The sequence below is a fragment of the Clostridium sp. 1001271B_151109_B4 genome (assembly GCF_015670405.1).
Lineage (GTDB): Bacteria > Bacillota > Clostridia > Clostridiales > Clostridiaceae > Clostridium.
In genome coordinates this window covers 1-57,671 of sequence record NZ_JADPBQ010000003.1, presented here as the reverse complement: position 1 = coordinate 57,671, position 57,671 = coordinate 1, and the positions used below count along the sequence as shown (strand labels likewise).

55 protein-coding genes, 1 pseudogene and 4 riboswitches (1 of these 60 running past the window's edge) are annotated in these 57,671 nt (G+C 28.5%); of the genes and pseudogenes, 49 read left to right on the top strand and 7 right to left on the bottom strand.

Annotation, left to right across the window (positions count from 1 at the left end):
- The 20 genes from I4V63_RS03025 to I4V63_RS02930 form a co-directional block, all read left to right on the top strand.
- On the top strand, window positions 1-878 hold the 3' end of the coding sequence (locus I4V63_RS03025) for a YhgE/Pip domain-containing protein (protein WP_195999824.1). 1,270 nt of this gene lie to the left of the window's left edge; only the last 878 of its 2,148 coding nucleotides appear in the window; its start codon lies beyond the left edge, outside the window; the stop codon is at window positions 876-878.
- 334 nt (window positions 879-1,212) lie between these two features.
- Window positions 1,213-2,112: a 3'-5' exoribonuclease YhaM family protein gene (locus I4V63_RS03020; protein WP_195999823.1), complete on the top strand. Its 900-nt coding sequence runs from the start codon at window positions 1,213-1,215 to the stop codon at window positions 2,110-2,112.
- Between the two features lie 168 nt (window positions 2,113-2,280).
- Window positions 2,281-2,457, top strand: coding sequence for a hypothetical protein (locus I4V63_RS03015; protein ID WP_195999822.1), 177 nt, complete (start codon window positions 2,281-2,283; stop codon window positions 2,455-2,457).
- A gap of 119 nt (window positions 2,458-2,576) precedes the next feature.
- The gene (locus I4V63_RS03010; RefSeq protein ID WP_195999821.1) at window positions 2,577-2,828 is read left to right on the top strand and encodes a hypothetical protein; all 252 of its coding nucleotides are present in this window, start codon (window positions 2,577-2,579) and stop codon (window positions 2,826-2,828) included.
- Window positions 2,829-3,070: 242 nt separating this feature from the next.
- Window positions 3,071-3,208 (top strand): six-cysteine ranthipeptide SCIFF, encoded by a 138-nt coding sequence (scfA, locus tag I4V63_RS03005; protein ID WP_003371542.1) that lies wholly within the window; start codon window positions 3,071-3,073, stop codon window positions 3,206-3,208.
- 374 nt (window positions 3,209-3,582) lie between these two features.
- A complete protein-coding gene (gene scfB / locus I4V63_RS03000) occupies window positions 3,583-4,935 on the top strand; it encodes a thioether cross-link-forming SCIFF peptide maturase (protein WP_195999820.1) in 1,353 nt (450 codons plus the stop codon).
- A 178-nt stretch (window positions 4,936-5,113) separates the two neighbouring features.
- Window positions 5,114-6,328, top strand: coding sequence for a pitrilysin family protein (locus tag I4V63_RS02995; RefSeq protein ID WP_195999819.1), 1,215 nt, complete (start codon window positions 5,114-5,116; stop codon window positions 6,326-6,328).
- A gap of 12 nt (window positions 6,329-6,340) precedes the next feature.
- On the top strand, window positions 6,341-7,747 hold the full coding sequence (locus I4V63_RS02990; protein ID WP_195999818.1) for an aminotransferase class I/II-fold pyridoxal phosphate-dependent enzyme: 1,407 nt from the start codon (window positions 6,341-6,343) through the stop codon (window positions 7,745-7,747).
- 376 nt (window positions 7,748-8,123) lie between these two features.
- Window positions 8,124-10,250 carry an SH3 domain-containing protein gene (locus I4V63_RS02985; RefSeq protein WP_195999817.1) on the top strand — a complete coding sequence of 709 codons (2,127 nt, stop codon included), beginning with the start codon at window positions 8,124-8,126 and terminating at the stop codon, window positions 10,248-10,250.
- 162 nt (window positions 10,251-10,412) lie between these two features.
- Entirely contained in the window at window positions 10,413-11,234 is an 822-nt protein-coding gene (locus I4V63_RS02980) for an HAD family hydrolase (RefSeq protein ID WP_195999816.1), read from the top strand.
- A gap of 400 nt (window positions 11,235-11,634) precedes the next feature.
- Window positions 11,635-13,158, top strand: coding sequence for a sodium-dependent transporter (locus tag I4V63_RS02975; RefSeq protein ID WP_195999815.1), 1,524 nt, complete (start codon window positions 11,635-11,637; stop codon window positions 13,156-13,158).
- A gap of 2 nt (window positions 13,159-13,160) precedes the next feature.
- A complete protein-coding gene (locus I4V63_RS02970; protein WP_195999814.1) occupies window positions 13,161-13,259 on the top strand; it encodes a MetS family NSS transporter small subunit in 99 nt (32 codons plus the stop codon).
- A gap of 225 nt (window positions 13,260-13,484) precedes the next feature.
- Window positions 13,485-15,326, top strand: coding sequence for an asparagine synthase (glutamine-hydrolyzing) (gene asnB, locus I4V63_RS02965; protein ID WP_195999813.1), 1,842 nt, complete (start codon window positions 13,485-13,487; stop codon window positions 15,324-15,326).
- Window positions 15,327-15,527: 201 nt separating this feature from the next.
- Window positions 15,528-15,625, top strand: a riboswitch (purine riboswitch).
- Window positions 15,626-15,749: 124 nt separating this feature from the next.
- Window positions 15,750-16,820, top strand: coding sequence for a BMP family ABC transporter substrate-binding protein (locus tag I4V63_RS02960; RefSeq protein ID WP_195999812.1), 1,071 nt, complete (start codon window positions 15,750-15,752; stop codon window positions 16,818-16,820).
- Between the two features lie 207 nt (window positions 16,821-17,027).
- Window positions 17,028-17,125, top strand: a riboswitch (purine riboswitch).
- Window positions 17,126-17,245: 120 nt separating this feature from the next.
- Window positions 17,246-18,319, top strand: coding sequence for a BMP family ABC transporter substrate-binding protein (locus tag I4V63_RS02955; RefSeq protein WP_195999811.1), 1,074 nt, complete (start codon window positions 17,246-17,248; stop codon window positions 18,317-18,319).
- Between the two features lie 234 nt (window positions 18,320-18,553).
- Window positions 18,554-18,651: riboswitch (purine riboswitch) on the top strand.
- Window positions 18,652-18,781: 130 nt separating this feature from the next.
- A complete protein-coding gene (locus I4V63_RS02950; protein WP_195999810.1) occupies window positions 18,782-19,864 on the top strand; it encodes a BMP family ABC transporter substrate-binding protein in 1,083 nt (360 codons plus the stop codon).
- Window positions 19,865-20,336: 472 nt separating this feature from the next.
- Window positions 20,337-21,857, top strand: coding sequence for an ABC transporter ATP-binding protein (locus I4V63_RS02945; RefSeq protein ID WP_195999809.1), 1,521 nt, complete (start codon window positions 20,337-20,339; stop codon window positions 21,855-21,857).
- On the top strand, window positions 21,857-22,936 hold the full coding sequence (locus I4V63_RS02940) for an ABC transporter permease (RefSeq protein WP_347707716.1): 1,080 nt from the start codon (window positions 21,857-21,859) through the stop codon (window positions 22,934-22,936). The genes I4V63_RS02945 and I4V63_RS02940 overlap by 1 nt, the downstream gene beginning before the upstream one ends.
- Window positions 22,936-23,883 carry an ABC transporter permease gene (locus I4V63_RS02935; protein WP_195999808.1) on the top strand — a complete coding sequence of 316 codons (948 nt, stop codon included), beginning with the start codon at window positions 22,936-22,938 and terminating at the stop codon, window positions 23,881-23,883. The genes I4V63_RS02940 and I4V63_RS02935 overlap by 1 nt, the downstream gene beginning before the upstream one ends.
- A gap of 306 nt (window positions 23,884-24,189) precedes the next feature.
- A complete protein-coding gene (locus I4V63_RS02930; RefSeq protein ID WP_195999807.1) occupies window positions 24,190-25,491 on the top strand; it encodes a homoserine dehydrogenase in 1,302 nt (433 codons plus the stop codon).
- Between the two features lie 89 nt (window positions 25,492-25,580).
- On the opposite strand, the gene I4V63_RS02925 is transcribed toward I4V63_RS02930, so the two are convergent.
- Both I4V63_RS02925 and I4V63_RS02920 read right to left on the bottom strand, forming a co-directional pair.
- Complete coding sequence (locus I4V63_RS02925; protein ID WP_195999806.1) at window positions 25,581-26,078, bottom strand: ferritin family protein; 498 nt, start codon at window positions 26,076-26,078, stop codon at window positions 25,581-25,583.
- 204 nt (window positions 26,079-26,282) lie between these two features.
- Entirely contained in the window at window positions 26,283-26,891 is a 609-nt protein-coding gene (locus tag I4V63_RS02920; RefSeq protein WP_195999805.1) for a hypothetical protein, read from the bottom strand.
- A gap of 242 nt (window positions 26,892-27,133) precedes the next feature.
- Here I4V63_RS02920 and I4V63_RS02915 point away from each other — a divergent pair, with 242 nt between their 5' ends.
- From I4V63_RS02915 to I4V63_RS02910, 3 genes are all read left to right on the top strand, one after another.
- Complete coding sequence (locus tag I4V63_RS02915) at window positions 27,134-27,550, top strand: DUF3785 family protein (RefSeq protein WP_195999804.1); 417 nt, start codon at window positions 27,134-27,136, stop codon at window positions 27,548-27,550.
- Between the two features lie 154 nt (window positions 27,551-27,704).
- Window positions 27,705-27,836 (top strand): clostri-philic family protein, encoded by a 132-nt coding sequence (locus I4V63_RS15755; protein ID WP_279325740.1) that lies wholly within the window; start codon window positions 27,705-27,707, stop codon window positions 27,834-27,836.
- Between the two features lie 103 nt (window positions 27,837-27,939).
- The gene (locus I4V63_RS02910) at window positions 27,940-28,611 is read left to right on the top strand and encodes a peptidylprolyl isomerase (protein ID WP_195999803.1); all 672 of its coding nucleotides are present in this window, start codon (window positions 27,940-27,942) and stop codon (window positions 28,609-28,611) included.
- Between the two features lie 115 nt (window positions 28,612-28,726).
- On the opposite strand, the gene I4V63_RS02905 is transcribed toward I4V63_RS02910, so the two are convergent.
- Entirely contained in the window at window positions 28,727-29,239 is a 513-nt protein-coding gene (locus I4V63_RS02905) for a L,D-transpeptidase (protein WP_195999802.1), read from the bottom strand.
- 209 nt (window positions 29,240-29,448) lie between these two features.
- Here I4V63_RS02905 and I4V63_RS02900 point away from each other — a divergent pair, with 209 nt between their 5' ends.
- The 3 genes from I4V63_RS02900 (at window position 29,449) to yidA (ending at window position 31,006) form a co-directional block, all read left to right on the top strand.
- Entirely contained in the window at window positions 29,449-29,730 is a 282-nt protein-coding gene (locus tag I4V63_RS02900; RefSeq protein ID WP_195999801.1) for an ATP cone domain-containing protein, read from the top strand.
- A gap of 112 nt (window positions 29,731-29,842) precedes the next feature.
- On the top strand, window positions 29,843-30,112 hold the full coding sequence (locus I4V63_RS02895) for an ATP cone domain-containing protein (RefSeq protein WP_195999966.1): 270 nt from the start codon (window positions 29,843-29,845) through the stop codon (window positions 30,110-30,112).
- A 90-nt stretch (window positions 30,113-30,202) separates the two neighbouring features.
- Entirely contained in the window at window positions 30,203-31,006 is an 804-nt protein-coding gene (gene yidA, locus I4V63_RS02890; protein ID WP_195999800.1) for a sugar-phosphatase, read from the top strand.
- Between the two features lie 75 nt (window positions 31,007-31,081).
- Here the strand turns inward: yidA and I4V63_RS02885 are convergent, their stop codons facing one another.
- Window positions 31,082-31,576: a DedA family protein gene (locus tag I4V63_RS02885; protein ID WP_195999799.1), complete on the bottom strand. Its 495-nt coding sequence runs from the start codon at window positions 31,574-31,576 to the stop codon at window positions 31,082-31,084.
- 48 nt (window positions 31,577-31,624) lie between these two features.
- The gene (gene ade / locus I4V63_RS02880; protein WP_195999798.1) at window positions 31,625-33,364 is read right to left on the bottom strand and encodes an adenine deaminase; all 1,740 of its coding nucleotides are present in this window, start codon (window positions 33,362-33,364) and stop codon (window positions 31,625-31,627) included.
- Between the two features lie 35 nt (window positions 33,365-33,399).
- Window positions 33,400-33,502, bottom strand: a riboswitch (purine riboswitch).
- A gap of 126 nt (window positions 33,503-33,628) precedes the next feature.
- On the opposite strand from ade, the gene metA reads away from it, so the two are divergent.
- The 17 genes and pseudogenes from metA (at window position 33,629) to I4V63_RS02795 (ending at window position 50,389) form a co-directional block, all read left to right on the top strand.
- Entirely contained in the window at window positions 33,629-34,543 is a 915-nt protein-coding gene (metA, locus tag I4V63_RS02875) for a homoserine O-succinyltransferase (RefSeq protein WP_195999797.1), read from the top strand.
- A 390-nt stretch (window positions 34,544-34,933) separates the two neighbouring features.
- Window positions 34,934-36,148, top strand: coding sequence for an anaerobic ribonucleoside-triphosphate reductase (nrdD, locus tag I4V63_RS02870; RefSeq protein WP_347707715.1), 1,215 nt, complete (start codon window positions 34,934-34,936; stop codon window positions 36,146-36,148).
- 122 nt (window positions 36,149-36,270) lie between these two features.
- Window positions 36,271-36,933: a GIY-YIG nuclease family protein gene (locus I4V63_RS02865; protein ID WP_195999796.1), complete on the top strand. Its 663-nt coding sequence runs from the start codon at window positions 36,271-36,273 to the stop codon at window positions 36,931-36,933.
- A gap of 123 nt (window positions 36,934-37,056) precedes the next feature.
- Window positions 37,057-37,944, top strand: a pseudogene (gene nrdD / locus I4V63_RS02860) (anaerobic ribonucleoside-triphosphate reductase); the annotation flags it as partial.
- Between the two features lie 411 nt (window positions 37,945-38,355).
- Entirely contained in the window at window positions 38,356-38,853 is a 498-nt protein-coding gene (gene nrdG, locus I4V63_RS02855; protein ID WP_195999795.1) for an anaerobic ribonucleoside-triphosphate reductase activating protein, read from the top strand.
- A 165-nt stretch (window positions 38,854-39,018) separates the two neighbouring features.
- On the top strand, window positions 39,019-39,777 hold the full coding sequence (locus I4V63_RS02850) for a hypothetical protein (RefSeq protein ID WP_195999794.1): 759 nt from the start codon (window positions 39,019-39,021) through the stop codon (window positions 39,775-39,777).
- Between the two features lie 117 nt (window positions 39,778-39,894).
- Window positions 39,895-40,764: a YitT family protein gene (locus I4V63_RS02845; RefSeq protein WP_195999793.1), complete on the top strand. Its 870-nt coding sequence runs from the start codon at window positions 39,895-39,897 to the stop codon at window positions 40,762-40,764.
- 546 nt (window positions 40,765-41,310) lie between these two features.
- Entirely contained in the window at window positions 41,311-42,513 is a 1,203-nt protein-coding gene (gene hemA, locus I4V63_RS02840) for a glutamyl-tRNA reductase (RefSeq protein WP_195999792.1), read from the top strand.
- Window positions 42,474-43,154 (top strand): NAD(P)-dependent oxidoreductase, encoded by a 681-nt coding sequence (locus tag I4V63_RS02835; protein ID WP_195999791.1) that lies wholly within the window; start codon window positions 42,474-42,476, stop codon window positions 43,152-43,154. Before hemA ends, I4V63_RS02835 begins: the two co-directional genes overlap by 40 nt.
- Before the next feature lie 3 nt (window positions 43,155-43,157).
- Window positions 43,158-44,030: a hydroxymethylbilane synthase gene (hemC, locus tag I4V63_RS02830; RefSeq protein ID WP_195999790.1), complete on the top strand. Its 873-nt coding sequence runs from the start codon at window positions 43,158-43,160 to the stop codon at window positions 44,028-44,030.
- A 45-nt stretch (window positions 44,031-44,075) separates the two neighbouring features.
- Window positions 44,076-45,554 carry a uroporphyrinogen-III C-methyltransferase gene (cobA, locus tag I4V63_RS02825; protein WP_195999789.1) on the top strand — a complete coding sequence of 493 codons (1,479 nt, stop codon included), beginning with the start codon at window positions 44,076-44,078 and terminating at the stop codon, window positions 45,552-45,554.
- A complete protein-coding gene (hemB, locus tag I4V63_RS02820) occupies window positions 45,547-46,518 on the top strand; it encodes a porphobilinogen synthase (RefSeq protein ID WP_195999788.1) in 972 nt (323 codons plus the stop codon). Before cobA ends, hemB begins: the two co-directional genes overlap by 8 nt.
- Before the next feature lies 1 nt (window position 46,519).
- The gene (gene hemL / locus I4V63_RS02815; protein WP_195999787.1) at window positions 46,520-47,794 is read left to right on the top strand and encodes a glutamate-1-semialdehyde 2,1-aminomutase; all 1,275 of its coding nucleotides are present in this window, start codon (window positions 46,520-46,522) and stop codon (window positions 47,792-47,794) included.
- A 159-nt stretch (window positions 47,795-47,953) separates the two neighbouring features.
- Window positions 47,954-48,736: a sirohydrochlorin cobaltochelatase gene (locus tag I4V63_RS02810; protein WP_195999786.1), complete on the top strand. Its 783-nt coding sequence runs from the start codon at window positions 47,954-47,956 to the stop codon at window positions 48,734-48,736.
- Between the two features lie 292 nt (window positions 48,737-49,028).
- Complete coding sequence (locus tag I4V63_RS02805; RefSeq protein ID WP_195999785.1) at window positions 49,029-49,814, top strand: formate/nitrite transporter family protein; 786 nt, start codon at window positions 49,029-49,031, stop codon at window positions 49,812-49,814.
- A gap of 160 nt (window positions 49,815-49,974) precedes the next feature.
- The gene (locus I4V63_RS02800; RefSeq protein ID WP_042395164.1) at window positions 49,975-50,163 is read left to right on the top strand and encodes a ferredoxin; all 189 of its coding nucleotides are present in this window, start codon (window positions 49,975-49,977) and stop codon (window positions 50,161-50,163) included.
- Between the two features lie 52 nt (window positions 50,164-50,215).
- Window positions 50,216-50,389, top strand: coding sequence for a (2Fe-2S)-binding protein (locus tag I4V63_RS02795; protein WP_042395161.1), 174 nt, complete (start codon window positions 50,216-50,218; stop codon window positions 50,387-50,389).
- Window positions 50,390-50,442: 53 nt separating this feature from the next.
- Here I4V63_RS02795 and I4V63_RS02790 read toward each other — a convergent pair whose 3' ends face one another.
- Both I4V63_RS02790 and I4V63_RS02785 read right to left on the bottom strand, forming a co-directional pair.
- A complete protein-coding gene (locus I4V63_RS02790; RefSeq protein WP_195999784.1) occupies window positions 50,443-50,706 on the bottom strand; it encodes a multidrug resistance efflux transporter family protein in 264 nt (87 codons plus the stop codon).
- Entirely contained in the window at window positions 50,707-51,732 is a 1,026-nt protein-coding gene (locus tag I4V63_RS02785; protein WP_195999783.1) for a branched-chain amino acid aminotransferase, read from the bottom strand.
- Between the two features lie 317 nt (window positions 51,733-52,049).
- Here I4V63_RS02785 and I4V63_RS02780 point away from each other — a divergent pair, with 317 nt between their 5' ends.
- From I4V63_RS02780 to I4V63_RS02755, 6 genes are all read left to right on the top strand, one after another.
- On the top strand, window positions 52,050-52,427 hold the full coding sequence (locus tag I4V63_RS02780) for a RidA family protein (RefSeq protein ID WP_195999782.1): 378 nt from the start codon (window positions 52,050-52,052) through the stop codon (window positions 52,425-52,427).
- Between the two features lie 186 nt (window positions 52,428-52,613).
- The gene (locus tag I4V63_RS02775; protein ID WP_195999781.1) at window positions 52,614-53,666 is read left to right on the top strand and encodes a spermidine/putrescine ABC transporter substrate-binding protein; all 1,053 of its coding nucleotides are present in this window, start codon (window positions 52,614-52,616) and stop codon (window positions 53,664-53,666) included.
- A gap of 96 nt (window positions 53,667-53,762) precedes the next feature.
- The gene (locus tag I4V63_RS02770; protein WP_195999780.1) at window positions 53,763-54,320 is read left to right on the top strand and encodes a DUF3867 domain-containing protein; all 558 of its coding nucleotides are present in this window, start codon (window positions 53,763-53,765) and stop codon (window positions 54,318-54,320) included.
- 243 nt (window positions 54,321-54,563) lie between these two features.
- Window positions 54,564-56,120 carry an ABC-F family ATP-binding cassette domain-containing protein gene (locus I4V63_RS02765; RefSeq protein ID WP_195999779.1) on the top strand — a complete coding sequence of 519 codons (1,557 nt, stop codon included), beginning with the start codon at window positions 54,564-54,566 and terminating at the stop codon, window positions 56,118-56,120.
- A 354-nt stretch (window positions 56,121-56,474) separates the two neighbouring features.
- Window positions 56,475-56,753, top strand: coding sequence for a hypothetical protein (locus tag I4V63_RS02760; protein WP_195999778.1), 279 nt, complete (start codon window positions 56,475-56,477; stop codon window positions 56,751-56,753).
- 188 nt (window positions 56,754-56,941) lie between these two features.
- Window positions 56,942-57,671: hypothetical protein (locus I4V63_RS02755; protein ID WP_195999777.1), on the top strand; the 730-nt coding region annotated here is incomplete at its 3' end.

Sequence of the window (57,671 nt, the reverse complement as noted above, 5' to 3'; positions counted from 1 at the left end):
AAGAGGCACAAGATAAATTACCACAAGTAACAGATATTATGAATACTGTTTATGAAGGTGCTGATAAAGGTATTGAAGGTATTGATTTTGTAAAGGCAAAACTTCCAGAAGCTGAAAACCTACTTAATGATTTAATAAGTAAAATTGGAAGTGTTAATGATAGTGCAGATATTAAAGAAATTATAGATTATTTAAAGAGTGATGTTGATATAAGAAGTGACTTTTTATCAAACCCAGTTAATCTTATAGAAGATAAATTATTCCCAATGGGTAACTACGGAACAGGAATGACACCTTTCTATACAGTATTATCATTATGGGTAGGATTGTTATTATTATCTTCTATGCTAACTGTTGAAGCAAAGGGTGAATATTCTGCAGTATCACAGTATTTTGGTAAAATGATGCTATTTATGACTATATCAATAATTCAAGCAGTAATAGTATCATTAGGAGATTTATATCTTTTAAAGATATATTGTGTAAATCCAGCTTTATTTGTATTGAGTAGTGTATTTACTAGCGTTATATTTACATTTATATTATATTCACTATGTTCAGTGCTTGGAAATGTAGGTAAAGTATTAGGAATTGTACTACTAGTTTTACAATTAGGTGGTTCAGGAGGAACATTCCCTATTCAATTAACACCAAAGTTCTTCCAAACAATTAATCCATTTTTACCTTTCACTTATGCTATTTCGCTTGCAAGAGAAGCTATAGGTGGAGTAGTTCAAAGTGTATTAGTTAAGGATATAGTTGTTTTGTTAATATTTGGGGCAATCTTTATATTAATTTCATTATTCTTAAAGAAACCAATTAATAAATTATTACACGGATTTACTGAGAGTGTTGAAAAGAGCGGTATTGGAGAATAGATTAAAAGGTATTTTATAATAATAGGCGATGTATTTGTTTTTAATACATCGCCTATTAGTGCATAAGTATAAGTGAAAAATTAGTAGTAAATATTTAAAAAGTATGATAAAAGTAGAGAAGGAAAGAACTAAGAAGCTATTAATTCCATTAGATAAATATAAAAAGTAAAATAACCTCTATAGATTAGATAAATAAGGCTATCTAATCTATAGAGGTTTTTATTATATAAAAAACAACTTTGGGGATAGTAGATTCTAAGTTAGGAAAATATTTTAGTATTTTTTAGGTTACACTAAGTTATAAGATGAGTATAGTCTTTGGAGGAATTAACAAATGAAGAAGGATGTATTTTTGAAAGATGTCAAAAATGGAACAGAAATAAAAACAGCATTAATGGTAATGAGGGTAATATTTAGAGATACAAGTAAGGTTGTATGTATTTTAGCAGATAAAACAGGTGAAGTAAAAGCAACTATACCAAATAAAACAAGAGATATTGTTGAAGGAAAAGTTATTGAAATAGAAGGTAAGAGGGATGTTAACTTAGAGGTTAAAAAATATTCATTGGTAAAAGATTATAATGCTATAGATTATTTGCCTACAGTAAAAAGAGATATAGAAGATATTATGAGTGAAATTGAGATGTATACGAGTGAATATATAATTTCAAGAGAAGGAAAAGCTTTAAATGATTATTTCTTTAAAGATGAAAGTTTTTTAGAAAAGTTTAAAAGAGCTATTGGGGGAGTTTCAATGCATCATAACTATATAGGGGGATTAGCTGAGCATACATTAGGAGTAATGTATTTAACAATTGTTCTTTGTGAAAAATATGATTGTAGAAATAAAGAAGTTGCAATATTAGCAGCAAAGCTACATGATATAGGTAAAATATACGAATTATATTATGATGGGCCATTTAAGTATACCTTAAGGGGTGAGATGGAAGGTCATATAGTAATAGGAATAGAGATGATAGAAAAAGCATTTAATGATAACCCAGATTTTTATAGTGATGATTTTATTACAAGAATAAAAGGGTGCATAGTACAACATCATGGAAAACTTGAATATGGATCACCTAGGGAAATGAGAATGGAGGAATCTTTTATTCTTAATTATGCAGATTCTATTGATGCAACTATGAATAAAATAGAACAAATAAAAGAAAAAACAGAAGCTGGAAGTTGGTCAGAGTATGATAGGAGAATTGAAACAAAGTTATATTTGTAGATTAAAATTAATATTTTAAGGTCATGATTTAATTAGATGAATTTTTATATGTTTAAATTTAATTTTAGTAATTTAAGTCATGTAAATTTTGGTGAATAAAACAAAGAAAAATTTATTTGTAGCTAATTTAAAATAAGTAGAATTATTATAAATAAGGGAGAAGATAATATGAATGGATTTAAGGATAAATTAAATGAAGAAGATATATTTGTAGAGAGTGAAAGTAGCAATACTTCAATAGTAAATGTTGAAAGTATAGTTAAATCTAATAATAAAAATAATTTTAATGATTTAAAAGAAAATATAGATATAGAAAGAGAAAAGTTTGGGAAAAATAATAAGTAAATATTAAATGAAAAAATATATTTTATAGTTTTAATTATATAATGAAAAATTAACTGTTTTATAAATTGACTCAGATAGTTAATATGTATATAATCTTTTATAATAGTGAGGTGGAGAGTATGAGTAAAAGAAACAATAAAAAGATTATTTTTGGAGCTTTGTCAGCAGTTGTAGCATCAGTTGCAGCTGGGATATTAGTTAAAAATAATATGGATAAAAAAGCTAAAAATCAAGATGAGAATAAGAAACAAAAGAAAAGTAAAAATGTATATTACACAGTACATTTAAATGATATTTATAATACATACGATGATAAAACTATGTCAGAAGAAGATATGATAGAAGAATTTAAAAAAGAAACATCATTATAGCAAATGAAGGGTATTTACTATTAATTTATTTTTCTTTATTACATACAAGTGAATTAATGGTAAATGCTTTTTTGTTATTTAAATTTAATAGAGAAAAAATAGTTGGTATTTTTTATGAATTCTTATATTATAATAGGAACGTGAGATAGTTACATTTTTAAATGGTAAAAATAATAGCTTTATTACCATAGAAAATTATGCTATAATTACCACGGTATATTTTTATTATTGGAGGATTCGACATGAAACACATAAAAACAATCAATAAAACAAACATCAAAAACAGTCTTTGCAAACCAGGTTGCAAAGAATGTGCAAACTCATGCCAATCAGCTTGCAAAACTTCTTGCACAGTTGCTAACTTAGAGTGTGAAAACTAATTAAGGACAAGCAGTAACTATTTATTAGTTACTGCTTAACTTTATAAATGAGATTCTAAATCTTCGATTTAGTTAATCGAATTTACTCATTCGACCAGAGGGAGAAGGAGTTTCCTTCGAATTGAAATCTGTGATTTAGCTAACTGAATTCACTCATTTGAGTGGAATGAGAAGTAGCTTGCTTTAAATTAGAATCTTTGATTTAGTTAGTAGAAGTTGCACAAAGTACACTTTATTCGACAAATGGAATAAAGAGTTTTATTGTAATTATATGAAGGTTGAGTTTATCCAATTGATATTAGGATTAAATGAATTATTAGGTTGTAATCGCGAGAAAGAGCGTATTAATAAAAAGAATATTAGGAGGAATTGAAATGGCTTTAATACACAAATTTAAACAAGGAGATAACTTCTTTGTTTTAGACGTTAATACAGGGGCTGTACATATTGTAGATGAATTAGTTTATGATTTAGTAGATGATAATAAACTAAGAGAGAAAGAAGAGCTTATAAAAGAATTTGGAGCTAAATATGGTGAAGAAACTATATCAGAAGCTTATGAAGAATTATTAGAGCTTATAGATGAAGATATATTATATTCAAGAGATCAATATGAAGATATAGCACATTCATCAATGGATGATAGAGATTATATAAAAGCAGTATGTTTAAATATAATTCATGGATGTAATTTAAGATGTAAATACTGTTTTGCTGATGAAGGTGAGTACAATGGACATAAAGGGGTAATGTCTGTTGAGACAGCAAAAAAAGCAATAGATTACGTAGTTAAGAGAAGTGGTCCAAGAAGAAACATTGAAATTGATTTATTTGGTGGAGAGCCAACAATGATCATGGACAAGGTTAAAGAAATAATAGCTTATGCTAGAGAAAATGAAAAAGCTTGGAAAAAGAATATTAGATTTACTATGACTACAAATGCAACTCTTTTAACTGAAGAAATGATGGACTTTATGGATAAAGAAATGGGTAATATAATTCTTTCGTTAGATGGTAGAAAAGAAGTTAACGATAATGTAAGAATTAAAGTTGATGGAAGTGGTTCTTATGACGATATACTTCCAAACATTAAGAGAATGATTGAAAAGAGAGATAAATCTAAGCATTACTATGTAAGAGGAACATTTACAGGAGCTAACACTGACTTCTATGAAGATGTTAAGGCTATGGTAAACGAAGGATTTAGAGAAATTTCAATTGAACCAGTAGTTTTAGAAAAAGGACATTTATTAGAGCTTAAAGAAGAACATTTACCAGAAATATTTGAAAATTATGATAAGCTATATAATGAAATGGCTAGAAGAAAGAAAGAAGGAGATGAATTTAACTTCTATCACTTCAACATTGATTTAAATGGTGGACCATGTGTTTATAAAAGAATTTCTGGATGCGGGGCAGGATTTGAATATGTTGCAATAACTCCACAAGGTGAAGTTTATCCATGTCACCAATTTGTAGGTAAGGAAGAGTTTAAGCTAGGAAGCATTTATGATGATACTTATGATGCTGAATTAGGTAAAAAGTTTAAGAAGGCGCATATCTACAATAAGCCAAAATGTAGGGAATGTTGGGCAAGATTCTACTGTTCAGGTGGATGTCAATCAAACAACTTTGCATTTAATGGAGATATGAATATTCCTTACGAATTAGGATGTAAGATGCAAAAGAAGAGAATTGAATGCGCAATAGCACTTAAAGCTGAATAATACAAATAATAAGGACAGGCATTTTGCTTGTCCTTATTGTTTATTATTAGGATATATTGGTTTATAATATTAATAAATATTATTGAATAAAGCAGTAAAATTTATATGTTCTGTTAAAGTAAAAAATACGTCCGTGTACAAGCAAGTACACAAGCTATAAATAAGAGGTGATATATAAATGAAAGATTTTATTTTTGATAATGGATTAAAGTTAATTTATAAAAAAAGCAATAGTGAATTAAGTTCTATATGTATAGCATTAGAAGCAGGGGCAGTAAGAGATGGTGAAAAGCTTGGAGTAGCGCATGTAACTGAGCATATGGTTTATAAGGGAACGGAAACAAGAAGTGAAAAACAAATAAATGCAGAATTAAGTAGCATATTTGGATTTCAAAATGCTATGACTAATTATCCTTATACTGTGTTTTATGGAACGTTATTAAATGAGGATTTGGAAAAAGGATTAGAGTTATTTTCAGATATTCTTTTAGCTCCAGTATTTACTGAAGAAGGGTTTAAAGAAGAAATGGAAGTAATAAAGCAAGAGCTTAAGGAATGGGATGAGGATTTAGAACAATATACAGAAGATAAGCTTTATTATAATTGCATGAACAATAGAAGACTTAAGTATCCTATTATAGGAACTGAAGAATCATTAAATAATATGACAATAGATGATGCTATAGATTTCTTTAATGATTATTATTGTGCAAATAATGCAACTATAACTATTATTTCAAATTTAGAATTTGAAGATGTTAAGAATATAGTAGAAGAATGGTTTATTGATTGGAGAAGTGAAAGTTTACCTGTAGATGATGGAATAATTAGTAAACCAGATAGTGGGATATTTATAGATAAAAAAGAAGATATAAATAGTGCAAAGGTGCAAATTATATTTCCTATAGATAGTTTAAATCAATGGGAAATAAAAGCATTAAGAATTTTTAATCAACACTTTGGAGAAGGTGTAAATTCAGTATTGTTTGACGCATTAAGAACTAAATATAACTTAGTTTATGATGTATTAACTAGAGTTTCAAATGAAGAGTACATAAAGGTATATAAAATTACTTATAGTACAGCACATGAAAATGTAGATAAATCAATAGAGCTTGTTAAAGATTTAATACAAGGTGTTGATTCTTATAGGGAAAAGTTAAAAAAAGAAGATGTTGAAAAATTAATAAAGAGTTTCAAATTAAAGAGATTATTTTCAAATGAACAAAGTGTAAGATTAGCTATGGGAATAGCAACTTATGATATCATGTTTGGAGATGGAATGTTATATATTGATGAAACTGAAGATTTAAATAAAATGCCTATAGATTATATTGTTGATACAGCTAAGAAAGTATTGAAGGATATGACTGTACAGGTAATAAGTAATTAAGAAGAGGAAAGTATGAGTAAAAAGGTACCTTTATTAGAAGAAGTATTAAAGTATAAAAAAGAAGATAATCTTATTCTTTCAATGCCAGGAAATAAAAGTGGTATTGGGTTTCTAAGAGATGATATAGGAAAAGAATTTGCATTAAATATGGGATTCTTAGATATTACAGAGGTAGATCCATTAGATAATCTTCATGCACCAGAAGGAGTAATAAAAGAAGCACAAGAATTATTAGCAAAAAGTTATGGAGTTAAGAAGGCATATTTTGTTGTTAATGGTAGTACAGCAGGAAATTTAGCTTCTATTTTTGATGCTTTTAATGAAGGGGATGAAGTTTTAGTAGAGAGAAATTGTCATAAATCAGTTTACAATGGACTTATTTTAAGAAAGTTAAAAGTAAAATATATAGAACCTGTAATTCACGAAGACAAGGGGCTATTTTTGCCACCAACTGAAAAGGAAATATATAAAGCATTAGATAGATGTAATAATGTAAAGGGAGTAATCCTAACTTATCCAAATTACTTTGGAATAGGATACGATATTTTTAATACATTAAAAGATTTGAAAAAAAGAGGATTGACTATAATCATAGATGGAGCACATGGAGCGCATTATGGCGTAAGTGAAAGATTACCTAAATCTATAGCTAGATATACAGATTATTTAGTATTAAGTGCACATAAGACTTTGCCTAGTTTAACTCAAGGTTCATATCTTTTAGTAAATAACGATAAGAATGTTGATTTTTATTTAAAAGCATTTATGACAACATCACCATCATATTTAATAATGTCATCATTAGATTATTCTAGATATTATTTAGATAATTATGGTCAAGAGGATTATAATAAATTAATAGATTTGGCAAATAAGTGGAGCGTTAAAATTAATAAATTAAATAAAGTAAGTGTTTTAAAAAATGAAGATTTACCGCAAGGGTATAATTTAGATTTAAGTAGATATATATTAACTTTACCCAAAGGATATAGTGGACATAAATTGTTAGACTATTTGCGATGTATGAAAATACAATGTGAAATGAGTTTTGCATGTGGAGTAGTATTAATTTTATCACCTTTTAATTTAGAAAAGGATTTTGAAAAGATTTACAATTCAATTGAAAAGTTAGATTTATCATTAGTAATAGATAGTCAATATCAAAATTATTATAGTATAATCCCGCAAAAGGCATTAGAGCCTTATGAAGTATTTGATAAAGAATTTGAGTATGTTGATATTAATAAAAGCATAGGGGAAATTTCAAAGGAAGCATTAATTCCTTATCCACCAGGAATTCCATTAGTTTGTAGCGGTGAGATAATATCAAAAGAAGCTGTTGAAATTATCGTTGGATATATAAGGAATAATAAAACAGTAATGGGCATAGAGAGAGGATTAGTAAAAATAATAAAGTAGTAAAAAGTAAATTATTAAATTTAAATAAATACCTATAGTAAAATTTCAGAACTATGAGATATCATTTGAAGGATATGAAGCTATGGATTATAAGGTTACAGAAGTAACTAAAGAAGAAGGGTTAGGTAATTAAAAGAGTTGAAAATTTGATTAAATCAGAAACAGGTAAAGAATTTGTAATGATTATATGGGAAAAAGTCAAATAATATTTAAAAAAATTACAATATAGGTAAAAATATATTGTAATTTTTCTGTTCATGAATTAAAAATACGAAATTTTAATGAAAAAGCAAGAGTGTAGCAAAATATTCATAAAAATTGGTTTATTTCAGCGTAAAAATATGTATAATAAAGGTATATTTAAATAGAAGGAAGGGTGGTCATCATTAATAAATTAAAGATATTAAGTTTATTAATACTTTCAGGAATATTAATTACTCCATCTCATATAGCAAGAGCGGAAAGCATTTATAATGTATCTGAAAGTGATTTAATTAAATTGTTAGAAAAATACAAGAATGAAGAAATTGTATTAGAAGATGGATTAGTTTTAACAGTAGGACAGGCTATTGATTTACCAATAGATGAAGGTTGGACTATATACAATGAAAATGTAGCTGAAATAGTTGATGGAGAACTTGTTGGAAAATCAATAGGTAGTACTTATGTATCTCAACAAACAGAGGACACCGTATATATATTAGAAGTATGCATAACGGAAGATGGTATAAGCACAGCTAGTTATTCAAGAAGCAATGTTAAGAATGTAGATAGGAATTATTATAAAGTATTTATTGATCCAGGACATGGTGGAGTTGATAATGGAGCTGTACAAAATGGAGTTCTTGAAGATGAACTTAATTTGCAAATATCTAAAAAGATAGAAGCTAAGTTAAAGGCTAGAGGTGTAGAGGTTAAGATGAGTAGATATGACGATACATATCTATCTTTAACTGATAGAACTTATATGGCTAATAAAGAGGGGTCAGATGTATTTGTTTCTATACATCAAAACTCAGCTACAGCTTCTAGTGCAAAAGGAATTGAAACTTATCACTATCCAACTAGACAAGATGGTAAAGAATTGGCTACAGATATACAAAATGATTTAATACAAACAACAAATGCAACTAATAGAGGTGTGAAAACAGCAAATTATGCAGTTATTAGAACTGCAGAAATGTCTTCAAGTCTTGTAGAATGTGGATTTATTTCAAATCCAACTGAGGCTCAGAACCTAAGCTCTAGTAGTTATCAAGATAAGGTTGCTGAAGGAATTGTTAATGGAATAATGGATTATTTAAATAATAATGTTATATTAAATAATTCAGGGACACAAAAACCAGAAGATTCTACAACAGAAGGTGTACAAACAGGTATTGTAAAAGTAAGTGGTGCATTAAATGTAAGAAGCGGAGCAGGGACAAGCTATTCTGTTTTAGGATCATTAAGCAATGGAGCTAAAGTTGAAATTGTAGGTACAAGTGGTAGTTGGTATAAAATAAAATATGGAAGTGGTTATGGATATGTAAGCAAGGATTATATAACTGTTTCTTCAAGTAATGACTCTAATAATGGAGGCTCAAACAATAATACAACAACGCCATCAACAAGTACAACAGGAACAATAAAAGTTAATGATACATTAAATGTAAGAAGCGGAGCAGGGACAAGCTATTCAGTAATAGGATCATTAAAGAATGGTGCAAGTGTTGAAATAGTAGAAACAAGCGGAAACTGGTACAAGATAAAGTATGGAAGCGGATATGGATATGTTAGTAAGGATTATGTTACAGTAAATTCAAGCAACAGTGATACATCAAATAATGGAAGTTCTGACAATACTACAACAACACCATCAACAAGTACAACAGGAACAATAAAAGTAAATGGTGCATTAAATGTAAGAAGTGGAGCAGGAACAAGCTATTCAGTAATAGGTTCGTTAAATAATGGAGCAAGTGTTGAAATAGTAGAAACAAGTGGAAGCTGGTACAAGATAAAGTATGGAAGCGGATATGGATATGTTAGTAAGGACTATGTTACAGTAAGTTCAAGTAACAACGATTCAAGTTCGAGCACTACTACAAGTACTTCAAAGGGAATTGTTAATGTTTCATCATCGTTAAATGTAAGAAGTGGAGCAGGGACAAATTACTCTACAATAGGAACGTTAAGTAAAAATGAAATAGTTGAAATAGTAGAAACTGTTAATTCGTGGTATAAAATTAAATTTAATAATGGATATGGATATGTATCTAAAGATTATATAGTATTACAAAATAGAAGTATAGCTGAAGCTACCGCTATGAAAGAAGCAACTGTAGTTACAGTTGCATTAAAAGTAAGAGAAAATAATGATTTTGAGTCAGATATAATTGGAACAATAGCCATGGGAGAAAAGGTTTCTGTTTTAGAAGATAGTGGTGAATGGAGTAAAATAAGCTATAAGCAATCAAATGGATATATTTTAAATGAATATATAGATTTTAATATAGCATAATTAAAAACTAGTATTAGAGTTATGTAATAGTGTTTTGTGGATATAATAAATATATACATAAAATAAATATTACATAACTCTTTTAATTTATTGCTAGTAAAAATTTAAAATATGTGTTAAACTGAATAACCGACTATAAATAAGCAAAAGAGGAGTGGGCAAATGGAACTGTTTGTTACAGATTTAGATGGAACATTAATAAATAAAGATAGAAAAGTAACTAAAAGATCAGCTGAAATTATAAATAATCTTATTTCTCTAGGAATGAATTTTACAGTTGCAACTGCTAGAACACCAGCTACGGCTGTTGAAATATTACAAGATTTAAAATTAAAATTACCTGTAGCATTAATGAATGGTGTTTTGATATATGATACTAAAGAATTAAAGTATATTGATATTAAAGATATAAATAAAGAATCAACATATAAAGTATTAGATATTTTTGAGAAGTATAATAAAAATCCATTAGTTTATGGAATTTCAGAAAATCATTTATGGGTATATCACAAAGAATTTGAACATGCCTATGAATATAATTTTTATAAGGAAAGAGCAGATAAAAAATTAAAAACATTTGTAAAGGTAACAGATTATAAAGAATCTGTATTGAAGGCAAATATAATTAATTTTGTTGCTTTTGATGAATATGAAAAAATAAAAAGCATTGCAGAAGAAATAAGTAAGATAGATGGTATAAATGTTAACTACTATAGAGATGTTTATGAGGATTGTTACTTTTTAGAGGCGTATAGTAATGAAGCTTCTAAGGCAAATGGAATTAAATATCTATCAAAATATATAGATTATGATAAAGTTATATGTTTTGGAGATAATGTAAATGACATACCAATGTTTGAATTGGCAGATGAAGCATATGCAACATCTAATGCTACAGATGAAATTAAAAAAATAGCAACAGATGTTATAGGAAGTTGTGAAGAAGATGGGGTTGCAGAATTTCTTAAAAGTAGATTTAAATAATAAAATAGAAAAATAATTAAATAAAATAATAAATTGAAACAGTAAACTTATTTTTGTTAATAAAATAATAATAAGTTTACTGTTTTATTTATAAATTTATAAAAAAATTAACGAAAAATTCATATAAAGCTATAATGTAAACGTTAAACGAAATATAAAGCAATTAAATCCCATAATTTAGGTAAAAAATAATTTTTGAATAAGGCTAGTAATATCAAGGGTTAAGGGTATGTTTTATTTATAAAAAAATAAAACGAAGAAAATTTTGATAATTTGTTAAGTGAAATTAGATAAATATTGATAGATTTTCACAAAAATATTGAAAAAAATATCAAAATGATATAACATTAATACAAGAGTAATTTCGGAAAAATAAAATATACCAAAAGGGGGAAATGATATGGATAACAAAAGAGACCAGTGGGGAACGAAATTAGGTTTTATTTTAGCTGCAGTAGGATCGGCAGTAGGTTTAGGAAATATATGGAGATTTCCGTATTTAGTATATGAAAATGGAGGAGGAGCATTTTTAGTTCCATATTTCTTTGCTATATTTACAGCAGGAATTCCTCTATTAATTTTAGAATATGGAATGGGGCATAAGTTTAGAGGGTCAACTCCATTAGCAATGGCAAGAGGAAATAAAAAGTGGGAATGGCTTGGATGGTGGCCAAGCATAACTGCTTTCTTCATACTTGGATATTATTCTATGATTTTAAGTTGGGCTATGAAGTATTTTACATTAAGCTTTAATAAAGGATGGGGAAGCGATCCAAATACTTATTTCTATGATGATTTCTTAAAGCTTACTGAATCACCATTTCAATTTGGTTCAGTAATATGGCCTGTATTAATTGGTATTTTATTAGTTTGGGCAATAAGTTGGTTTATATGCTATAGGGGTGTTAAAGGTGGTATAGAAAAATTAAATAAAGTATTACTACCTACATTAGTAGCTATAATGGTAATAATAGTAATTAGAGGTGTAACTTTAGAAGGTGCTACATTAGGTTTAAATAAATTATTTACTCCAGATTGGAGCAAGGTAATGGAACCTAAGGTTTGGATAGCTGCATATGGACAAGTATTTTATTCATTAAGTTTAGCTATGGGTATTATGATGACATATTCAAGTTATTTACCTAAAAAGACAGATATAAATAATAGTGCTTTTATGACTGGATTTGCAAACTGTGGATTTGAATTCTTATGTGCTATAGGGGTTTTTGCAATTTTAGGATTTATGGCAACAAGTCAAGGGGTTGGAATTGAAGAAGTTGTATCAAGTGGTATTGGATTAGCATTTATAGTTTTCCCAAAAGTATTTACTGTTATGGGAACATGGGGAACAATATTAGGATGTTTATTCTTTGCTTGTTTAGTATTTGCAGGGTTAACTTCTTGTGTATCTTTAGTAGAAGCAGTTTCATCTGCAGTAATAGACAAAACTGGTTGGGAACGTAAAAAAGTAGTTTCTGGAATAGCATTAATAGGTGCAGTGGTAAGTGCTACATTTGCATCAGGTGCTGGATTATATATATTAGATATTATGGATAACTTCGTTAATTGTTATGGAATAGTAGTTGTTGGATTATTAGAAGCAATTGTTATTGGTTGGATAATAAAGCCTTCAGTTATAAGAGAACATACAAATAAAACATCTTACTTTAGAATCGGTAAGTGGTGGGATTTCACTATTAAATTTGTAACACCAACAATGTTAGCAATAATGTTAGTAAGTAACTTCGTAACTGAATTAAAAGCACCTTATGGCGGATATAATTTACCAGAATTATTTGCATATGGATGGTCAGTTATTGGTTTAGGTATTATAGGCGCATTATTATTCTCAAGAAGACCATGGAATAATAAAGCAATAGAGGATTTTAAGGATGAAGAAGAGACGGAAAAGGAGGTAGTTTAATTATGACAGCAACAGCAATAACTTACTTTGCTATTGGAGCAATTGTATTATGGGGTGGACTAATTACTACCTTAGTAATCTCAATAAAAAAAGAAAAATAATTTATTAGCCAATCCCAATTTAATAATATACATTTAGTAAAGAAAAAGGAATCGCAAAAGCGATTCCTTTTTCTGATTTGTGAGATAATTTAGGATTTTGCGTATAAGTGACGAAGAATATAATATTTTAGTTTTTGGCACTTACACAATGAATAATGGACAATGCACTTTTAGACAGGCTTCGTCATATTCTATAATATGAATTTAATGAGAAGGTGAAATTATATGTGTGGAATTGCTGGTATGGTAGACTTCAATAGAAATATACAAGAAATGAGAAATACTCTAACTAAAATGGTTAAGACATTGGAGAAAAGAGGACCAGATAGTGAAGGAGAATATTATTCGAAAAATGTTTTGTTAGGACACAGAAGATTAATAGTTGTAGATCCTGAGGGTGGAAAACAACCTATGATAAAAATTGTAGGTGGTAAAAAGTATGTTATTGTTTATAATGGTGAACTTTATAATACAGAAGATTTGAGAAAGGAACTATTAAGTGAAAATTATACATTTGATGCATATTCAGATACTGAAGTATTATTAACAGCATATATTGCTTGGGGAATAGATGCTATTAATAAATTAAACGGAATATTTGCGTTTGCTATTTATGATGAGGATAAAAATCAAGTATTTTTAGCAAGGGATCCAATGGGGGTTAAACCTTTATTTTATTCAATCAAGGGAAGTGAAATAATATTTGGTTCCGAAATAAAAACTGTATTAGCACATCCTGAAGTAAAAGCAGAAGTTGATAGAGACGGATTAACAGAGCTTTTTGCATTAGGACCATCAGTAGCACCAGGAAGTGCAGTATATAAAGGAATAAAAGAAATAGCTCCAGCAAATTGTATGTTAATTACAAAGGGAAATATTAAGAGTTGGGAATATTTTAAGGTTAAAGCAGAAGAATTAAATGAAACTGTAGATGAATCAATTGAACACGTAAGGTCTTTATTGGTTGATGCTATAAAAAGACAATTAGTAGGCGATGTGCCAGTATGTACTTTTTTGTCAGGGGGATTAGATTCATCTGCAATTTCAGCAATTGCTGCAGAAGAATTTAAGAATAGAGGTAAGCAATTAACAACTTATTCAATTGATTATGAAGGTAATGATAAATATTTTAAAGCATCTTTATTTCAACCAACATCAGATCAACACTTTGCAGAGTTTATGGCAAAAGAAATAAATAGTGATCATAGAACCGTTGTTTTAAAGCATGAAGATTTAGCAAAAGCATTGAAAGAAGCAACTATTGCGCGTGATCTACCAGGTATGGCAGATGTGGATTCATCATTATTACTATTTTGTAAGGAAATTAGAAAGGATTTTGTAGTTGGGCTATCAGGTGAATGTGCAGATGAGTTATTTGCAGGATATCCATGGTTTACACATGATGAAATGATATATGCAAATACTTTCCCATGGTCAAGATCTGTTGGAGAAAGAAAGACAGTATTAAATAAGAATCTTCAAAATTTAAAAATTGAAGAGCTTACTAATGAAGAATATTTAAAAACATTAAAAGAAGTACCGCATTTAGATAATGAAGATAAAAGAACTTATAGAATGAGAGAGTTATTCTATTTGAATTTAAAATGGTTCATGGTAAATTTATTAAACAGAAAAGATAGAGTGAGTATGTATAATAGCCTTGAGGTTAGAGTGCCTTTTGCTGATTATAGAATAGTAAATTATGCTTTTAATTTACCACCAGAAGTTAAGTTATTAGATGGAAGAGAAAAAGGCTTATTAAGAAAAGCACTTGTTGGAATATTACCTGAAGAAATAATATTTAGAAAAAAGAGTCCATATCCTAAGACACACAATCCAATATATACTGAGATTGTTTGTAAGATGATGAATGAAATCTTAGAAGATAAAACTTCACCTATATTAGAAATAATAGACAAAGAAAAGGTGCAAGAAATAGTAGATACCCAAGGGAAATCATATAAAACACCTTGGTATGGACAACTAATGACAGGACCACAAATGATAGCATATTTAATTCAAGTAGATATGTGGTTAAGAGAATATAATGTTAATATACTAATATAGCTAAAATGCTTATGGTGTAGAAAAGCTAATAAATGGGAATATTAGAACTATTTTTAGTTGTAATATTCCCATTTATTAGCTATAAGTAGAGGATTTAAATAGTCTTAAGTTAAGGCAAAGAAAAAATAAATATAAAGAATAGTTTAAATTTATTAAAAATAAAACATATATTGACAAAGAAAATTAGATAATTTATAATGAAACGCGAATAAAAAAAGCAATCATATAAATTTCTAATATGGTGGGATGTTTTTACTGAAAACCTTAAATTTTAAGCTATGAGTGAATTTTATATATATTAACTCTATACGAATCATGTATGAATTATAGTGTATTAATTTCGCTATAGTGATTTATTGATTTTTGAATATAGAACAATATCATAATCATACAAAAGAATGAGCACTTAGGAGGAGTCTACTTATGAAGAAAAAAGTTATGGCATTAGTACTTTCAGCACTGATGGTAACAGGATTAGTTGGTTGTGGAAGTGATAACAACGCATCAAAATCAGAAGAAGGAGCGTTAAAGGTTGGTATGGTTACTGACACTGGTACGATTGACGATAAATCGTTTAACCAAGGTACGTGGGAAGGAATTGGAGCAGCAGCAGAGAAGTTTGATATTGAAAAAACTTTTATGCAACCTAATGGAGAATCAGAATCAAGTTATTTAACAGAAATCCAAAATCTTTATGATTCAGGTTATAAGTTTATAGTAACACCAGGCTACAAGTTTGAGACAGCTATATACAAGGCTCAAACTCAATATGAAGATGCAAAATTTGTTTTAATTGATGGAGAACCAAACGATGGTAATGATAACTATCTTGTAGCAGATAACGCAGTTGCAATATACTTTGCTGAAGAACAAAGTGGATTTATAGCAGGTGTTGCAGCAGCAGTTCAATTACAAGATGGTGACTTTGGATTTATTGGTGGAATGGAAATACCATCAGTTAAAAAGTTTAACTATGGATTCCAACAAGGTGTAGCATATGCTAACGAACACTATGGAACAAATGTTAGTTTAAAAGCTGAAAATATAGTTTACTCAGGGTCATTCTCAGATGCAGCTTTAGGACAACAATTATCAGCTCAAATGTATGATAACGGAGTTAAAGCAATTTTCACAGCCGCTGCTGGAGTTAATATAGGTGTAATTACAGAAGCTAAAACAAGAGTTGTTAATGGCGAAGAAGCATGGGTTATAGGTGTTGATTCAGATCAATATGATGATGGAGTATACGAAGGTAATAAATCAGTAGTATTAACATCAGCTATTAAAAAGGTTGATGAAGCAACTTGTCAAATAATAGCAGATGAAATGAATGGTGAATTCCCAGGTGGCCAAGTATTAACATTCGATGCTAAAAATGATGCAGTTGGTATTCCAAGTGAAAATCCAAACTTAAGTGAAGATACAATCACAAAAGTTAATGAAGTAATAAATGCTATTAAAGCAGATGAAATAGAAGTTAAAACTGAATTATAGTATTGATATAAAACTAGGACTATGTTAATAATACATAGTCCTTTTTAATATTATGAGTATAAAGATATATGTATAATATAGTTTAATTTTATAATTATCTATATAAGAAAATATATAAGTGGTAATATGCTGTTTTGATATAATAAAGCAATAACAATAAAATAGATAAATAATATTGACAGAGGAAAAAATATTAAATATAATAGGACACGAACAATAAAACAAACTCATATAAATCTCAAATGTGGTGGGGTGTTTCTACCGGAAGCCGTAAATTTCCGACTATGAGTGAAATTAGTACTTGGAACTCGATACGAATATTAATAGGGTTAAGGTGCATTATTTTCACTTTGGAAATGATGCGTCTTTTTTATACGGATTAATTAAATGTATTTTTAATATGAGTATTCAGGAGGAGTGTACAAATGAAGAAAAAGGTTATTGCATTAGTACTTTCAGCACTAATGGTAACAGGATTAGTTGGATGCGGAAGTAACAATGATAATTCATCAAATTCTGGAGAAGAAATGCTAAAAGTTGGTATGATTACTGATTCAGGTACAATTGATGATAAATCATTCAATCAAGGTACTTGGGAAGGAATAATAGAAGCAGAAGAAGAGTTAGGAATTGAAAAAAATTACTTAAAGCCTTCTGGAGAAACAGAAGCTGATTATTTAACAGAAATTCAAAATCTTTATGATTCAGGTTATAGATTTATAGTAGGCCCTGGTTTTAAACTTGAAACAGCTATATATAAGGCTCAAAATAGATACGAAGATGCAAAATTTGTTATACTTGATGGAGCGCCTATGGATGAAGATGGAAACTATGTTGTAGCAGATAATACAGTTGCAATACAATTTGCTGAACATGAGGGTGGATTTGTAGCAGGTGTTGCAGCAGCAATTGAATTACAAAATGGTGACTTTGGATTTATAGGTGGTATGGAATCTTCATCAGTTAAGAAATTTAACTTTGGATTCCAACAAGGTGTAGCTTATGCAAATGAAAACCTTGGAACAAATGTTAGTTTAAAGGCTGAAAATATTGTTTACTCAGGTTCATTTACTGATTTAGCTTTAGGTCAACAATTAGCAGCTCAAATGTACGATAGAGGTGTTAAAGTAATATTTACTGCAGCTGGTGGAACTGGTATGGGTGCTATAACAGAAGCTAAAACAAGAGCAGTTAATGGTGAAGAAGCATGGATTATTGGTGTTGATTCAGATCAATATACTGATGGTATTTATGAAGGAAATAAATCAGTAATTTTAACTTCAGCTATTAAGAAAGTTAATGTAGCATCTTATAAAATGATAGAAGCTGAATTGAATAATGAATTCCCAGGTGGACAATCATTAATATTTGATGCTAAAAATGATGCAGTAGGTATTCCAGAAGAAAATCCAAATTTAAAGGATGAAACAGTAACTAAAGTAAACGAAGTATTAGGCGCTATCAAATCAGGTGAAATAGAAGTTAAAAGCGAATTATAATATTCATATAGGAAAAATAACTATGTTAATATACTTAACATAGTTATTTTTTTTATATTAATAAATATAATTAGAAGTATTTTTAGTTAAGTTACATAAATACTAAAAATTAAAAAAGAGATAAAATTAAATTAAGATATGTTTTGATAAAAAAATACACAAAAAATTAAAAAAACAAAAAAATATAGAAGAAAAAACTAATATTGACAATGAAAAATATATAAATTATAATAAAAAACGGATAATGAAACGACTCATATAAGTCCCAGATATGGTGGGATGTTTCTACCGGAAGCCAAAAAGTTCCGACTATGAGTGAGCTTGATATATGAACTCTATAAGAAGATAAAAGAGTTACTACGTATTAATTTCACTTTGGAAATTAATACGTTTTTTTTGATAAAAATATGGAGTAAGTATCTTGAGCAGACTAAAAAATCAGCATTTAGGAGGAGAGTATTTATGAAAAAGAAGATTATTGCATTAACGCTTTCAGCATTAATGGTAACTGGATTAGTTGGATGCGGAAGCAACGACAGTAATTCAGGAAGCGCAGGGAATTCAGGAGAAACAACATTAAAGGTTGGTATGGTTACAGATTCAGGAACAATTGATGATAAGTCATTTAACCAAGGAACTTGGGAAGGTATAATTGAGGCTGAAAAAAGTCTTGGAATTGAAAAGAATTATATGCAACCAGGTGGAGAAACTGAAGCTAACTATTTAACAGAAATACAAAATCTATATGATGCAGGATATAAATTTATTGTAACTCCAGGTTACAAATTTGAAACAGCTATATATAAAGCTCAAACACAATATGAAGATGCAAAATTTGTTATAATTGATGGTGAGCCAAACGATGGTAATGATAGCTATGTTGTAGGAGATAACACAGTTGCAATATACTTTGCTGAAGAACAAAGTGGATTTGCAGCAGGGGTTGCAGCAGCTGTTGAATTACAAACTGGTGATTTAGGATTTATCGGTGGTATGGAAATACCAGCAGTTCAAAAGTTTAACTATGGATTCCAACAAGGAGTTGCTTATGCAAACGAACATTATGGATCAAGTGTTACTTTAAAGGCTGAAAATATAGTTTATTCAGGGTCATTCGTTGATACAGCTTTAGGACAACAATTAGCAGCTCAAATGTATGATAACGGAGTTAAAGCAATATTTGCTGCGGCTGGTGGAGTTGGAACTGGTGTTATAACAGAAGCTAAGACAAGAGTTGTTAATGGTGAAGAAGTATGGGTTATAGGTGTTGACTCAGATCAATATGCTGATGGTATGTATGAAGGAAGTAAATCTGTAATCTTAACTTCAGCTATTAAGAAGATTGATGAAGCAGCTTATCAAATGATTGAAGCACAATTAAATGATGAATTCCCGGGTGGACAAGTATTAACTTTCAATGCTGAAAATGATGGTGTTGGTATACCAGCAGAAAATCCAAACTTAAATGATGATACAGTTACTAAAGTTAATGAAGTATTAGATGCAATTAAGAATGGTCAAATAGAAGTTAAAACAGAGTTATAATATACAATTATGATTAAATGGAGCTATGTTAAAGAAATTTACATAGCTCCTTTTATGTGTAAAATTTAAGCCAAAGAATTAATAGTATATACTAATTAGAAAAAGAGTATTCATCAAGCTAGAATATAGTAAAAAAATTACATTTTATCTTTAAAACAGACAAAAAACAATTGAATATTAAGGAAAAAAATGTAAATGAACATACAAAGAATGTGTTGAAATTGCAGGGTTAATGGCCGATATATCGTTTTATTATGGGTGTTTTAATAATAATATGTAAAAATAATTAATATAGTACATTATTTATAAAAAATGAGTGAAAAAAATGTTGAAAATACGAAATATATAAATTATACTTAAAATGAAGTTCGTATATAATTATGTGATTATTTTGTAAGTATATTAACTTATAATATGCATAAATTAATTAACAATATATGTTCATAAAATATTTTTTTAGAGGAGGATATCCATGGAATATGTAGTTGAGATGCTAAATATCCGTAAAGAATTTCCAGGGATAGTAGCAAATGATAATATTACCCTGCAGCTAAAGCAAGGAGAAATTCATGCTCTTTTAGGTGAAAATGGTGCTGGTAAGTCGACATTAATGGGAATGTTATTTGGTATGTACAAGCCAGATAGAGGTTGTATAAAAGTTAGGGGAAAAGAAGTAAAAATATCTAATCCTAATGTAGCAAATGATTTAGGAATCGGAATGGTTCATCAACATTTTAAATTAGTAGATAATTTTACAGTTACAGAAAATATAATTTTAGGATGTGAACCTAGAAAGGGATTAACTGTAGATATTAAAACAGCAGCAAAAAAAATTGAAGAATTATCTAAGCAATATGGATTAAATGTTGATCCTTATGCAAAAATAGAAAATATTTCTGTTGGAATGCAACAAAGAGTTGAAATATTAAAAATGCTTTACAGAAATGCAAATGTGTTAATATTCGATGAACCAACGGCAGTATTAACTCCAAGTGAAATTGATGAATTAATTTCAATTATGAAAAATATGACTAAAGAAGGTAAGTCTATTATCTTAATTACTCATAAATTAAAAGAAATCAAGGAAGCAGCTAATAGATGTACAGTTATTAGAAGAGGTAAATACATAGGAACAGTTAATGTAGAAGATACTACAGAAGCTGATATGGCTAAAATGATGGTTGGTAGAGAAGTAGCATTTAAAGTTGAAAAGAATGAAGCAAAGCCAAAAGATATAGTTGTTAAAATAGAAGACCTTTGCGTTAATAACAATAAAAAAGTACTTGGATTAAAGAACTTCTCATTAGATATTAGAGCTGGAGAAATTGTTGGTATTGCCGGTGTTGAAGGTAATGGACAAACTGAATTAGTTGAAGCTTTAACTGGTATGAGAAGTGTTGAGTCAGGTAATATCATATTTAAAGGAAGAAATATAATAAAAGATTCAATACGTGAGAGAATAGATGATGGTATGGCACATATTCCAGAAGATAGACATAAAAGAGGATTAATCCTTGATTATACAATGGAAGATAATATGGTGCTTAAAGCTTATAAAAAGAAGCCATTTTCTAATAAAGGTTTAATTAATAGATCAAAGATTAGCGAATATGCACAAAAAATTATAGAAACATTTGATGTTAGATCAGGAGAAGGTGGAAAATCTATTGCAAGATCTTTATCAGGTGGTAACCAACAAAAAGGTGTAATTGGACGTGAAATAGAATCTAATCCAGACTTTTTAATTGCTGTTCAACCAACAAGAGGGCTAGATGTTGGTTCAATAGAATATATTCATAAAAGATTAGTTGAACAAAGAGATTTAGGAAAAGCTGTTTTATTAGTATCTCTTGAATTAGATGAAGTTTTAAATGTATCTGACAGAATAGCTGTTGTTAACAATGGTGAATTAGTAGGTATAGTTAATGCTAGTGAAACAAATGAAAATGAAGTTGGTTTAATGATGGCCGGCATAAAGAAGGAGGAAGCTTAGTGCATAAGAATCAATTATTAAAATCTTTAATGGCAGTAGTTTTAGGATTACTTGCAGGATTTTTATTAATGCTAGCAATGGGATTTAACCCAATAGATGGTTATACATATCTATTTAAGGGTGGACTTATGAATCCTCAAAGAATAGGAAACTCAATTGCAACTGCGACACCTTTAATTCTTACAGGGTTATCTTTTGCATTTGCTAACAAAACTGGATTATTTAACATAGGTACTCCAGGTCAAATGTTAGCTGGTGGTTTTACTGTAACTGCAATAGGGTTATTAGTTGATTTACCATCACCTATATTATTACCATTAATGATTATATGCGGTATATTAGCTGGAGCAATTTGGGCAGCTGTACCTGGAGCTTTAAAAGCATTATTTAACGTTAATGAAGTTGTTTCTGCAATCATGATGAACTGGACTGCATATTGGATAGTTTATTATATGGTTCCACTACATTTAAAAGGAACTACTGAAACAGAATCAGCTAGATTAGCAGATACAGCAACTTTAAAGGCCGATTGGTTATCTAACATATTAGGTGGATCATACATAAATTATGGAATATTCCTAGCATTAATTTCAGTATTAGTTGTTTGGTTCCTTTTAAATAAGACTGTTTTAGGATATGAATTAAAGGCAGTTGGATACAATAAGTTTGGAGCTGAATATGCTGGTATGCCTGTAAATAGAAATATAGTTATATCTATGATGATAGCAGGGGGACTAGCTGGATTAGCTGGTGTTGCTCAATATATGGGTAACTCTACAGTACTTCAAATAGGTGTAATGCCATCACAAGGGTTTGATGGAATAGCTGTTGCCTTATTAGGTAATAACACTCCAATTGGAGTATTATTATCAGCATTATTCTTTGGAGTATTATATGTTGGTAAAGGATTCATGAATGCCAATGTTAAAGTACCACCAGAATTAGCTGATACAATAATAGCTACAATTATCTATTTTGCTGCAACTAGTGTTGTTATGGATAGAGTAATTAAGAGTATAAAGAAAAAAAGAAATGACAAGAAATTAAAAACATCTAGTGAAAGGGCGGTGGAAAAATAATGTGGGATATAATAGTACAAATTTTTCCTTATGCAATAGCGTATACTATACCTATGCTAATTACTGCTTTAGGAGCACTTTATTGTGAAAGAAGTGGTATTGTAAATATAGGATTAGACGGATTTATGATAGTAGGTTCTTTTGCTGGAGCATTAACAATATCAAAACTTCAAGCAGCAGGTGTTAATGGAGCGTTATGGATAGGACTTTTAGTTGCTGCAATAGTTGGAGCTTTATTCTCACTTTTACACGCATTTGCAAGTATTAATTTAAATGCAGACCAAGTTATAAGTGGTACAGCTATTAATATGATGGCTGGAGCATTAACTGTATTCTTAGCAAGAAATATTACTGGTAGTGGTAATATAAGAATAACTTTAGGTTTTTTACCAAAAAGTATTCCAGTATTAAAAGACATTCCTGTAATAGGGCCATTATTCTTTACAAAAACTTATGCTACAACATGGTTAGTATTAGCAATATTAATGATAAGTGCATTCTTATTATATAAAACTTCATTTGGATTAAGATTAAGATCTTGTGGAGAAAACCCACAAGCTTCTCAAGCAGCTGGTATCAATGTAATGAGAACTAGATATATGGGTGTTATAATATCAGGTGCATTAGCTGCTTTAGGTGGATGCATTATATTAGTAACATATTCAGGTGAGTTTAATGGTAGTGTTGCTGGATTAGGATTCCTTTCATTAGCAGCATTAATATTTGGACAATGGAGACCTTTAGGAATATTAGCATCAACATTCTTCTTCGGATTTGCATCAACATTAGCAAATGTTGCGCAAGTAATACCAGAGTTATCTAATATACCATTAGTTGTTTTAAAGGTATTCCCTTATATAGTTACATTAATTGCATTAATTATATTCTCAAGATCTTCACAAGCACCAAAGGCTGCTGGTGAAATATTTGATGCAAGTAAGAGATAAATTTACTTTTAAAAAAGGAACTGATTTTCAGTTCCTTTTTATTTTAAATTATTTTTATAAAAAATTATAAAAAATAATATATGGAAAATTAAAGAAATGTATTATAATTAATGTATTATGATTAATTTTAATTTATAATACATACAAATTGACTTCTGATTAAAGTGAAAATTTTAAATTTGACTAAAATAAGAAGTCAGCAGCTAAGAGTTGTCTAGTATAGCAATTTAATATTTAAAAGATGAATTGTTAATAATGACAAGCTATAAAATAAATTGGGGATATAAAATAAAGGGGGATTACTTAATGAAAAAAGTAAAAATAGCCTTGCTAGGATTAGGAAATGTGGGTAGAGGTGTATTTACAATCCTACAACAAAACAAAGAAGAGATAATGAAGAGATCAGGATATGAAATTGAGGTATCTAAAGTATTAGTACGAGATGTTACTAAAAATAGAGGTGTAGCTGTTCCTGAACAAGTATTAACTACTGATTTTGAGGAAATATTAAATGATGACTCTATAAAAATAGTGGTAGAAGTTATGGGGGGAATAGATCCAGCTAAAGAATATATGTTGAGAGCTATGGAAGCTAAAAAGCATATAGTAACTGCAAATAAAATGCTACTTGCTACAACAGGGGATGAAGTATTTGAGAAGGCTGAAGAGATGGGAATTATGTTCCAATATGAAGCAAGCGTAGCCGGAGGAATTCCTATTATTAATGGAATAAATGAAAATCTTACAGCTAATAAAATTAATGAATTATTTGGGATTGTAAATGGTACAACTAATTACATTCTAAGTAAAATGGAATTAGAAAATTTAGATTTTGATGAAGTACTAGAAGAAGCTAAAGAAAAGGGATATGCTGAAGCAGATCCAACCTCAGATATCGACGGATATGATGCACAATATAAGCTTGCTATATTAGCTTCATTAGCTTTTGGAACAAAGGTGAAGGTTAATGATGTATATAGAGAAGGAATAACAAAAATAAAACCTATAGATATGAAGTATGCAAGTGATTTTGGAATGTCTATAAAGCTATTAGCAATTGCAAAAGATGATAATGGAAAACTTGAGCTTAGAGTTCATCCTACAATGATTCCTGAAACACATCCATTAGCAAATGTATATGATTCATTTAATGCAATTTTTATTAATGGTAACGCTGTTGGAGATTTAATGTTTTATGGTAGGGGTGCTGGAGATTTGCCAACAGGTAGTGCTGTAGTTAGTGATATTATTTCTATTTTAAGAGGAAATATTGATACAGCTAATGATAATCCAGTTATAAGAAATAACTTATGGGAAAAGAAGATAAAGGATATTAGTGAAGTAGAAAGCCGATATTATATTAGAGTTACTGTGGATGATAAGCCAGGTGTTCTTGGGCAGATAACTACAATATTTGGAGCAAATAGAGTAAGTTTAAAATCTGTTATTCAAAAGGGAAGAAAAAAGGATGAAAATGTTGAAGTAACTTTAGTTTTAATTACTCATAAGACTAAGGAATATTTAATAAAGGATTCGATAGATAAATTATATGATTTAAGAACTGTTAAAGATGTTGAAAATATAATAAGAATAGAAGATTTTAATTAAAAGTTATAAAAAGGCTCCTTCAAAGGTATAGAAATAACCTTTGAAGGAGTCTTTATTAGGTAATTTAAGTAGAACCACAAGTAAATTTATTATTCAACGTACTTTTTATAAAGTCCCAACAATAATTGAATATGAAATTCTTCATCTAATATTATTCTTTTAATAATGTCATTTATATTTTCATCTTTAATTTTTGTTATTGTCTCTTTATATTGTTTAATTGCATCTTTTTCATCATTAATGTCTACAGTTAAGGCATATTTTAATGAAGGTAAATTATAATCAACAAGTTTGGCAGACCAATAATTTCTTTTGTGATTATCAATCCAGTAGCCAGGATCACTGCCGAGTTGCACTAATATTCTACCAAGCAATTCTAAGTGATGCATTTCTACAATTGATATTCCCTGGAGTGTTTGGGAAACCTCAACATTTTTATATACATAAGATATTTGGTGATAAGTATACTGTGCAATTGCATCAAATTCGGAAGTAGAACTTGCGTAATTTTGTAAAATTAAATCAATATATTGAGGGTTTTTATCTTTAACATTTACTTCAGGATATGGAAGATCTACTGAATACATTTAAAATACTCCTTACTTTAATATATTAAACATTATATATTATGAGATTAAATGATGATTTGTGTTAATTAAGTAGTAAACATAAAATGTAGAGGGGAAAATGAAGAATACTTAATAGATTAAAATAGAAATAGTATAAAAAATAAAGCCTAAGTTCAGACTTTATTTTTTTATCAATCATAACAATTTATATATTAATTAAATTTACGGAATTAATCTTGAAATAGCTTTTGATAATATTTCAGATTTAAATAATGAGTAGTCATTTTCAAGATAGTTTTGATAATTTTCTTCACTTATAAATCCTTCATATACAAAAGTTTTATTTGGAATTTCTAACAAGTCCATAGGTTTAATTACTTCAGGAAGCTTGTCTGTTTTATATATACCACTATTAATAAGTAACTCTGATACGAATTGAGAGCAGAAATAATAATTTTCTCTTTTAATAGGTCTATTAAAATATGCAGTTACTATACCAAGAACGCTATATTTATAATCATCTTTATTCTTAAAGAAATTATCTATTGAATTTTTTAAATATGTTAACTGTTCATCTGTAACATCAACTTTATATACTAAACACTTACTTTTAGGGTACATTGCAAAAACACCAGCATAAAGATTTTCTTCAACTAATCCGGCCGGTAAAACTTTTGAAGGTATTTTACGCCCAAAAGAAAACATCTGAGTAAATGAAGCATCTAGTGAAAGTGAAACATGAGAGTATTCCTTTTGAGTAAAAAGTGCAATTATATTGGAAAGTGTAGTACCAGTTCTAGAAAATACTATATATATGTGTTTATTGTTCAAAATAACCCCCGCCTTTAAATAAGTAGTTATTTACTAAAAAATTTCTAGTAAATTTAATGTTAATTATTGTTCTAAATTGTGAAAGACTTATTTTATATTTTACACTATATTTGAAGAACTGTTAATAATTATTTTACAAAATTTATATTATCTTTGCTTCATCTCTTTATTAAATAAATTTGATATGTTATTATGTGTAAATACGATATTGATTATAATACAATTGAAGGGATGTTAATTAAATGGAATTTAAATTTAAATACGACGAAAAAGAATATATACTAAATGAAGAGAATTTAGAGTACTTCGTAAATGACGAAGTTAATCCAATTGTGGATGTTAATGAGGAAAGAATAATAGAAATTTTAAATAATAGTGATAAAGTTGACTTTTCAAAAGCATATTTTGATTTACCATGTGAAAATTGTAAAACAGGGGTAGAAGAAAAAAAGAAGTTTTTTGATTTTTTAGGATTTAATTTTTACATATATGCAAAAGATAGAAACTATGTTGTTAGTACATTAGATAGAGAATATGAAGGAATGAGCTTTAATAGATTACAAAAAAGTGGAAAAGTTAATGAAAGTTATATAGTAATAATCAATGTTTGTAGGCATTGTGGAAGTTACTCAATAGAGATAGAAGAGTTTGAAGTATAGATAATGCAGTTTAAGTTAAGCATATAATTTTTGAAAATATAATTTTAAAAATTATATTTAAATTCTAACTTTATTAATTGATACTTATCACTAAATAAAGTGTATTATATACGACCTTTTGTGAAAAAATAATGCTGAAGGGAGTGTGTTTTTAATGAGTGATAAGATAAAGGATAAAAAGTATCAAAAAGGGCAAAGAAGACAAAAGCTTCACCAAGATCAAAATAATGTAGGTAATGATAAAAATCCTAGTCAATATAAAAGTTTTGATGGAGAAAATCTTTAATTAATTTTGATTGAAGTAACATAAGTTTTGAATTGAAACTCAGCTTGATAGCTGAGTTCTTTTTTGATATTATAAAAATATTAAAACTTTAGGGAGTGGGTTTATGAATAAGATTTTAAAAGTTGGAGTTGTATTAATAGGCATAAGTGCTGCAGTAATTGGACTTGTAGGATGTGCTTCAAATAATACTTTGTCTAAAGAAGAAAATAAAAGTGATGAAACTTGGAATCAAAAGGTAGAAGCTCCAGAGGAGTTACCTACAGCGACAATAAAAATTAAGGATTATGGAACTGTTGTAGCTGAATTATATCCTGATAAGGCACCAAATACAGTGAATAATTTTATTTCATTAGCAAATTCAGGTTTTTATGATGGATTAACTTTCTATAGGATAATAAAAGGATTTATGATACAAGGAGGATGCCCAGAAGGAAATGGTACTGGTGGACCAGGGTATTCAATCAAGGGAGAATTTACTAAAAATGGATATGAGTATAATGACTTAGCTCATACAGAAGGTGTTTTATCTATGGCTAGAGCAAATGATCCTGATTCAGCAGGAAGCCAATTCTTTATTATGGCAGACGAAGCAACACATTTAAATGGACAATATGCAGCATTTGGTAAAGTTACTGAAGGGTTAGATATTATCAACACTATAAATTCAGTGAAGACAGATTCTAATGATAAGCCATTAACAGATGTTATTATTGAAGAAATAAGAGTCGATACAAAAGGAATTGAATATTCTAAACCTGTAAAAATAGAAGAATAAAATTTATTTACATATAATTAATAAAGAACTATGCAGAAAATTACTATTTTCTATATAGTTCTTTTTGTATTGAAATAAAATAAGAAAATATTTTTGAGTACATCATATAATAATACTAAGTTATATAGATAGTGCTACCTGATGGAATATTATCATAAATCCATTTTGCATCTTTAGTTGATAAGCGAACACAACCGTCTGTTAATTGCATACCAAGTCTAGGGTCTCTAATACTTCCATCTAAATTATAGGGAATGGAATGAAATAAATAATTATCCTTTATTTGAGTGTAATATAAACAGCGAAAACCTCTTGCCTCACCAAATGAATATCCTTTAGGGCCTGCATAGAAAATTCCTTTTATAGTAGGTTCAGTAGGTTTTCCAATAGTGCATATATAAGAATCAATTAAGGTCCAATTGTTTATACTTCCTTTAAATATATTTGTTTTAAAGTTAGAAGTATCTACCCAAATTAAGTATTTAGTTTTACTAGAGAGAGTAGTATTATTAATGAAGTTGTAAGCATCATTTTCATAAGAAGTTGAATTTCTTAAGGAATATGATAAAAGATTAATACCATAACCAGTAAGGTGATAAAAGTTTTTAAGTTTAGTGATAAAACTCATAAAAATTACTCCAAAGAATATTTTATAGTATATTTTACGAAAATGATAAATAAATGTTAAATACAAAAAAAAATAATTATTTAAGGTAGTGGGTTAATTAGTGTAATAAAAAATGTAAATAAATAGTAAGATTAAGTGTGAAAAAAATGTGAAATCGTTTAAATTGCTTTTGTGATAGTGTATAATTTTAATACGGGGGTGTATTTACAATGAAAGTAATTAAAAAAGATGGTAGAATTCAAAGTTTTGATATTAGTAAGGTTAGAAGCAGTATATTAGGTGCATCTATTGATAGTAACATTATTATAAATGAGGCAGATTTGAAAGTTATTAGTAATAGAGTAGTAAAGATAATAAATAGTATAAGAGGAGAAAAAGGATTTACATCAACTTATGAAGTTTTTGCAGTAATTATTGAGTCTCTTAAGAAATATGGATTTAAGGATATAGCAACTTCTTATTTGGGATATAAAGAGAAGTTTTGTAAATAATAAAAATATAATAAAACAAGAGGTTGTAAATTATAAAGTACTATTATATTAGGGGTTTTATGATTTGCAACTTATTTTTTTGTGAATAATAAGTTATGAGGAGGTGTAAGTAATAAAAGTAATTAAAAAGGATGGAAGTATTCAATCATTTGATGCTAATAAAATTACAAATAGTATACTAAATGCAACTAGAGATAACCAGGCACTATTAAATGAATCTGATATAAAAATAATTATAGAAGATGTTATTGATAGAATAAAAAAAATTAGAAGAGAAAATGATAGCACTTCAAGTTATGAAATAACAGGGGTAGTTATTAGTGTGTTAGATAGAGATGGATTTGGTGATGTTATAAATTCATTTATAGGATATAAAAAGTAATAGCTTGATATAATACATACACAATGTACAAAATTCTGTTTTATGTTATAATAAAACAGAATTTTGTATTAAGGAATGGTGAAGGAATTTATGTATAAATTAATAGCAATAGATATGGATGGAACTTTACTTAAAAGTGATAAATCTGTTTCAGAGAGAACTAAGAAAGCTATAAGAGAAGCTCAGGAAAAGGGTGTTAATGTTGTAATTGCAACAGGAAGACCAATTGATGGTGTTACAAGATATCTAGAAGAGCTTAATATGCTTGGAGAGAATGATTATGTTTTAAGTTATAATGGTGGATTAGTTTTAAAAGCAAAATCTAGAGAAGTTATATCAAAAACAGTATTGAATGGTTCGGACTTACATTATCTACATAAATTAAGTAAGGAGTTAGGTGTTAATATTCATGCTTTTTCTGAAGTATATGGATTAATAACTCCAAAAAACAGTAAATATACAGAAGTTGAAGCCAATATAAATGGTATCAATATAGGAATTAATGATTTTTCTGAAATTGAAGATGATCATAGTATAGTAAAGGTAATGATGATTGATGAGCCTGAAGTATTACAAAGGGCAGTAGATAATTTACCAAAGGAAGTATATGAAAAATATACAGTAGTAAGAAGTACGCCTTATTTCTTAGAATTTTTAAATAAAGCAGTAAATAAAGGAACTGGTGTTGAGTTATTAGCTAAGCATTTAGGTGTTAAGCAAGAAGAAGTTATGACTTTTGGAGATGCTGAAAATGATCTTGATATGATTGTTTATGCTGGAATGGGAGTAGCAATGGATAATGCATTTGCTGAGGTAAAGGAAGTAGCAAATTACATTACTGATTCAAATGAAAATGATGGAGTTGCTAAGGCTATAGAAAAGTTTGTTCTTTAATAGGTAGTAAAAAGAACTTTAATAAATAATAAAAGAAGGACTTGCCCTTAGTTAGGACAAGTCCTTTAGCATTAATTAGTAGTTTATTGGTATTAGATAGCCAACTAAAATAAGTATTATATCCCAAATGAAAATTCCTATTGAAGAATATAAAAGGAACTCCCTTAGTTTTACTTTAAATATACCAGCCACAAGTGAAACCCAACTTCTTATGGACGGGATTAAGCGGCCAAACAAACAAATCTTAGCTCCATATTTATTAGACATATTCATTGCCTTATCGAAACTTTTTTGTAATTTAGGAAATTTATTATAAAGATAATCATATATTTTACTACCAAACTTATAAGATATAAAATAAAAAACAATATTTCCTAAAATAGATGCGCAAATAGTTAAAAGTAATATTTTTATGATGCTCAAATTATTTAAACTAATTAAAATTCCTATGGAAGGCAATATTATAGTTGATGGTATACCAGTTAAATTCAATGCTTCTAAAAACATTATTATAAATATAATATATATGTTATGGCTATTTAATATTGAAAGCATTTCTTTTATATCCATTTTGTTATACCTCTTAAATCAAAAATCTAACAATATTATAACACAAAACTATTCTGCAACAGGTATGAAGTTGAAGTTTCTTACATCAAATAATCCCTTATCAGTTATTTTGATTTGAGGAATAACAGGTAAAGATAAGAATGATAGGGTTAAAAATGGATTAAATGTAATTGTAGGTGCTAGTATTTTAACTGCAGCATGAAGCTTAGTTAAATCTGATATTACTTCTTGGCATGATCTAGAAGTAATAATGCCACCTATTTCTAGAGATACAGAAGCAAGAGTTTTTCCATCTTTAACAACTATGATTCCACCATTTATTCTCTTTAGTTCTTCTGCTGCATATATCATATCATCATCATTAGTTCCACAAATAATCATATTATGAGAGTCATGTGCTATAGTTGTAGCTATTGCACCATATTTTAAATCTAAACCCTTTAAAATTCCTAATCCAATATTTCCAGTGTTTTTATGGCGCTCTATAACTGCAATTTTTAATAAATTATCTTTTGTTGTAGAGCTTGTGAATTCCTCTTTAAGGTTTAAGTCTTTTATATTAATCTTTAAATGGTTGCTTTCTAATTTATTTGGTATTAATTCTATAATATTTAAGAAAGACTTATTTTTTATATCAATTTTAAAGCTATCTTTTGTTAGTTTAGGTAAATTAATTGAATTATTTAATGGTGGAGCTGAGTATGAATTAGCAATATCAGCAATTAATTTAGTATTACTTACTATTAATTTACCACTTTTATAAACAGAATTAATTTTAAACTCTTCTAAATTATCAAGGATAATAAGATCTGCAATATATGAAGGAGCTATGGCACCCTTATTTTTTAAATTGTAACATTCAGCTGCATTTAATGTGGCCATTTGAATTGCAATTTCAGGAGCAAGTCCATTTTTAATACACATTTTAATAGAGGTATCTATACTACCATTTTTAGATAAATCATCAATATGCTTATCATCAGTACATAAGCAAAGCCGCCTACTATTAAAAATTGAGGCACCCTTTATTAAATCATTTAAGTTTTTAGCAACAGTTCCTTCTCTCATAAGTACATAAATTCCACGTCGTACTCTATCAACTAATTCTTCATAGGTAGCACATTCATGGTCTGTTTTTATATTTGCTGTAGAATAAACATTAACTGAATGTGAATTTAATCCGGCACCATGTCCATCAATAATACTATTATTTGAAATTGCATCAAAAAGTTTATTAATCATATCATCATTGCAATTTGATACAGAGGGATAATCCATAACTTCAGCTAAGCCTAAAACTTTTGATTCGTTATAGAAAGTTTTTAAGTCTTTACTATCTAATATTGCACCAGAATTTTCAAAGGGTGTAGAAGGAACACAAGAAGGAAGCATAAAATAAAAATCAAATGGAAGATTTGTTGAGGAATTAATCATAAATTCAATTCCTGCTTGCCCAATAACATTTGCTATCTCATGAGGATCTGCTATCAACGAAGTTACTCCATGTAATAGTACAGTTTTACAATATTCACTAGGAGTAAGCATAGATGATTCTATGTGAGCGTGAGAATCAATTAAACCTGGACAAATAAATTTGCCAGTTCCATCAATTTCTTCTTTCCCAGAATATTCACCAAGACCAACAATATATCCATTTTTTATAGCTACATCGCAAATAAAGGAGTTGCATTGAAATACATCAACTACAGAAATGTTTTTAATAACTAAATCAGAGGGAATATCCTTATTAGCTGCTTTAATATTATCAATAAGAATTTGTTTATTCATTAATTAATCCACCTTTTCTAATAATAATACATTAACCTTCGTGGATTTTATTTCATAGTTAATATCATTTACGGTGATATAGTAGAAACGCCCAAACCATATTTTTAGGCTTATACGAAAGTTATTTTTACAAATATATGATTATAATTTTTTTATGGAAAAGGAAAAATTGTGGAAATTAGAAATCGACAAAGATTAATATTAATAATAAATATTCTAAAATTGGTAAAAATATGATTTAATATGTATGTAAGGGGGGAGGCTATGCCAATAAAAATTCCAAGGGATTTACCTGCATTTAAGGTTTTATCTGATGAAAATATATTTGTAATGAATAATGAGAGAGCTGGGAAGCAAGATATTAGACCATTAAAAATCGCAATTTTAAATTTAATGCCTAAAAAGATTCAAACAGAAAATCAATTACTTAGGTATTTATCTAATACACCACTTCAAGTAGAAATTAAACTATTGCAAACTGAAAGTTATAGATCTACTCATACATCTCTTGAACATATGGAGAAGTTTTACAGTTTTTTTAATGATATAAAAGACGAGAGGTTTGATGGATTAGTAATAACAGGGGCACCAGTTGAGCAACTAGAATTTGAAGATGTAATGTATTGGGAAGAATTAAAGGAAATAATGGAATGGAGCAAGAGTAATGTATTTTCTACTCTACATATTTGTTGGGGGGCTCAAGCAGGATTAAATTATCATTATGGTATTCCTAAGTATCAATTAGAAAAGAAAATGTTTGGTGTTTTTGAACATTATATAAATAATAAAAATACTGACCTTACAAGAGGTTTAGATGATGTGTTTTATGCACCTCATTCTAGACATACAGAGGTGAAAAGAGAAGATATAGAAAAAATATCTGAATTAGAAATATTATCTGAGTCAAATGATGCAGGTATTTTTATTGTAGCAAATAAAAGTAGGAGACAAGTCTTTATTACAGGGCATTTAGAGTATGAGAGAAATACTTTAAGTGATGAATATTTTAGAGATTTTAATAAAGGCTTAGATATTGAAATTCCAAGAAACTATTTTCCAAATGATGATACATCACTTAGACCAATGGTTACTTGGAGAGGTAGTGCTAATATAGTATTTAGTAATTGGCTTAATTACTGTGTTTATCAAAATACTCCATATGATTTGGAAAAATTATAATTCTAAACAGTAGGGAACAAAGAATATGAGCTTAAAATTGAAAAAGTTTTATTTTCAAAAAGCATATCTTAAGATAAATTTCAAGTCGTGTTTTATAAAAAAATATGTAGTATAATGAAAAAATGTTGTTTAAGGAATGAATAAAAAAGTAAATAAGGTTAATTAAGGAACCTATAAAATAACGAGAAAATTAAAGTGCTTATAAGTATAAATACAAAAAATCTTTAAATATAGCAACAACTATATATTGTATTTGAATTAAAAAGATAGTACAATATGTTGTGTATTTAAGAGAAGAAGTATTAATGTAAGCACTATTTTTTTTATGTGATTTTTTTATAATAACATGTTACATAATTTAAATATACTTAAGTTTAGGGAGTGGTATTGTTGAAAGTAATTAAAAGGGACGGAAGTACAGTAGAGTTCGATAAGAGTAAAATTAGAGAAGCAATTTGTAAATCTATGAAAAATGGTAGTGGAATATTTTTAGGTGATATTGCAAGATTAATAGCAAATGATGCTGAAAAATATTTTAGTAAGCAAGATGAAATAGCTACAATATACAAAATAGAAGATTATGTATATGATAGATTAGTTCATTACGGACAAGCTGAAACTGCAAGAGCATATGAAGGTTATAGAGCTGTACAAGAGTTTAAGAGAAATACTAATACTACAGATGATAGTATATTAGAGCTATTAAGTAAGAAGAATGAAGATGTAATGAAAGAAAATTCTAACAAGAATCCTGTCGTTTCTGCAACTCAAAGAGATTTAATTGCAGGAGAAGTATCCAAGGATATTGCTAGAAGAAAGTTAATTCCGGCTCATATAGTGCAAGCACATGATGAAGGAGCAATTCACTGGCATGATATGGATTATACCATATCACCAATGTTTAACTGTTGTTTAATAAACTTAGAAGATATGTTTACGAACAGTACAGTAATAAATGAAAAATTAGTTGAAGAGCCAAAGAGTTTTGGGACTGCATGTACAGTTGCAACACAAATAATAGCTCAAGTTTCATCTAATCAATATGGTGGGCAAAGTATAACAATTAAGCATTTAGCTAAATATCTTAAGGTTACAGAAGAAAAAGCATATAAACACTATATGGAAATGCTTAATGATGAAGTTCTTGCTACAAAGTTAGCTAAAGATGCAAAAATGAAGGAACTTAAAGATGGAGTTCAAACGATAAGATATCAATTATCTACATTACAAACCACAAATGGTCAAGCTCCATTTAGTACTATTTACCTGGAGATAGAAGAGGGTCATCCTTATGAAGAAGAGATGGCGATGATTTGTGAAGAAATGATAAGGCAAAGACTTGAAGGAATGAAAAATTACAAAGGTCAAGAAATTGGAGAAGCATTCCCTAAGTTAGTGTACTTATTAGATGAACACAATTGTCTTGAAGGTGGTAAATATGATTATATAACTAAACTTGCAGCTAAATGTACAGCTAAAAGATTAGTACCAGATTATCAAAGTGCTAAGATAATGAGAGAAAATTATGAAGGAAATACTTTCCCTCCTATGGGTAAAACTATTGCCCATATAAAACCTTGTGAACCATTAAAAATGGGTGTGTAATTTACTTTATATTTTAAAGTAGCAATAGGAAATGATTGCATAAAATTATGCTAACTGGGGAATCTAAGTCTTATATAGATATGACAATCCAGTGCCAAGCTAAATAATTTTTGGAGGTCCTCATGATAATATATAAGATAACTTGTATAGTCAATAACAAAGTTTATATAGGGCAAACTAGTGAAACTTTAAAGCAACGCTTTAGTAGACATATGGGGTACCAAAAAGAAGAACATGATACTAAATTTTATAGAGCAGTAAGAAAATATGGAAGAGATCAATTTACTATTGAGCAAATTGATTATGCATATGATCAGGATGAATTGAATGAGAAGGAAGTTTATTGGATTCATTATTATGATTCAGTTGCAAATGGATATAATTCTCGTGAATCAAAAGGTAAATGTGGTGGAGATACATTAAGTAACCATCCTAATAAAGTAGAGATTTCTAAAAAAATACGAGAAAGTAAATTAGGTGATAGAAATCCTATGCGTATTAATGGTGGATTAAAAGGTGCAAGAAACGGGATGTATGGAAAAATGCCTCCTACAGCAAAGAGATGTGTATCAATATCAGTTGATGGACGAGAAGTAAGATTTTTTAACTCTATAAAAGAATTACAGAGATACCATGGAGTAACAACAGATTGCATGGTAATAACTAGGTGTAAAGGCAAAACTAAATCACCATATAAAGGCTATAATTTTAAGTATTATGAAGATTATTTAGAAGGTCAATCGACTATCGAAAGTATAGCTAAAGAGAAAATCTTTAGTGAATAAACGAGTAGAGTACAAGTGAATTAAATCATTTGGAAGTGCAAGGCTTCTAGTGTGTGGTAAAAATGCACTAGTTGAAGATATAGTCAGAGTGAGTAACCAGTATAGAAATATACATCTCGCTTGTGTAGATCACATTTATCTCCTAAAAAAATAAATGGAGAATATAAGTGGTATGGAAGATTTAACCAAGGAGTGGTTAGTTTGAATTTACCACAAATTTCTATAATAGCTGATAAGGATATGGAGATGTTTTGGGAAATGCTAGATCAAAGATTAGATCTTTGTAAAGATGCATTAATAACAAGACATAAAATGTTACTTGGAGTGACTTCAGATTCAAGTCCAATACATTGGCAACATGGAGCTATAGCAAGACTTAAAAAAGGTGAAAAGATAGATAAGCTATTAAAAGATGGTTATTCAACTCTTTCACTTGGATATGTTGGTATAGCTGAAATGGTTCAAGCAATGCTTGGAGTAAGTCATACTTCTGAAGAGGGAGAAAAGTTTGCTTTAGAAGTAATGAATCACATGAAAGAAAAATGTGAAGAATGGAAGGATGAAACAGGTCTTGGATTTGGATTATATGGTACACCAGCAGAAAGCTTAATATACAGATTCTGCAGAATAGATAAATCTAGATTTGGTGAAATACCTAATGTAACTGATAGATTATATTATACAAATTCATATCATGTACATGTTTGTGAAGAAATAGATGCATTTAGTAAGTTAAAGTTTGAATCACAATTCCATTCAATAAGTAGTGGAGGATGTATTTCTTATATAGAAGTACCAGATATGAATAAAAATGTTGAAGCTGTTGAAGAGATAATTAATTTTATATATCACAATATTCAATATGCAGAAATCAATACTAAATCTGATGTTTGTTTCAAATGTGGATTTAATGGTGAAATGCAATTAGATAAAGAAAGTTTAACTTGGCATTGCCCATCATGTGGAAATGATGATGAAAGTGAATTACAAGTTATGAGAAGAACTTGTGGGTTAACAATATAGGCTCACGTTAAATTACCGAAACTGCGGGAACATCCTTAGAGCTTAGTACTACTAAGTTGTTTAAGAAATTAAACAATGGCTAAGAGTAATTTCTTAGGTAAAGTAAAAAGGTACTATGATTGGACAATCCGCAACCAAGCTTCTAAGTCTAAAGAGATAAGGAGAAGGCTCAACGACTATAATGGTAATACATATATTGTTTATGTAAATGTATAGTCTACTCCGACCTTTAAATAGGTGTTAAAGTATTAGGAAACTAACGGTAGAATGGATATAGGAAGTTCTTATTGGAACAAGGGAAGAACAGCAGAAATTGGAGATAGAGTTCTTCATTTATAAAAAAATGAGAGGGTTACCTCTCTTTTTTTGCATAATATATAATTGGAGAGGAGTGAAAGTATGAATTATGCAAAGATAAGAAAATTAGATGTTACAAATGGGCCAGGTATACGTACTACACTCTTTGTAAGTGGATGTACTCACAATTGCGAAGGGTGCTTTAATAAAGAGCAACAAGATTTTAATTATGGAAATGAATTTACTAAAGAAACAGAAGATGAGTTTATTGAATTAACTAAAAATAGACAAATAAAAGGTGTAAATATATTAGGTGGAGAACCTATGCAACAAATAATGGATGATACATTACTTAATCTATTAAAAAGAATAAAATTAGAGACAGATAAATCAATATGGTTATGGTCGGGCTATACTTTTGAAGAAATAATTAGCAACCCTAAAAGGTTAGAAATATTAAAGGAAGTAGATGTTTTAATAGATGGAAAGTTTCAAGCAGATAAAAGAGATATAATGCTTAAATACAGGGGATCAGCTAATCAAAGAGTTATAGATGTGAAAAAGTCATTAGATCAAGGCAATGTAGTTGAAATATTATAAAAATTTAATTAATAAAAAAATCACAATAACAGAAGATAAGAAAAAATTTTCTTAACATGTTAATGTGATTTTTTTACGGAAAAATATGATTAAAGATATTAAAATAAGTTCAAATTACTTATACTAATAACATAGTGATTTTTAGAAAGAAGGGACTTGAGAAATATGAGAAAATTTAAAAAGTATATGCTGGTTCTATTTTTAATTATGAGTATGATGTTCATATTAATTGGATGTGGGGAGATGAAGATAAGTAGTGATACTTCTATCAATATAGATGGAACTAGTGATACAAAAATAAAAGTATATTATGATGATACTATAAATAAGTTAGTGGATAACGATTTACTATCAAAGATAATTACTGAGGTTAAAGATGATATTCCTGATAGAATACACTTTGGAGAAGTAACTAAATCAAAAGAAGGAGACTTAAATACAGAAGAGCTTAATATATCAACTGATAAAGTTGAAATTAATGAAGTATCAAATTTAAGCAATGATTATTTTAGTATAATTGAAGAGACTGATAAAGGAATTTTTACTAATGAATATAAAGTAACACTTAAGCTTAATGATAGTACAGTAGATATTATTAGTGATTATATAAATAGTAATATAAATAATAATATAGGGTTAAACTTAGGAACTTTAGTAAATAAAAATATATCTAGTTTAATAGGTAATATTCCCGTAGATTTGTCAATATCTATGCCAGTTAAAATAACAGATACAAATGCGAATGAAAAGGTTAGTGATAAAGCTATAAAGTATTCTTACACTATAAATGATTTAAATGAAAATAATAGTATAATGATAGGATTTAAAGTTCCTAATATACAAAATATAGTCATTGCATTAGTGGTAATTACTTTAATAATAGTAGCTATTATTATTTATTGTATTAAGAGAAGAAGAAAATAAGTTTTTTTTTGTTTTTATAACCAATTAATATATTTTTTACAAAACCTTATAGAAATAATTCCTAGATTATTATAAACTATTTGTGAATATTTTTAATATATAATCGGGGGATTAATCATGGAAAATACAAAAGTAAAAAGGATTAAGCAGTATGGAATTATTATTATAGGAGCATTATTATTTTGTTTAGGGGTTAATTTATTTATATCTCCATTAGGACTATATAACGGTGGAGTAGTGGGTATATCTCAAATAATTAGAACTATTATAGTGAATTATTTTCCAAGTGTAAAAAACTTTGAAATAGCAGGTATAATTAACTTTATTATTAATATACCTTTATTACTTATAGCTTATAAAAGTATATCTAAAAAGTTTTTTGTAAGAACTGTAGTCAGTGTAATAGCGCAGACTATTTTCTTTACAATAATTACAATTCCAAGTACAGCTATTATAGATGATCCATTAGTAGCATGTCTTATTGGTGGAATAATTACAGGTGCTGGAATAGGAATTACACTAAGAGCGGGAGGTTCTGGTGGAGGTATAGATATACTAGGGGTATATTTTACTCAAAAATATAAAGATTTTAGTGTTGGCAAGTTAGGTATAATAATAAACGCTGTAATTTATGGAATATGTGCAATCTTGTTTGAACTACCTACAGCAATATATTCGATTATTTATACAACTTTCTTCTCATTGATAGTTGATAAAATACATTATCAAAACATAAATACTACAGCAATGATTTTTACAAAGATGAAAAATGTAGAAAGTGGTATTATGAAAGACATGGGAAGGGGCGTAACTTGCTGGAATGGAGAAGGTGCATATACTGGGGAAGAAAGTAGGATATTAGTAACTGTAATTTCTAAGTATGAAATAAATCAATTAAAAAGAATAGTCTTAGAAAAAGATCCTAAAGCATTTATTATATTTAATGAAGGATTAAGTGTTACAGGGAATTTTGAAAAAAGGCTTTAAAATTTTATAAATAAATAGGGGCGTTATTTACATGTTTTTGTAAATAACGCCCTATTTATTTTCAAAATTATATTAATATTTGTTTTAAATGAAAGTATATATAACTAATTGTAAATATGAATATAGTATAATACTTCCGTATAATAAAGCTTAATTTATAATAGTAGAAAAGGTTGATGTATAGAAATCAACAAACGTTTACGATAAGAATTGGATATAGTAATTAGCAAAAAGATTAAGCAAGTGTTTTTTCTTAATCTTATATTTTAAATACAATAAAATATAATTGAATTTATATATAATTATATTTAGTTATATATAGAAAAGTATAATAAAATATGTAAGGTTACATTAAATAAATTTCTATAATATTATATAAATTTAAAAAAATTATACTAATCATTAAAAATTTAAATTGTATAAAAGTAATGATTAAAATCGTATTTAGTATTATAATAAAAAAGTTAAGGACGGATGCTTCCTTATTTTTTTATTAAGAGTTTTGGAAAAATATATATAATTGTATCTTAGAAATGTGGTGATTAAGTGTTAGGTCTTATAGGAATAAGAAAAGATGTTGATATAAACATAAGAGAAAGATTAGCAATTGCATTAAATAAGCAATCTAAGGCAGTAAAAGAATTAAATAAACTATATGAAGAAGTAGTAATAATAAGCACGTGTAATAGGACAGAAATTTATATTTCAGGCAGCTTAAAAAGTGAAGAAGATATAAGAAAGATATTTGAAGTATTAGATTGGGATATTTCACTTTTAGAATATACTTTTTATCTTGAAGGGATAAGTGTAGCTAAGCACTTATTAGAAGTAGTTTGTGGTTTTCATTCTAAAATATTAGGAGAAGATCAAATATTAGGTCAAGTAAAACTAGCATATGAGTTAAGCTTAGAGAACAAGACTATACATACAAAGCTTCTAAGATTGTTTGAAGAAGCAATAAGTTGTGGGAAAAAGTTTAGAACGGAAAGCAAATTGTATGAAATACCAGTTTCTTCATCATCAATTGCAGTAAATGAAGTTGAAGAATTTGGTGCAAGTAGTATTATGGTATTAGGATATGGAACAATAGGTAGTTTAGTAGTTAAATATGCATTAGGTGGTAAGTTTAAGAAAGTATTTATTGTTGTAAGAAATAAACAAAAGGTCCCAGATTTAAAAGATGATAGAGTAGAGATTTTAGATTTTAATGAATATAAAAAGGTTGTTAATGAGGTGGATGCAGTTATAAGTTGTACAGCAGCTCCTCATATTGTTATAAAAGATGATTATATAAATAATAATGGGAAAAAAATAATGCTAATTGATTTAGCATTACCTAGAGATATTGATGAAAATTTATCTCAAAATAAAAGAGTAACTTTACTAGATATAGATACCATAAGTAAATTAGATGTAGATAACAAAAAATTAAGAAATGAAAAAATGAATGATTATAAATTTTTAGTTGATGAATATTTAAATGAATACAAAAATTGGTTAAGTATTAGAGAAGTTACATATTATATACATGAAATGAAGAATGTAGGAAGTAGTGTTGTAGAAAGTAGAGTTAAGTCTTTTGAACAAAAATGTAAAGATAAGAGAGATATTGATTTAGCTACAACTTTAATAAAGAGTACATCGGACTATTATATAAATAGAGCTATAAAATTATTAAAGCAAGAAAAGTTAAAAGGACGTGAAAATGAATGCCTGAATATTCTGAAGCAAATATTCATGGAGAATTAAGTTATGCACCTATAACATTATTTGGAGAAAAACTTAAAATTGGAGTAATAGGGGCAGGGAGAGGCGCATTAATAAAAGTAAGAAACTTTTATAATAAAGGTAGTAATATAGAAGTTTTATCATTAGACTTTTTAGATGATTTTTATAAGTTTAATAAGGATAAAGTAAAGCTCATAAAGGGCAATTATAATAAGGACTTTATATTAGATAAGCATTTAATAATAATTGCTGTTGATAATAAGAATATAATTAATAAAATAAAAGATGATTGTGAAAAATTATGTAAAATTTATATAAATTCATCAAAATTTAAGGATGGAATGGGAGTAATACCTGTTACAAGAGAAAGTAAATTTATTACTGTGGCAGTTAATACTAAGGTTGGAAATCCAAGAGGATCAGTAATGGTTGCAGAATCAATTACTGAGTCTTTGAAAGAGTTTGATGAATATATAAGACTAACAGGAGAAATAAGAAATTGTTTATTTTTAGATAAAGAAATTAAGGATGATTTATTAAAGTTTATAAATTCTAGTGATTGTAAATTTTTTTATGATAAAGATAAAATTTTTGAAGTATTAAAATTGTTTTATAATGAAGATATAATTAGGAAGATAAAATCCTTAAGGAAGGAAGAGTAATATATGGAATTAATTTTAGCTACTAGAAAAAGTGCATTAGCTCAAACACAAACTGAAACAGTAATGAGGCTATTGAAGGAAAAAGAAAATATTGATAGTAAAAAACTTTTAGTAGTTACAGAAGGAGATAAGAGACTTGATGTATCGCTAAATAAAATAGGTGGTAAAGGTTTATTTACAAAAGATATAGAAATAGCATTATTAGAAAATAGAGCTCATGCAGCAGTTCATTCAATGAAGGATGTACCATATGAAATGGGAGAAGATTTTGAGTTAATTGCAATGCCAGAAAGAGAAGATGTTAGAGATGTATTAGTCTGTAGAAATGGATTGAAATTAGAAGAGCTACCTAATGGAGCAATAATAGGAACAAGTAGTATCAGAAGGGCAGCTCAAATAAAATCTATAAGAAATGATTTAAATATAGTTCCTATAAGAGGTAATGTTGGAACTAGATTAGATAAGATGAAAAACGAAGGTATGGATGGAATAATACTTGCAGCTGCAGGATTAAAGAGATTGGGTATGGAAGATATAATTACTGAATATTTAAATCCAGAAATATTTGTGCCAGCAGTTTCTCAAGGAGCACTTGGAATTGAGTGCTTAAAAAATGGTGAGTATAATAAATATTTTAGAGAATTAGATAATAAAGATGTAAGAGTAACTGTAGAGGCTGAAAGAAGTTTTATGAGAGAATTAAATGGTGGATGCCATAGTTTAATTGGTGCATATGCAACTCTTAATGGAAATGATATATATATTATTGGAACATATGAGGTAAATGGTACAATAGTTAAAAAGGATATTTTAGGCAAAAAAGAAGATAATATTGAATTAGGAAGAAAATTAGCTCAAAAAATATTAAAAGCATAAAAGTACTAATGATATAACAGAACTTAATGAAAGTAGGAATTAAATATGAATGGAAAAGCTTATATTATAGGGACTGGACCGGGAGATGAAGAATTATTAACTGTAAAGGCAGTAAAGGTATTAAAAAAATGTACAGCAGTACTTTATGACAGATTAGTTTCTAATAATATTTTAAATTATTTAAATGATGATTGTTTAATTTATTATTGTGGAAAGGAACCAGGTGCTCACTATAAGACTCAAGAAGAAATAAATGAAATGATAGTGAAACTTGTAAAAGAGGGACATATAGTTGGAAGAGTTAAAGGCGGAGATCCTTATGTATTTGGTAGAGGAGGAGAAGAAGTTTTAGCTCTTGAAGAAGAACATTTAGGATTTGAAGTAATACCAGGTGTAACTTCACCAATAGCTGTATTAAATTACGCAGGTATACCAATAACTCATAGAGGAATTGCACAAAGTTTTCATATTGTAACTGGAATGACAGGAACAAATGAAAAGCTTAATTGGGAAGCGCTTGCAAAAGAAAAGGGAACACTAGTATTTATGATGGGTCTTGAAAATATAGAAAGAATAGTATCAAACTTAATTTCTAATGGAAAAGATAAAGAAACATCTGCAGCAGTTGTAATGAGAGGAACATCAGCAAAGCAAAGAAAAGTAATAGGAACTTTAGAAAGTATTGCTGATAAGGCTAGAGAGGCTCAGCTTAAGTCTCCATGTATTATAGTTGTAGGAGATGTTGTTAATTTAAATGAAAAATTATCTTGGTACGAAGAAAAGCCTTTATTTGGAACAAATGTCTGTATTACTAGATCAAGGGAACAAAGTTCAAGTTTAAAAAGTTCTTTAAGTGACTTAGGGGCAGAAGTAACTGAAATTAATTCTATTAAGATTAAATCAACTAAAGAAAATTTAAAAGAATATTTAGATAAGTTACCAGAATATGATCATATTATTTTAACATCAGTAAATGGAGTTAATAATTTCTTTGATTATTTAATTGAAACAGGATATGATGTTAGAAATATAAAAGCTAAATTTTCAGTTGTTGGAAAGGCTACTAAAAAAGCATTAATAAGTAGAGGAATAGTACCTTTTGTTATGGCAAGAGAATTTGTAGGTGAAGGATTATTTAAAGTATTAAAGCCACATTTAGTTGAAGGGGAAAAAGTTTTAATTCCATGTTCATCAAGTAGCAGAAGTTATTTATACGATGAAGTAAGTGCATTGGGATTACAAGTAGATAGAGTGCATACTTATGACACTGTTTGTGGAACAGTAAAAAATAAGAGAGTATTTGATGAAGTAGATTATGTACTATTTACAAGTCCTAGCACAGTGAATAATATGATTGATATGTTAGGTATTGAGGCTATAAGAGAAAAGAAACTTATAGCAATAGGACCACAAACAGCAAAGGCAATAAGTGCAAATAATATGGAATGCTTTGTTTGTAAAAAGCACTCGGAAGAAGGATTCCTTAAGGAAATAATAGAGTTCAAGGAGGCAGAAAATGTTTAGAAGAGGGAGAAGGCTAAGAACAAATTCTGTAATAAGAAATTTAGTTAGAGAAAATTCATTAAGTGTGGATGATTTTATTTATCCAGTATTCGTAGTTGAAGGTAATAACATAAAAAGAGAAATAAGTTCTTTAAAAGGGAATTACCATTGGTCAGTAGATAAGTTAGATGAATTAGTTAAAGAATTAAATGAAGCAAATGTTAAATCAGTAATTTTATTTGGAATTCCTGAGCATAAGGATTGTGTTGGTAGCGAAGCTTATAATGATAATGGTATAGTACAAAAAGCTATTAGAAGATTAAAGGAACTTGATAGTAATTTATATATAATTACAGATGTTTGTATGTGTGAATATACTGATCACGGTCATTGTGGTATTTTAGATGATCATAATGTTGATAATGATAAAACATTAGTATATTTAGGTGAAATTTCTTTATCTCATGCTAAGGCTGGAGCTGATATGGTTGCTCCTTCAGATATGATGGATGGAAGAATTGGATATATAAGAGAAGTTTTAGATAAAAACGGATTTGAAAGTTTACCTATAATGAGTTATGCAGCTAAATATTCATCTGCATTTTATGGACCATTTAGAGAAGCAGCTGGTTCTGCACCAAGCTTTGGAGATAGAAAGGGCTATCAAATGGACCCAGCAAATTCTAGAGAAGCAATGGCAGAAATTGAAGCAGACTTAAATGAAGGTGCAGATGTAATAATGGTTAAACCTGCAATGTCTTATTTAGATATAGTAAAAGAAGCAAGAGAGAAAATTCATGCTCCTATTTGTGTTTATAACGTAAGTGGTGAATATGCTATGGTTAAAAATGCTGGTGAAGCAGGATTGATTAATGAAAAATTAGTTGCATTAGAAATGCTTTTATCAATGAAGAGGGCTGGAGCTAAGATGATAATAACTTATTATGCATTAGAAGCAGCTAAATGGCTTAAGGAGGATAAATAATATGTCTAACAAGGAAATTTTTGAAGAATCAAAAAAATATATGCCAGGAGGAGTTAACTCTCCAGTAAGAGCATATAGAGATATGGGCATAGATCCTCCAGTAATGAAGTCAGGAAAAGGTGTAATATTAACTGATGAAGATGGTAAAGATTATATAGATTTCGTACTTGCATGGGGACCTATGATTTTAGGGCATTCTAATGAAGATGTAGTAACTGCAATTAAAGAAATGTCAGAATCAGCAATTGCATTTGGAACACCAACTGATTTAGAGCTTAAAATGAGTAAGTTCTTATGTGAGGAAATGGATAATGTTGAAATGGTTAGATTCGTTAACTCTGGTACAGAAGCTACAATGAGTGCTATAAAGCTAGCTAGAGGATATACAGGTAAAAATAAAATAATTAAATTTGCAGGATGTTATCATGGACATTTTGATGGATTTTTAGTTGAAGCTGGCTCAGGAGTATTAACTGAAGGAATAGCAGGATGTTTAGGTATACCAAATGATAGTATTAAAAACACTTTAGTTGGTGTATATAACGATATGGAGCAAGTTAGATCTTTATTTGAAGCATATGGAGACGATATTGCTGCAGTAATTATCGAGCCAGTTGCAGGAAATATGGGAGTAGTTAAAGCAGAAGACGAATTTATGGAAACTTTAAGAGTATTATGTGATGAATATGGTTCATTATTAATATTTGATGAAGTTATGAGTGGATTTAGAGTTGCTTATAAAGGTGCTCAAAGTTTATTTAATGTTAAACCAGACTTAATTACTTATGCAAAGATAATAGGTGGAGGACTTCCTTGTGGCCTTTATGGTGGTAGACGTGATATAATGGAAAAATTATCACCAGTAGGAGGAGTATATCAAGCTGGTACTATGTCAGGTAATCCAGTTGTTATGGCAGCTGGAATGGCAACTTTAAATATACTAAAGGCTAATCAAGGGATTTATGATCATATAAATAAGCTTGGTGAAAAGCTACAAAGTGGAATTGAAGATATTGCAAGAGAAAAAGGAATTAAATTAACAGTTAATAGAGTTGGGGGAATGATGACTATATTCTTTACAGATAGAAATCCTGTTAGAACTTATGAAGATGCAAAAAGCTGTGATTTAGAAATGTTTAGGAAGTATTTCTTGCATATGAATAAAAACGGATTTAATATACCACAATCTCAATTTGAATCAATGTTCTTAAGTGCAGTTCATACTGAAGAACACATAGATAAATTCTTAGAAACATTTAAAAGATTTCAACCATAAGGGAAGTAAATAATTAGTAGTCTTTAGATAGTTAAGACTTAATAGTTTTGAGTTAATAGTTGAGGAGGAAACTCCTTGGGGAGCTTCAAAAAAATATTATAAATTCAGCCTAATCAGAATTTATTCATTAACTATTAACTAAAAAAGGTGGGGGATTTTATGAGTAAAGCAATAGTTTTAGTGGCATTTGGAAGTGCGAATTTAGAGGGAATTAAACAAAGTATAGGATTATTAGAACAGGATTTAAATGAATATTTTGCTGGAGAGTATACAGTACTTAAGGCATTTACATCAAATAAAATAATTGAGCTTTTAAAAGAAAGACATGAGTATGTTATTCCTCATTTAAGTAAGGCATTATTTAACTTAGTTAACCAAGGATATGAGGAAGTTATAATACAGCCATTACACATAATGAGTACTAGTGATATAAAACGCATCGAAGAAGTAGTTGATGAGTATAAATATTCTATGAAGAGAATAGTGATTTGTAATACTTTATTTTCTAATGAAGAAGAAGCTTTAATAAAAGAAAGTAATGAAATAGCAAATATAATTTGTGATGATTCAGAGGAAAATGATATATTGTTAGTTGGCCATGGATCTAAGAAAAACTCAAATAAAATATATGATGTTATTACAGAAGCTGTGAGAAAGCAATCTAATAAAAAAGTTTATTTAGCAACTTTAGAAGGTGAAAAAACTTTAGATTTGGCGATTGAAGAAATACTAAAAGATGGCACTAAAAAATTAATTTTAAAGTCTTTATTTATAATTCCAGGAAAGCATGTAATTGATGACATATTAAATAGTAATGATTCGTGGAGCAAAAAAATAAAATCCAAGGGTATAGAAATAACTATTGGTAAAAAGTCATTGTTACAATATGAAAAAATAAGAGCAATGTATATTACAAAAATAAATAAAATAATTGAAAGTTAAGAAAAGAGTAAAACTCTAGTTAAATTATTAAGATTTGGCTAGAGTTTTTTTGTTTATAAAATTAAATAATGAAGGAAAAAGAAATAGATATTAATTTCTGCTAGGTAATTAATAAAATATGAGTTTTTTTAATTAATATTTCTATTTATTTAAAAAGTAAACCTTTATCTTTAATAGTTTGAGGAATTTTAAAAGCATGGAATTTTTTGTTTGAAAAAAGTAGAAAAAAGTTGTATCATATATAATTGTGATAAAAAAATACAAAGATTATAAATTAGGTAGAGGTGTAGAAATGTATAAGAGAGAAATTGATAATTTAACTCACTCTGCAGAAGTAAAAATTGGCTTATTTAATAAGAGTATAGCTAAATATTTAACATCTGCATTCTTAGGAAGCTTTTTTGTAAGCTTAGGAATTATGTTAATTTATACAATTGGCGGAACAATGCATCATGCAGGCGCTGAAACTTACAAAATATTAATGGGAGCATGCTTTGGTGTTGCTTTAACTTTAGTATTTATGTGTGGCGGAGATTTATTCACTAGTAATGCAATGATAATGACTGTTGGAGCTTTAGAAAAGAAAGTATCTTGGTTAGATGCATTAAAAATCTGGATTGCAGTTTGGGTTGGTAACTTGATAGGTGGTGTTGTAGGGGCATTACTATATGTACAAGCTGGACTTGCTAGTGGAAAAAGTGAATATATCGGAGAATTTATTGTAAATAATGTTGCTACAAAGATGAATACACCAGGGATGGAATTATTCCTAAGAGGTTTATTATGTAATGTATTAGTTTGTTTAGCAACTTGGTGTGCATATAAATTAAAAGAAGAAACAGCAAAAATATTAATGATTTGGTGGTGTTTATTTACATTTATAACTGCTGGATTTGAACATAGTGTTGCAAATATGGGCTTCTTAACTATGGGATTATTATTACCACACGGAGCAGATGTTACTATTATGGGAATGGCTCATAACTTACTTTGGGTTTCATTAGGTAACTTTGTTGGTGGAGTATTATTTGTAGGTTTACCATATTACTTTATAACTAAAGAAAAGAAGAATTCTTAATAATATTATTGATGACAGCTATTAAATATAGCTGTCATTTTTTTATAAAAAATAAAGTTGACTAAAATAGTAAGAAATAATATTGACAAATAATAATTATTAGTTGATAATATTAATCGAGAGGAAACTTTAATTACATTTAAATGGAGGAAGAAATAAAATGAAAGCATTTGTAGATGAAAATGTATGTATTAGCTGTGGATTATGCGAAGGTGTCTGTTCAGACGTATTTTCATTAGATACAGGGGTTGCAGTTGCAATTGAAGGTGAAATTTCAAGCGATTTAGAAGATTCAGTAAGAGAAGCTTGTGATGGATGTCCAGTACAAGCTATTTCTATAGAAGAATAATAAGTACTTGAAATAATTAAAGGTTAAAAGTAGATACAAAGGAGATGAAATTATGTCAAAAGTATGTTTATGTAGAGGAATAACAGAGGAACAAATAGTTGAGGCTGTAAAGAATGGGGCGACTTCTTTTGAAGAAGTTAAGGAAGAAACTGGTGCAGGTGCTGGTGGATGCCGTGGCGGAAGATGTAAATGTAATATCGAATTATTAATAGAAAAAAATAAATAAATTTTAAGTAAAAAATAGTAGAGGTATATTAATTTATACTTCTACTATTTTTGTTAATCAGAAAATAAACTATTTAATATCATACCTATAATAACTAAGAAAGTCTCTATATAGCCAATAGTTGTTGGAAAAGTAGTTTTTAATATTAAAATTTCATCAAGAAGTGTGAAAATAACCTCTCCAGATTGTGTTGCTTCAATTACGGCAAGTTGATGATTATTATTTTTAATAAGTTCTGTAGCTTTAAAAAATAAAATTGTAGCAATTACTCTAAAAAATTGACAAATTCTATTAGAAAATGTCCATTTAAAATACAATTATTCTACTGTATAAATCCATCCTTCAGGTGCTTCAATATCACCAAATTGAATTCCACAAAGAATTCTATAAAGTTCTTTAGTTACAGGACCAACTTCAGTTTCACTGTAGAATACATGAAGTTTATCTTTATATTCTATTCCTCCAATTGGAGTTATAACTGCAGCAGTTCCGCAAGCTCCTGCTTCTTTAAATTCATCAAGGGAATCTATAGGGATTTCTCTTTCATATACAGGCATATGCAAGTACTTTTCTGCAATTTCCATTAAAGAATATTTTGTAATACTAGGTAATACTGAAGGTGATAATGGTGTAACAAATTCATCATTTTTAGTTATCCCAAAGAAATTAGCAGCCCCAACCTCTTCAATATTAGTTCTAGTTGCAGGATCAAGGTAAATACAATCTGCAAATCCTTTATCAGCAGCTATTTTATGAGGATGCATTGAAGCAGCGTAGTTACCACCTACTTTTTGTCCACCAGTACCGTGAGGAGCAGCTCTGTCATAATCAGCAATCATAAAGTTGCAAGGAGTAACTCCACCTTTAAAGTATGCTCCAACAGGTAAGCAGAAAACACAGAATATATATTCAGGAGCAGGTTTAACTCCAATATTATCTCCAACACCTATTACAAATGGTCTTATATATAATGTACCACCAGTTCCATATGGTGGAATGTAATCTTCATTAGCTTTAACAACTTGCATGCAAGCATCTATAAATTTTTCTACAGGAATTTCAGGCATAAGAAGTTTTCTAAGGCTTGAATTAAGTCTTTCAGCATTTTTATTAGGTCTGAAAAGTTGAATTTTTCCTTCTTTAGTTCTATAAGCCTTTAATCCTTCAAAACAAGATTGTCCATAGTGAAGAGCGCAAGATGCTTCACTTATTTTAAGCATGTTATCTTCTGTTAAATGTCCATTATCCCATTTACCATCTTTCCAATTAGAAATGTAACGAAAGTCAGTTTTAATGTATTCGAACCCCAAGTTATTCCAATCGATGTTTACTTTTTTAGTCATTTAAATCGCCCCTTTTTTGTACGTAATTTTTTATGATTAGTTCATTTAATTTTTAAGATAAGTTAAAAAGCAAATTCTTTCTACTAGTATGTAACCACTACTAAATGAAGAGTGGGTTTAATTTACAAGTTGAAATTTAGAATCTTACTTATGTTTAATGCATTATCTTAATTATTTATTTTACCACTAATGTAAAAAATCTTAAATAGTGAGATAATAAATTTATTGATATATATATGTTCAAATATATATTATAATATTAATTAAATGGTAAAGATGAAGTTGTTTTATTAAATGAGAAAGTAGGAGGAAAAGTTATGAATAGAGAAGTAATACGTACTAATAATGCACCTGGGGCAATAGGGCCATACTCACAAGGAATAGTAGTTGGGGATTTTGTTTATACATCAGGACAAATTCCACTAAATCCTGCAACTGGAGAGTTAGTAACAGATATTAAGCTTGCAACTAAGCAATCAATGGAAAATGTAAAAGCTATATTAGAAGCTGCAGGAACATCATTAAATAATGTTGTTAAAACAAGTATATTTTTAAAAGATTTAAATGATTTCGAAGCAGTAAATGAAGTTTATGGAACTTATTTCACTGAAAATAAACCAGCTAGAAGTTGCGTGCAAGTAGCAAAATTACCTAAGGATGCGGTAATAGAAATAGAAGCAATAGCTGTAAAATAAAAAATATAGTGTTTAAATAGTAAAAATAAATATTAAAAAATAATAATTATTAATAAAAAGGCCTTTAGGGCTTTTTTATTTTGTTTAAATATAGTAAATTATATAATTGATGAATAGAATTATTAAGTAAAATAATACTATAATACTAAAGATAATGATATTTTATATATGGAGGGGGTTTATTCTATGAAAGGGAATAAGAGGAAATTAGGTGCTGTATTAATAAGTATACTAATTACAATTGGAATATTCGCCGGTTGTGAAAGTAAAGCTGGTGAAGAAATAAATATATTAAATTATGGTGCTAATGCAGCAGAAGGAGTCTATAAAGAATTCCAAAAAGCAACGGGAATAAAAGTAAATGAAAAAACTTTTGATGATATGCAGTATATGTATCAAGAGGTTGCTAGCGGAAAGGTAGATTATGATGTTATTTTAGTTTCGGATGATATGGCTGAAAAGATGATAAAAGAAGAATTGCTTCAAAAGATAAATAAAGATAATATACCTAATATAGTAAATATGAATGAAGGGGATATGGGTAAACCATATGATCCTAATAATGATTATACTGTACCATATATGAACGGTACAATTGGATTAATATATAATACTGAAGTTATTGATGAAGACATAACAAGTTGGAAGAGCTTATTTGATTCTAAATATAAAGATGAAGTATTTATGTTTGATAATATGAGAGATACAATTGGAGTAGCTTTAAAAACATTAGGATATTCATTAAATTCAACTAATGAAGAAGAGTTAAAAGAAGCTGGAGAATTATTAATAAAGCAAAAGAAAGAATTAAATCCAACATATGGAGCAGATGAAGTTTTAGATTTAATGAGATCAGGGGAAAAATCTATTGCTATGATTTGGTCAGGAGAGGGATTAAACTTAGAAGCTGAAGACGATAGATTTAAATATGTAATTCCAGAAGAAGGTGCTGATTTCTGGTTAGACTCTTGGGCAATTCCTAAGTCTGCAAAAAATGTCAGCGGAGCAGAAAAATTTATAGATTTTATGAGTAGTAAAGACATAGCGTTAAGAACAGCTGATGAAATAGGATATACTACACCACAAAAGCAAGCTATGGAAGAACAAGCTGATGAAATTAAGAATAATGAAAATGCATATATGCCAAAAGAAATATTAGATAAGTGTGAAGGATATAAGTTTTTAGATAAGGAGAATTTAGAATTATACCAAGATGTTTGGATTAAAGTTAAAAGTTAAGATAATTAGATAATATTCACAATAATACTTTGTGGAAAAACTAGAGTGTATAGTATATAATATTTGTAAAAGGACATGAGCTTAGGAGGAGAGAATATGGATAAAATAATTGACTTTAATGAGCTTAAAAATAGGGTTAATGATAAAGATGTAGATCAATTTGAATCATATATTTACAGTTTATATTATAAGGTTGCTGAAGGAAAGCTATCTATGGCTGATTTTTCAAACCAATTAACTGAGTATATGGTACAAAATAATATTTCTCAAGATAAGTTTTTAAAAATGCAAACTAAACTTATGGAGAGATATGGAATAGATACTACAGGCTTTGAGGAACAACTTAAAAGTTTAGGGCTGAATAATATTTCAACTGATCCTAAAGATTATGAAAAGGTTAGAAGAACTTTAGGATTTCAAGAAAAATATAAAGATAGACTTAAGGTAAAAGGTGCAACTGAATATAAAATAAATAACGATAAAAATAATCTTATTATTCTTTTAGATGAACATAACGTTATTTTAAAAAGCACTGGAAAAATAGACTTAGCTGACAATGAATTAAATGAGTTTTTATGTTCATATAAAAAGACAGTTGAGAATAATGTGCTTAAAATTTCGCTTTGCGAAGATACAAGAGAATATGATTACTAAAAATAGAAACAAATTTCTATTTATTTTGACTAAATTTTATGTATAATTAATAAGGGAGGTAGCCAATTTACAGTGGCAAGTGACAAATAAAGAGTTATTAATTAAGCTTAGTGTATAGGTTTAATATATAATTTGAAAGTGTCTAATTGCAACTAAGAGATTGGATGCACCCTTATTTTAATGTAAAAAAATAAATTTATATAAATATAGTTACTATAAATTTTACGTTGCTGGAGGATGAGAATGAGCGTTTTAACAGTTAAAAATATCAGCCATGGATTTGGTGATAGAGCAATTTTTGAAGATGTATCATTTAGATTACTAAAAGGAGAACATGTAGGGCTTATTGGAGCAAATGGTGAGGGTAAGTCTACATTTATGAATATAATTACTAGTAAGCTAATGCCTGATGAGGGAAAAGTAATTTGGAGTAATAGAGTTAGAGTTGGTTATATGGACCAACATGCAGAGCTTGCAAAAGGATTAACTATAAGAGATGTCCTTAGAAGTGCATTCCAATACTTATTTGATATGGAAGCTGAAATGAATGACCTTTATGGAAGAATGGGTGAAATGGACGAAGAGGAAATGAATAAGGCTTTAGAGAGAACAGCTGTTATTCAAGATATGTTAGATAATAATGGATTTTACGTTATAGATGCTAAAGCAGAAGAAGTTGCTAAGGGGTTAGGGCTTTTAGATGTAGGTCTTGAGAGAGATGTTACTGAACTAAGTGGTGGACAAAGAACTAAAGTATTATTAGGAAAGCTTTTACTTGAAAATCCTGATATTCTTTTACTAGACGAGCCTACTAACTATTTAGATGAAGCTCATATTGAATGGTTAAAGAGATTCTTACAATCATATGAAAATGCATTTATTTTAATATCACATGATATTCCATTCTTAAATTCAGTTATTAACTTAATTTATCATGTGGAAAATAGAAAGCTTACTAGATATGTTGGGGATTATTATGAATTCCAAAGAATTTACGAAGCTAATAAAGCACAATTAGAAGCTGCATATGAAAGACAACAAGCAGAAGTTGCACAACTTAAAGATTTCGTTGCTAGAAATAAAGCAAGAGTTGCAACAAGTGGTATGGCAAAGGCTAGACAAAAGAAGCTTGATAAGATGGAAATGATTGAACTTGCAGCTGAAAAACCAAAGCCAGAATTCAACTTCTTAAAGGGAAGAACTTCAGGGAAGGTTATATTTGAAACTAAAGATTTAGTTATTGGATATAATGAGCCTTTAACTAAGCCTCTAAATCTTTATATGGAAAGAGGACAAAAGATAGCTTTAGTTGGAGCAAATGGACTTGGTAAGACTACACTTTTAAAGAGTTTAATGGGATTAATTCCTTCATTAAGTGGAGAAGCTAACTTAGGTGAATATCAACAAATTGGTTATTTCGAACAAGAAATAAAGGATGCAAATTATAATACTTGTATTGAAGAAGTATGGGAAAAGTTCCCTTCAAAAACTCAATATGAAGTAAGATCAGCTCTTGCTAAATGCGGTTTAACAACAAAGCATATTGAAAGTAAGGTATGTGTATTAAGTGGTGGAGAGCAAGCTAAGGTTAGATTATGTAAGCTTATTAATGAAGAAACAAATATCTTAATCCTAGATGAGCCTACTAACCATTTAGATGTTGAAGCTAAAGAGGAATTAAAGAGAGCTTTAAAGGAATATAAGGGAAGTATTTTACTTGTGTGCCATGAGCCTGAGTTCTATAAGGATGTTGTAACAGATATTTGGAACTGTGAGGAATGGACATTATTCGTACCTTAAGGAAGTATTTTAATTTTATAGTTAATATATAATAGAAGTCGCTAATTAAGCGGCTTTTATTTATATATTTGTTATTTTGTACTAAGATTGAAGTCTATTTAAATATTATATAGCATAAACCAATTTTGGATTATGACACAAACCATTTTTGGGTTATGCCTTAAACCAATTTTGGATTATGACACGAACCATTTTTGGGTTAACAAATACTATTCTATTATTACTATTCTAATATAACTATTCTACTATTATTTTTTTTATAAAATCAAAGATAAAAATATAGTCGTGATATTTATTTTTTTAGGTGATATAATAAAAATACAGTAAAACAGAGTAATTAAAGGAGTAATAAAAATGGAAACAACATTATGTATTAAAGATAGTTTGTTATTAGATGATAGATTAAAAGCCAATGAAGTATTTGTATTTCTGCAATTAGTAAGATTATGTGATAGAGAAACTGGAATATTAAATATTAGTGCTAAAGACTTAATGACGGAATGTAGAGCAACTAATAAACAAAGATTATTAAATTACTTAAAGAATTTAGCAGAATGTAATTATATAGAAAGATTAGAGAATGAAAATAAAAAAGCAGTTTATAAAGTTAATAGAGAATATTTTTATAAATAGATGGTAGAAAATACTATCTATTTTTTTATATAAAAGTGTTGCTTTTTAGAAACACATTGTATATAATAATAAATGTAGCCGATAGGAAACATATCTAATAGTGGATATACAGTTTATTCCTTAAACTTTCAGTATTGAAGCACCAAGAAAAAACAAATGATAAACAAAGATAAAAGGAGTGAGCAACAATGAAGTTTAACATTATGGGATTTAATCAAGAAGCGTTAGTAAATAAATACAATAACTTAAATGGAAATGACCTAATAGTTTTAAGAACTATGGTGGATATATTACCAAGAATGACAAGAACGATTGAAGTTGAAGGTAAAGAATTTAAACAATTAACATATGAATTACTTTTAGAAGATGTACCATTTATAACTCAATCAGTATCAACTTTAAAAAAGGTAGTTCAAAAATTTGTAGATAGTAATTTAATAGAAAGATATATTTTAAATAAAGGTGGTAAATTTACTTACTTTAGAACAACAGAAAATTTAGAAGAATTACTTTACAAAGAAGAAGTTGAACTAGTTAAGGAAGTTAAGAAAAGGGAGAATAAAGGAGAGAAAATAGAGGTATTAGAAGGACAAGTAACAGTTGAAGAAGTTATAAAAATAAATGAAAAGTTAAATTTAGTTAATGAAATAATTACAGTTGGACAAGCATCTACAGAACTACAAGAAATAATTGAAACTAAGAGCATAGAAGAAGTAAAAGAAGTTATTGAAGAAGTTAAATTAACTTCAAATGGTTCAGTAACTAGCAAATATGTTTTAAATGCTTTTAAAAATAAAAATGCAGTAGATGAAGAAAGAACAACTAAAACCACTAAATTCGTAGAACATTGTCCAGCTAGAGAGGGTTTAGAAGAAATTTATAATTCATTAGAAAATAAATTGTTAGGTTGGGATAAAC

Excerpts from the sequence above, each read along its gene's own strand:
- I4V63_RS03020 (WP_195999823.1), top strand. The coding sequence starts at position 1,213 with ATGAAGAAGGATGTATTTTTGAAAGATGTCAAAAATGGAACAGAAATA.
- I4V63_RS03015 (WP_195999822.1), top strand. The coding sequence starts at position 2,281 with ATGAATGGATTTAAGGATAAATTAAATGAAGAAGATATATTTGTAGAG.
- I4V63_RS03010 (WP_195999821.1), top strand. The coding sequence starts at position 2,577 with ATGAGTAAAAGAAACAATAAAAAGATTATTTTTGGAGCTTTGTCAGCA.
- scfA (WP_003371542.1), top strand. The coding sequence starts at position 3,071 with ATGAAACACATAAAAACAATCAATAAAACAAACATCAAAAACAGTCTT.
- scfB (WP_195999820.1), top strand. The coding sequence starts at position 3,583 with ATGGCTTTAATACACAAATTTAAACAAGGAGATAACTTCTTTGTTTTA.
- I4V63_RS02995 (WP_195999819.1), top strand. The coding sequence starts at position 5,114 with ATGAAAGATTTTATTTTTGATAATGGATTAAAGTTAATTTATAAAAAA.
- I4V63_RS02990 (WP_195999818.1), top strand. The coding sequence starts at position 6,341 with ATGAGTAAAAAGGTACCTTTATTAGAAGAAGTATTAAAGTATAAAAAA.
- I4V63_RS02980 (WP_195999816.1), top strand. The coding sequence starts at position 10,413 with ATGGAACTGTTTGTTACAGATTTAGATGGAACATTAATAAATAAAGAT.
- I4V63_RS02975 (WP_195999815.1), top strand. The coding sequence starts at position 11,635 with ATGGATAACAAAAGAGACCAGTGGGGAACGAAATTAGGTTTTATTTTA.
- I4V63_RS02970 (WP_195999814.1), top strand. The coding sequence starts at position 13,161 with ATGACAGCAACAGCAATAACTTACTTTGCTATTGGAGCAATTGTATTA.
- asnB (WP_195999813.1), top strand. The coding sequence starts at position 13,485 with ATGTGTGGAATTGCTGGTATGGTAGACTTCAATAGAAATATACAAGAA.
- I4V63_RS02960 (WP_195999812.1), top strand. The coding sequence starts at position 15,750 with ATGAAGAAAAAAGTTATGGCATTAGTACTTTCAGCACTGATGGTAACA.
- I4V63_RS02955 (WP_195999811.1), top strand. The coding sequence starts at position 17,246 with ATGAAGAAAAAGGTTATTGCATTAGTACTTTCAGCACTAATGGTAACA.
- I4V63_RS02950 (WP_195999810.1), top strand. The coding sequence starts at position 18,782 with ATGAAAAAGAAGATTATTGCATTAACGCTTTCAGCATTAATGGTAACT.
- I4V63_RS02945 (WP_195999809.1), top strand. The coding sequence starts at position 20,337 with ATGGAATATGTAGTTGAGATGCTAAATATCCGTAAAGAATTTCCAGGG.
- I4V63_RS02935 (WP_195999808.1), top strand. The coding sequence starts at position 22,936 with ATGTGGGATATAATAGTACAAATTTTTCCTTATGCAATAGCGTATACT.
- I4V63_RS02930 (WP_195999807.1), top strand. The coding sequence starts at position 24,190 with ATGAAAAAAGTAAAAATAGCCTTGCTAGGATTAGGAAATGTGGGTAGA.
- I4V63_RS02925 (WP_195999806.1), bottom strand. The coding sequence starts at position 26,078 with ATGTATTCAGTAGATCTTCCATATCCTGAAGTAAATGTTAAAGATAAA.
- I4V63_RS02915 (WP_195999804.1), top strand. The coding sequence starts at position 27,134 with ATGGAATTTAAATTTAAATACGACGAAAAAGAATATATACTAAATGAA.
- I4V63_RS15755 (WP_279325740.1), top strand. The coding sequence starts at position 27,705 with ATGAGTGATAAGATAAAGGATAAAAAGTATCAAAAAGGGCAAAGAAGA.
- I4V63_RS02910 (WP_195999803.1), top strand. The coding sequence starts at position 27,940 with ATGAATAAGATTTTAAAAGTTGGAGTTGTATTAATAGGCATAAGTGCT.
- I4V63_RS02905 (WP_195999802.1), bottom strand. The coding sequence starts at position 29,239 with ATGAGTTTTATCACTAAACTTAAAAACTTTTATCACCTTACTGGTTAT.
- I4V63_RS02900 (WP_195999801.1), top strand. The coding sequence starts at position 29,449 with ATGAAAGTAATTAAAAAAGATGGTAGAATTCAAAGTTTTGATATTAGT.
- yidA (WP_195999800.1), top strand. The coding sequence starts at position 30,203 with ATGTATAAATTAATAGCAATAGATATGGATGGAACTTTACTTAAAAGT.
- I4V63_RS02885 (WP_195999799.1), bottom strand. The coding sequence starts at position 31,576 with ATGGATATAAAAGAAATGCTTTCAATATTAAATAGCCATAACATATAT.
- ade (WP_195999798.1), bottom strand. The coding sequence starts at position 33,364 with ATGAATAAACAAATTCTTATTGATAATATTAAAGCAGCTAATAAGGAT.
- metA (WP_195999797.1), top strand. The coding sequence starts at position 33,629 with ATGCCAATAAAAATTCCAAGGGATTTACCTGCATTTAAGGTTTTATCT.
- I4V63_RS02865 (WP_195999796.1), top strand. The coding sequence starts at position 36,271 with ATGATAATATATAAGATAACTTGTATAGTCAATAACAAAGTTTATATA.
- nrdG (WP_195999795.1), top strand. The coding sequence starts at position 38,356 with ATGAATTATGCAAAGATAAGAAAATTAGATGTTACAAATGGGCCAGGT.
- I4V63_RS02850 (WP_195999794.1), top strand. The coding sequence starts at position 39,019 with ATGAGAAAATTTAAAAAGTATATGCTGGTTCTATTTTTAATTATGAGT.
- I4V63_RS02845 (WP_195999793.1), top strand. The coding sequence starts at position 39,895 with ATGGAAAATACAAAAGTAAAAAGGATTAAGCAGTATGGAATTATTATT.
- I4V63_RS02835 (WP_195999791.1), top strand. The coding sequence starts at position 42,474 with ATGCCTGAATATTCTGAAGCAAATATTCATGGAGAATTAAGTTATGCA.
- hemC (WP_195999790.1), top strand. The coding sequence starts at position 43,158 with ATGGAATTAATTTTAGCTACTAGAAAAAGTGCATTAGCTCAAACACAA.
- cobA (WP_195999789.1), top strand. The coding sequence starts at position 44,076 with ATGAATGGAAAAGCTTATATTATAGGGACTGGACCGGGAGATGAAGAA.
- hemB (WP_195999788.1), top strand. The coding sequence starts at position 45,547 with ATGTTTAGAAGAGGGAGAAGGCTAAGAACAAATTCTGTAATAAGAAAT.
- hemL (WP_195999787.1), top strand. The coding sequence starts at position 46,520 with ATGTCTAACAAGGAAATTTTTGAAGAATCAAAAAAATATATGCCAGGA.
- I4V63_RS02810 (WP_195999786.1), top strand. The coding sequence starts at position 47,954 with ATGAGTAAAGCAATAGTTTTAGTGGCATTTGGAAGTGCGAATTTAGAG.
- I4V63_RS02805 (WP_195999785.1), top strand. The coding sequence starts at position 49,029 with ATGTATAAGAGAGAAATTGATAATTTAACTCACTCTGCAGAAGTAAAA.
- I4V63_RS02800 (WP_042395164.1), top strand. The coding sequence starts at position 49,975 with ATGAAAGCATTTGTAGATGAAAATGTATGTATTAGCTGTGGATTATGC.
- I4V63_RS02795 (WP_042395161.1), top strand. The coding sequence starts at position 50,216 with ATGTCAAAAGTATGTTTATGTAGAGGAATAACAGAGGAACAAATAGTT.
- I4V63_RS02785 (WP_195999783.1), bottom strand. The coding sequence starts at position 51,732 with ATGACTAAAAAAGTAAACATCGATTGGAATAACTTGGGGTTCGAATAC.
- I4V63_RS02780 (WP_195999782.1), top strand. The coding sequence starts at position 52,050 with ATGAATAGAGAAGTAATACGTACTAATAATGCACCTGGGGCAATAGGG.
- I4V63_RS02775 (WP_195999781.1), top strand. The coding sequence starts at position 52,614 with ATGAAAGGGAATAAGAGGAAATTAGGTGCTGTATTAATAAGTATACTA.
- I4V63_RS02770 (WP_195999780.1), top strand. The coding sequence starts at position 53,763 with ATGGATAAAATAATTGACTTTAATGAGCTTAAAAATAGGGTTAATGAT.
- I4V63_RS02765 (WP_195999779.1), top strand. The coding sequence starts at position 54,564 with ATGAGCGTTTTAACAGTTAAAAATATCAGCCATGGATTTGGTGATAGA.
- I4V63_RS02760 (WP_195999778.1), top strand. The coding sequence starts at position 56,475 with ATGGAAACAACATTATGTATTAAAGATAGTTTGTTATTAGATGATAGA.